45 protein-coding genes and 1 pseudogene (2 of these 46 cut by a window edge) are annotated in these 57,671 nt (G+C 62.3%); 21 read left to right on the top strand and 25 right to left on the bottom strand.

The window, feature by feature from the left end:
• On the bottom strand, window positions 1-757 hold the 5' portion of the coding sequence (locus AC1DZE_RS19440; RefSeq protein ID WP_477670155.1) for an ABC transporter permease. It extends 239 nt beyond the left edge of the window; the window shows 757 of its 996 coding nt (coding positions 1-757); the start codon lies at window positions 755-757; its stop codon lies beyond the left edge, outside the window.
• A 22-nt stretch (window positions 758-779) separates the two neighbouring features.
• Window positions 780-2,318, bottom strand: a complete 1,539-nt coding sequence (locus AC1DZE_RS19435) for a sugar ABC transporter ATP-binding protein (RefSeq protein WP_477670156.1) — start codon at window positions 2,316-2,318, stop codon at window positions 780-782.
• Between the two features lie 21 nt (window positions 2,319-2,339).
• Here AC1DZE_RS19435 and AC1DZE_RS19430 point away from each other — a divergent pair, with 21 nt between their 5' ends.
• From AC1DZE_RS19430 to AC1DZE_RS19385, 10 genes are all read left to right on the top strand, one after another.
• A complete protein-coding gene (locus AC1DZE_RS19430) occupies window positions 2,340-2,624 on the top strand; it encodes a hypothetical protein (protein WP_477670157.1) in 285 nt (94 codons plus the stop codon).
• A 236-nt stretch (window positions 2,625-2,860) separates the two neighbouring features.
• On the top strand, window positions 2,861-3,724 hold the full coding sequence (locus AC1DZE_RS19425) for an IclR family transcriptional regulator (RefSeq protein ID WP_477670158.1): 864 nt from the start codon (window positions 2,861-2,863) through the stop codon (window positions 3,722-3,724).
• A 271-nt stretch (window positions 3,725-3,995) separates the two neighbouring features.
• Window positions 3,996-6,089 (top strand): ATP-dependent helicase, encoded by a 2,094-nt coding sequence (locus AC1DZE_RS19420; RefSeq protein WP_477670159.1) that lies wholly within the window; start codon window positions 3,996-3,998, stop codon window positions 6,087-6,089.
• A 406-nt stretch (window positions 6,090-6,495) separates the two neighbouring features.
• Entirely contained in the window at window positions 6,496-6,882 is a 387-nt protein-coding gene (locus AC1DZE_RS19415; RefSeq protein ID WP_477670160.1) for a hypothetical protein, read from the top strand.
• A 24-nt stretch (window positions 6,883-6,906) separates the two neighbouring features.
• Window positions 6,907-8,112 (top strand): phospholipase A, encoded by a 1,206-nt coding sequence (locus tag AC1DZE_RS19410; RefSeq protein WP_477673391.1) that lies wholly within the window; start codon window positions 6,907-6,909, stop codon window positions 8,110-8,112.
• A 185-nt stretch (window positions 8,113-8,297) separates the two neighbouring features.
• Window positions 8,298-9,629 (top strand): cation:proton antiporter, encoded by a 1,332-nt coding sequence (locus AC1DZE_RS19405; RefSeq protein WP_477670162.1) that lies wholly within the window; start codon window positions 8,298-8,300, stop codon window positions 9,627-9,629.
• A gap of 180 nt (window positions 9,630-9,809) precedes the next feature.
• On the top strand, window positions 9,810-10,955 hold the full coding sequence (locus AC1DZE_RS19400; RefSeq protein ID WP_477700461.1) for an imelysin family protein: 1,146 nt from the start codon (window positions 9,810-9,812) through the stop codon (window positions 10,953-10,955).
• Window positions 10,956-12,425: a di-heme oxidoreductase family protein gene (locus tag AC1DZE_RS19395; protein ID WP_477670163.1), complete on the top strand. Its 1,470-nt coding sequence runs from the start codon at window positions 10,956-10,958 to the stop codon at window positions 12,423-12,425.
• Between the two features lie 5 nt (window positions 12,426-12,430).
• Window positions 12,431-13,528 carry an imelysin family protein gene (locus AC1DZE_RS19390; RefSeq protein ID WP_477673081.1) on the top strand — a complete coding sequence of 366 codons (1,098 nt, stop codon included), beginning with the start codon at window positions 12,431-12,433 and terminating at the stop codon, window positions 13,526-13,528.
• A gap of 8 nt (window positions 13,529-13,536) precedes the next feature.
• Window positions 13,537-14,688, top strand: coding sequence for a DUF1513 domain-containing protein (locus tag AC1DZE_RS19385; RefSeq protein WP_477700447.1), 1,152 nt, complete (start codon window positions 13,537-13,539; stop codon window positions 14,686-14,688).
• 293 nt (window positions 14,689-14,981) lie between these two features.
• Here the strand turns inward: AC1DZE_RS19385 and AC1DZE_RS19380 are convergent, their stop codons facing one another.
• Both AC1DZE_RS19380 and AC1DZE_RS19375 read right to left on the bottom strand, forming a co-directional pair.
• On the bottom strand, window positions 14,982-15,803 hold the full coding sequence (locus AC1DZE_RS19380; RefSeq protein WP_477673079.1) for a hypothetical protein: 822 nt from the start codon (window positions 15,801-15,803) through the stop codon (window positions 14,982-14,984).
• A 144-nt stretch (window positions 15,804-15,947) separates the two neighbouring features.
• Window positions 15,948-16,232, bottom strand: coding sequence for a DUF4148 domain-containing protein (locus tag AC1DZE_RS19375; RefSeq protein ID WP_477670167.1), 285 nt, complete (start codon window positions 16,230-16,232; stop codon window positions 15,948-15,950).
• Window positions 16,233-16,438: 206 nt separating this feature from the next.
• Here AC1DZE_RS19375 and AC1DZE_RS19370 point away from each other — a divergent pair, with 206 nt between their 5' ends.
• The 6 genes from AC1DZE_RS19370 (at window position 16,439) to AC1DZE_RS19345 (ending at window position 21,592) form a co-directional block, all read left to right on the top strand.
• Window positions 16,439-17,365, top strand: coding sequence for a LysR family transcriptional regulator (locus AC1DZE_RS19370; protein WP_477670168.1), 927 nt, complete (start codon window positions 16,439-16,441; stop codon window positions 17,363-17,365).
• A 382-nt stretch (window positions 17,366-17,747) separates the two neighbouring features.
• On the top strand, window positions 17,748-18,107 hold the full coding sequence (locus AC1DZE_RS19365) for a DUF4148 domain-containing protein (RefSeq protein ID WP_477670169.1): 360 nt from the start codon (window positions 17,748-17,750) through the stop codon (window positions 18,105-18,107).
• A 203-nt stretch (window positions 18,108-18,310) separates the two neighbouring features.
• Window positions 18,311-18,916, top strand: coding sequence for a TetR/AcrR family transcriptional regulator (locus tag AC1DZE_RS19360; protein ID WP_477670170.1), 606 nt, complete (start codon window positions 18,311-18,313; stop codon window positions 18,914-18,916).
• A 91-nt stretch (window positions 18,917-19,007) separates the two neighbouring features.
• A complete protein-coding gene (locus tag AC1DZE_RS19355; protein WP_477670171.1) occupies window positions 19,008-19,844 on the top strand; it encodes an oxidoreductase in 837 nt (278 codons plus the stop codon).
• The gene (locus tag AC1DZE_RS19350) at window positions 19,841-20,842 is read left to right on the top strand and encodes an NADP-dependent oxidoreductase (protein ID WP_477673262.1); all 1,002 of its coding nucleotides are present in this window, start codon (window positions 19,841-19,843) and stop codon (window positions 20,840-20,842) included. The genes AC1DZE_RS19355 and AC1DZE_RS19350 overlap by 4 nt, the downstream gene beginning before the upstream one ends.
• Before the next feature lie 45 nt (window positions 20,843-20,887).
• Entirely contained in the window at window positions 20,888-21,592 is a 705-nt protein-coding gene (locus tag AC1DZE_RS19345; protein ID WP_477673263.1) for an SDR family oxidoreductase, read from the top strand.
• A gap of 85 nt (window positions 21,593-21,677) precedes the next feature.
• Here the strand turns inward: AC1DZE_RS19345 and xylB are convergent, their stop codons facing one another.
• From xylB to xylA, 7 genes are read right to left on the bottom strand one after another with little or no spacing between them, the layout of a single operon-like run.
• Window positions 21,678-23,147, bottom strand: a complete 1,470-nt coding sequence (gene xylB / locus AC1DZE_RS19340; protein ID WP_477670174.1) for a xylulokinase — start codon at window positions 23,145-23,147, stop codon at window positions 21,678-21,680.
• Window positions 23,148-23,150: 3 nt separating this feature from the next.
• Window positions 23,151-24,305, bottom strand: a complete 1,155-nt coding sequence (locus AC1DZE_RS19335; protein ID WP_477700446.1) for a Gfo/Idh/MocA family protein — start codon at window positions 24,303-24,305, stop codon at window positions 23,151-23,153.
• Complete coding sequence (locus AC1DZE_RS19330; protein WP_477670176.1) at window positions 24,302-25,327, bottom strand: sugar phosphate isomerase/epimerase family protein; 1,026 nt, start codon at window positions 25,325-25,327, stop codon at window positions 24,302-24,304. The genes AC1DZE_RS19335 and AC1DZE_RS19330 overlap by 4 nt, the downstream gene beginning before the upstream one ends.
• A gap of 7 nt (window positions 25,328-25,334) precedes the next feature.
• Complete coding sequence (locus AC1DZE_RS19325; RefSeq protein ID WP_477670177.1) at window positions 25,335-26,297, bottom strand: ABC transporter substrate-binding protein; 963 nt, start codon at window positions 26,295-26,297, stop codon at window positions 25,335-25,337.
• Between the two features lie 55 nt (window positions 26,298-26,352).
• Window positions 26,353-27,369, bottom strand: a complete 1,017-nt coding sequence (locus AC1DZE_RS19320; protein WP_477670178.1) for an ABC transporter permease — start codon at window positions 27,367-27,369, stop codon at window positions 26,353-26,355.
• Window positions 27,350-28,837: a sugar ABC transporter ATP-binding protein gene (locus AC1DZE_RS19315; RefSeq protein WP_477670179.1), complete on the bottom strand. Its 1,488-nt coding sequence runs from the start codon at window positions 28,835-28,837 to the stop codon at window positions 27,350-27,352. The genes AC1DZE_RS19320 and AC1DZE_RS19315 overlap by 20 nt, the downstream gene beginning before the upstream one ends.
• Before the next feature lie 23 nt (window positions 28,838-28,860).
• Complete coding sequence (gene xylA, locus AC1DZE_RS19310; RefSeq protein WP_457282649.1) at window positions 28,861-30,186, bottom strand: xylose isomerase; 1,326 nt, start codon at window positions 30,184-30,186, stop codon at window positions 28,861-28,863.
• A 155-nt stretch (window positions 30,187-30,341) separates the two neighbouring features.
• Between xylA and AC1DZE_RS19305 the strand changes: the two genes are divergently transcribed.
• Window positions 30,342-31,535 carry a XylR family transcriptional regulator gene (locus AC1DZE_RS19305; protein WP_477670180.1) on the top strand — a complete coding sequence of 398 codons (1,194 nt, stop codon included), beginning with the start codon at window positions 30,342-30,344 and terminating at the stop codon, window positions 31,533-31,535.
• Between the two features lie 21 nt (window positions 31,536-31,556).
• On the opposite strand, the gene AC1DZE_RS19300 is transcribed toward AC1DZE_RS19305, so the two are convergent.
• Window positions 31,557-32,519, bottom strand: a complete 963-nt coding sequence (locus AC1DZE_RS19300; RefSeq protein ID WP_477670181.1) for an amidohydrolase family protein — start codon at window positions 32,517-32,519, stop codon at window positions 31,557-31,559.
• A 626-nt stretch (window positions 32,520-33,145) separates the two neighbouring features.
• On the opposite strand from AC1DZE_RS19300, the gene AC1DZE_RS19295 reads away from it, so the two are divergent.
• The gene (locus AC1DZE_RS19295) at window positions 33,146-34,144 is read left to right on the top strand and encodes an NAD-dependent epimerase/dehydratase family protein (protein ID WP_477670182.1); all 999 of its coding nucleotides are present in this window, start codon (window positions 33,146-33,148) and stop codon (window positions 34,142-34,144) included.
• An 86-nt stretch (window positions 34,145-34,230) separates the two neighbouring features.
• Window positions 34,231-35,208, top strand: a complete 978-nt coding sequence (locus tag AC1DZE_RS19290) for an ABC transporter substrate-binding protein (RefSeq protein ID WP_477670183.1) — start codon at window positions 34,231-34,233, stop codon at window positions 35,206-35,208.
• An 84-nt stretch (window positions 35,209-35,292) separates the two neighbouring features.
• On the opposite strand, the gene AC1DZE_RS19285 is transcribed toward AC1DZE_RS19290, so the two are convergent.
• The 7 genes and pseudogenes from AC1DZE_RS19285 to AC1DZE_RS19255 form a co-directional block, all read right to left on the bottom strand.
• Complete coding sequence (locus tag AC1DZE_RS19285) at window positions 35,293-36,240, bottom strand: SMP-30/gluconolactonase/LRE family protein (protein WP_477670184.1); 948 nt, start codon at window positions 36,238-36,240, stop codon at window positions 35,293-35,295.
• Window positions 36,241-36,242: 2 nt separating this feature from the next.
• On the bottom strand, window positions 36,243-37,229 hold the full coding sequence (locus tag AC1DZE_RS19280) for an ABC transporter permease (protein WP_457282643.1): 987 nt from the start codon (window positions 37,227-37,229) through the stop codon (window positions 36,243-36,245).
• Window positions 37,229-38,212, bottom strand: coding sequence for an ABC transporter permease (locus AC1DZE_RS19275; RefSeq protein ID WP_477670185.1), 984 nt, complete (start codon window positions 38,210-38,212; stop codon window positions 37,229-37,231). Before AC1DZE_RS19275 ends, AC1DZE_RS19280 begins: the two co-directional genes overlap by 1 nt.
• A complete protein-coding gene (locus AC1DZE_RS19270) occupies window positions 38,209-39,744 on the bottom strand; it encodes a sugar ABC transporter ATP-binding protein (protein ID WP_477670186.1) in 1,536 nt (511 codons plus the stop codon). Before AC1DZE_RS19270 ends, AC1DZE_RS19275 begins: the two co-directional genes overlap by 4 nt.
• Before the next feature lie 75 nt (window positions 39,745-39,819).
• Window positions 39,820-40,923, bottom strand: coding sequence for a sugar ABC transporter substrate-binding protein (locus AC1DZE_RS19265; protein ID WP_477670187.1), 1,104 nt, complete (start codon window positions 40,921-40,923; stop codon window positions 39,820-39,822).
• 254 nt (window positions 40,924-41,177) lie between these two features.
• A pseudogene (locus tag AC1DZE_RS19260) lies at window positions 41,178-41,342 on the bottom strand (dehydrogenase); the annotation flags it as partial.
• Between the two features lie 54 nt (window positions 41,343-41,396).
• A complete protein-coding gene (locus AC1DZE_RS19255; RefSeq protein ID WP_477700445.1) occupies window positions 41,397-41,807 on the bottom strand; it encodes a helix-turn-helix domain-containing protein in 411 nt (136 codons plus the stop codon).
• Between the two features lie 125 nt (window positions 41,808-41,932).
• On the opposite strand from AC1DZE_RS19255, the gene AC1DZE_RS19250 reads away from it, so the two are divergent.
• Window positions 41,933-42,625, top strand: coding sequence for a FadR/GntR family transcriptional regulator (locus AC1DZE_RS19250; protein WP_457282638.1), 693 nt, complete (start codon window positions 41,933-41,935; stop codon window positions 42,623-42,625).
• 149 nt (window positions 42,626-42,774) lie between these two features.
• Complete coding sequence (locus tag AC1DZE_RS19245) at window positions 42,775-43,542, top strand: SDR family NAD(P)-dependent oxidoreductase (protein ID WP_477670189.1); 768 nt, start codon at window positions 42,775-42,777, stop codon at window positions 43,540-43,542.
• Between the two features lie 578 nt (window positions 43,543-44,120).
• Here AC1DZE_RS19245 and AC1DZE_RS19240 read toward each other — a convergent pair.
• The 6 genes from AC1DZE_RS19240 to AC1DZE_RS19215 all read right to left on the bottom strand — a co-directional run.
• Window positions 44,121-44,522: a Mov34/MPN/PAD-1 family protein gene (locus AC1DZE_RS19240; RefSeq protein ID WP_477674778.1), complete on the bottom strand. Its 402-nt coding sequence runs from the start codon at window positions 44,520-44,522 to the stop codon at window positions 44,121-44,123.
• Window positions 44,523-44,587: 65 nt separating this feature from the next.
• A complete protein-coding gene (locus AC1DZE_RS19235) occupies window positions 44,588-46,231 on the bottom strand; it encodes a ThiF family adenylyltransferase (RefSeq protein ID WP_477700444.1) in 1,644 nt (547 codons plus the stop codon).
• Window positions 46,228-47,370 carry a CBASS cGAMP synthase gene (locus AC1DZE_RS19230; RefSeq protein ID WP_477700443.1) on the bottom strand — a complete coding sequence of 381 codons (1,143 nt, stop codon included), beginning with the start codon at window positions 47,368-47,370 and terminating at the stop codon, window positions 46,228-46,230. Before AC1DZE_RS19230 ends, AC1DZE_RS19235 begins: the two co-directional genes overlap by 4 nt.
• 2 nt (window positions 47,371-47,372) lie before the next feature.
• Window positions 47,373-48,359 carry a CBASS cGAMP-activated phospholipase gene (locus AC1DZE_RS19225; RefSeq protein WP_477700442.1) on the bottom strand — a complete coding sequence of 329 codons (987 nt, stop codon included), beginning with the start codon at window positions 48,357-48,359 and terminating at the stop codon, window positions 47,373-47,375.
• Window positions 48,360-48,431: 72 nt separating this feature from the next.
• Window positions 48,432-49,397, bottom strand: coding sequence for a helix-turn-helix transcriptional regulator (locus AC1DZE_RS19220; RefSeq protein WP_477700441.1), 966 nt, complete (start codon window positions 49,395-49,397; stop codon window positions 48,432-48,434).
• A 392-nt stretch (window positions 49,398-49,789) separates the two neighbouring features.
• Window positions 49,790-57,671, bottom strand: partial view of an FG-GAP-like repeat-containing protein gene (locus AC1DZE_RS19215; RefSeq protein ID WP_477700440.1) — the 3' portion only. The gene runs 110 nt beyond the window's last position; the window shows 7,882 of its 7,992 coding nt (coding positions 111-7,992); its start codon lies off the right edge, out of view; its stop codon occupies window positions 49,790-49,792.

Raw genomic sequence — 57,671 nt, 5'->3', positions numbered from 1 at the left:
CGGAATTCAGGCGCGAAGCGATGAGCAGCCCGGCCACGCCGCAAATCGCGCCGCTGAGCGTGTAGACAATGATCTTCCAGCGGTCCACATTCACGCCCGACAGGCGTACCGCCTCTTCGTTGCTGCCCAGTGCGAAGGTGTAGGTCCCCAGCACTGTCTTGTTCAGGATCAGGCTGGATACCACCGCCACCACAAACAGGATCAGCACCGCATTGGGGATGGGCAGATCGGGCAGGAAATAACCGATCAACGACTCCTGGGAAATGACCGAGAACTCCGGCGTGTCGTTGAAATAGATTGGCTTGGATTGGGTGATGACCAGCGACAGGCCTTTGAGCATGAGCATCATGCCCAGCGTGGCAATGAACGGCGGGATCTTCAGCTTGGCAATCAGCATGCCCGAGGTGAAGCCAGAGAACGCACCGAAGAAAATGGCAGCCAGCACGCCCAGGTAGAAGGGCAGGCCCCAATAGGTCAGCACCACCCCGGCCATGACGGCGCAAAAGGTCATCAAGGTGCCCACCGACAGGTCGATGCCCGAGGTGATGATGACAAAGGTGCAGGCGATGGCCAGCACGCCGTTAACCGCAGTGGCCTGCAAAATGCCCACCATGTTGTCGGTCTGCATGAAGCTGGACGAGGCCATGCTGAAGAAAATCAGCAACCCCAGCAAGCTGGCAAATGCCAACAGCTTTTGACGGGTGTTGCTGCTAAAAGCTGCAGTTTTGAAACCTTGCAGCAACTTGGAGACGGTCATGGGTGATGGTTCCGGCGTTTTTTTAAAAAGCAGCAGCGGCAACCATGCCGGAAACGGCAGCCGGGGCTTCGCGCTGGGTGGCGAGCTGCATGATTTTTTCCTGGGTCGCGTCCCGTGCGACCAGCTCGCCGGTGATGCGGCCCTCGCACATCACCACGATGCGGTGGCTCAGCCGCAGCACCTCGGGCAGTTCGGAGGAGATCATCACGATGGCACGGCCCTGGGCCGCCAGCGCATTGAGCAGCTTGTAGATTTCGCTCTTGGCGCCCACGTCAATGCCGCGCGTAGGCTCGTCAAAAAACAGGATCTCGCAGTCGCGCACCAGCCATTTGGCGACGACGATTTTTTGCTGGTTACCCCCCGACAGCAGCGCCACTTTCTGCAGCGCGCTTGGGGTCTTGATGCCCAGTTGCGCGATCAGCTTCGCAGCCGTGTCCTGTATGGCAGCGGGCCTGAGAAGGAACCCGAAGCTCAAGAACCGCCGCAAGCTCGACAGCACAATGTTGGTCTGCACATCCATGCCGGTGGCCAGACCGAAGTGCTTGCGGTCTTCCGACAGGTAGCCGATGCCGTGCTCAACCGCGTCGGCCGGGCTATGCACCCCGACCTGGCGGCCCCTGACCCAGATCTCCCCTGAATCCCTTTTGTCGGCGCCGAACACGGCACGCGCCACTTCGGTCCGGCCCGCTCCCATCAGGCCGGCAAACCCGAGGATTTCGCCCTTGCGCACGGTGAAGCTGACATCCTTGATCGTACGGCCGCGATTAAGCCCGCGCACCTCCAGCACGGTCTCCCGGCCCTGATCGGTTGCCGGCGGCCTCTCGTCTTCAAGCAGGGCGCGCCCGACCATCATGCCGATGATGGTGTCCATGCTGGTGGTGGCAGTCGGCACGGTGCCGATGTACTGGCCGTCGCGCATCACTGTCACGCGGTCCGAGATGCGCTTGAGCTCGTCCATCTTGTGCGAGATGTACACGATGCCAACGCCGTGGCGCTTGAGCTGGCCGATGATGCGGAACAAGTCGTCGATTTCGGCATTGTTCAGCGCGGCAGTGGGCTCATCCATGATCAGCACGCGCGAGTCAAATGACAGCGCCTTGGCGATCTCGACCATTTGCTGGCGCGCCACCGTCAGGTCGCAAACCAGCGTGTGCGGTTCCAGGTTCAGGTTCAGGCGGTCGAAAATCGCTTTCGTGTCGCGGGCCATCTTCTCGGTATCGATGAACAGCCCAAGCCGCCCGAGCGGCTCGCGTCCGATGAAGATGTTCTGCGCCACGCTCAGATGGCTCATCAGGTTGAGTTCCTGGTGGATGATGCCGATGCCCAGCGCCTGCGCAGCGCGCGGGCTGGCAATCTCGACCGCCTGACCGTCGATGCTGATCTCGCCCGCATCCTTCTGGTAGACCCCGGCCAGCACTTTCATCAGGGTCGATTTCCCGGCGCCGTTCTCGCCCATCAGCGCATGCACCTCGCCTGCGGCAACCTCAAGCCTGGCGTTGTGCAACGCGCGCACTCCCGGAAAGGATTTGCACAGGTTGCTGATGCTCACAAGAGGTGTCATGGGCGGTTCCGGACAGGCGCGGTGCTCGCTCAGATCGGCGCGATGTCGTTGACCGTGGCCAGACGGCCCATCGACTGGCCCGGAGTGCGCCCCAACCAGGCGCTGCAGCAACGCCCGGAATCACCCGGGGCCAGGCAAACCGGCGTACGGGCCTGGCCGACGCCTTGGGCGGCCGCGCAGATCGATACTGTTTTTCCTTCCAAACTTCCTGGGTGCATGACAAAAAACCTTTTTGCGTTGAAGGAACCGTTCAATGAGGCGAAGGCACCAAAATCAGGAAACTTATTGTTACAAATGGTTCATTGATGAACAATCTATTCACTTATGGATCGAAGCGGTGTGAATCATAGAAATTTGCTCATCTTTCCAAGCTCCGGACTTTCCCTAAGTCAGGATTTAATTTATTGATGAACATTAAGTGCAAAAGTAAATAAATCCAAAACAATGAAGGCGAAAGTCTTCGCGAGCGCCGCGTGCCATATCAAGAGCGCTGCGTTACATATCAAAATTGCAATGCCTTCGACCTCACCCACCCTGCCGCCATGACACAAAAATATTCCGTTCTCCCGACGAATGACCAGAACACGAACGACGCCGGCGCCACCGCACCCCCGCCTCTTGCCGACGACCGCTACCGGGCACCGGCGCTTGATAAGGGCCTTGACATCCTTGAGTTGCTGGCTCGCCAGCCGCAGGGCCTGACGCGCGCGGAGATCGTCAAGGAAATGGACCGCAACGCGAGCGAGATCTACCGCATGCTGGAGCGGTTGGTGGCACGGCAATATGTCATGCGTTCGCTCTCGGGCGACCGCTATTCGCTGAGCCTGAAACTCTTCACGCTGGCGCACATGCATCCACCGCTCAACCGGCTGGTGACCCAGGCCATTCCCATCATGGAGGCCTTTGCGCACAAGGCTGAGCAGGCCTGCCACATGGGCGTTTACGACCAGGGCAATGTGCTGATCACCGCGCAGGTCAACGGCCCCGGCACCTGGAGCATGACGATCCGCGTGGGCGTGCATGTCGGGCTGGTCGATACCGCCTCGGGCCGGGTGTTGCTGGCTTTCGCAGATGCCAGCCAGGCTCAGCAAATGCTGGCCCAGCACACCGCACTCGAAGGCGAAGTGCCGATCGGGTCCGATGCATTGGCTGCCGCCCTCGGTGTCATCCGGGAGCAAGGCTATTTCGAGCGCGACAGCCTGCAGTCTTTCGGCGTGGCCGATATCTCCTGCCCCATCTTCGGGCCCGACCACAGCGCCCTGGCCGCGTTGACCTGCCCTTACGTGCGGCGCATAGACCGCCACGTCGGCCCCGACCAGAAAACCGTGCGCCTGCTACTGCAGCAGGCAGCCCAGGCACTGTCGTTGACGCAAGGTGGGTTCGCCCCGGCGAGCCGGAACGCATGAAGCCGTGCTTGCTCGTATGCTATTGATTCGATAGCTGCTTGCGCAGACCAGCATTGCGCCGCAAGCATTTATTGCTTGAATCCGGGGCTTGGGGTGGTTCCGTGCGGGCGCGGTCTTTTTTCATCCAGCCAAAGCGCCCGGCATGAAACCGGCAGCCTGGGCCAAGCCACGTTGCCTGCCCCAAAGGGGGCAGCCGCTATGATTTGCCGTTCACCGGCAGTACCTGACAAGGCCGGTCCCGCGCATTTTTCCCCTGGAACCGATTCTTTTCATGACCCACGGCCTGAACCTCGCCCAACAAGAAGCCGTGAACTACCTGCATGGTCCCTGCCTGGTACTGGCGGGCGCAGGTTCCGGCAAGACGCGGGTTATCACGCACAAGATAGGCCGGCTGATCCAGTCCGGCCTCAAGCCCGAACAGATTGCCGCGATCACCTTCACCAACAAAGCCGCCGCCGAAATGCGCGAGCGGGCCAAGGCGCTGATCGGCAAAAGCGCCAAAGGCGTGCTGGTCTGTACCTTCCACGCGCTGGGCGTGCGCATGCTGCGCCAGGACGGCGCGGCGCTGGGCCTCAAACCCCAGTTCTCGATTCTCGACAGCGACGACGTGACCAGCATCATCAAGGACGCCGGCGGCAGCACCGATGCGGCCACGGCGCGGCAATGGCAATGGACCATCAGCCTGTGGAAGAACATGGGCCTCAACGCAGCCGAAGCCCTGGCGCAGGCCAATGGCGACGAAGAGCGCGCCATTGCCCGCGTCATGGCGCACTACGAAGAGCGCCTGACCGCCTACCAGAGCGTCGACTTCGACGACCTGGTCGGCCTGCCGCTCAAGCTGCTGCGCGAGCACGACAACGTGCGCGAAAAATGGCAGCAATCGCTGGGCCATGTGCTGGTCGACGAATATCAGGACACCAACGCCACGCAGTACGAGATGCTCAAGCTGCTCGTCGGCCCGCGCGGCCGCTTCACCGCGGTGGGCGACGATGACCAGTCGATTTACGGCTGGCGCGGTGCCACGCTGGACAACCTGAAAAAGCTGCCGCAGGACTATCCCAACCTCAAGGTTGTGAAGCTCGAGCAGAACTACCGCTCCACCAGCGCCATCCTGCGCGCGGCCAACAACGTGATCGGCCCCAACCCCAAGCTGTTTCCCAAGACGCTGTTCAGCGAGCTCGGCGAAGGCGAGCCGGTGCGCGTGATCGATTGCGACAGCGAAGAGCACGAAGCCGAGCGCGTGGTGGCCCGCATCCAGAGCCTGCGCGCCGAAGGCAGCTTGCAGGCAGAAGGCGGGCAGTACAAGGAGTGGAAAGATTTTTGCGTGCTGTACCGTGCCAACCACCTGGCCAAGCCTTTCGAGAAGGCCTTTCGCAAAGCCAACATTCCGTACAAGGTCTCGGGCGGTCAAAGTTTTTTTGACCGTGCCGAAATCAAGGACCTGTGCTGCTGGATGCGGCTGCTGGTCAACAACAATGACGACCCGGCATTCATGCGCGCGGTGACCACACCCAAGCGCGGCATCGGCCACACCACGCTGGGCGCACTCGGCACCTTCGCGAGCCAGTCAAAGCAAAGCCTGTTTGAGGCACTCTTCAGTAACTCGCTGGGCTCGGTGCTGCCGGCCAAGGCGGTGGGCTCGCTGCACGAGTTTGGCCGCTACCTCAACGATCTTGAGTACCGCGCCAAGCGCACTGTGGGTGCGGAAGACGCGCGCGTTTTCCTGAACGACTGGCTCAAGGAAATCGACTACGAGAAGCACCTCTACGACGGCGAAGACAGCGAAAAACTCGCAGCCGCGCGCTGGACCAACGTGATGGATTTTTGCGACTGGGTGGCCCAGCGCTGCGGCGGGCAGATCGATGACGCCTCAGGCGCCGTGGTGGCCGCCGAAACCAAAACCATGCTCGAAGTGGTGCAAACCATTGCGCTGCTCTCCACCATCAGCGAACGCGAAGGCGACCAGAACGTGGTGACGCTCTCTACCCTGCATGCCGCCAAGGGCCTGGAGTGGCCGCACGTGGTGCTGGCCGGCGTGAACGAAGGCCTGCTGCCCTTCAAGCTGGAAGACGATGACGGAGTCAATACCGACAGCATCGCGTTGCGCCTGCAGGAAGAGCGCCGCCTGATGTATGTGGGCATCACCCGCGCGCAGCGCACGCTGGCTGTGAACTGGCTGCGCAAACGCAAGAAGGGCCGCGACATGATTCCCGGCGCACCCAGCCGCTTCATCGCCGAGATGGCACTGGACAAAGCCACGGTGAAAGAAGACCCGCGAGAAAAGCTCAAGGCCTTGCGCGCGGAATTTGCGAAGAAGTCAGCGGACGGGATTGCGGCGGCAGCAGCGGCGGCAGAGACGCGCTAGCGCAGCCCTGTTCCGTGGTTAACGGCGCGAGATCAGGTGCCGGGCCGCATGAAGGCGTTTTCAGTGCTGTGGTTACAAACAGTTTCAGGCCGCGGGTTTTTACCGGTGCTTTACCTGATTGAGATCTATTCATGAGATAGTGCGCAAGCTCCACGGCCTGCGCGTTGCATCAACCCCGCACTCGCGTGCCCGAGTTTTCCGTTTCACCCCCTGCACTGCAGCCTTGGCCGCTCCGTCCGCCTTGCTGCGTTGCTACAGCCCGTACTGCACGGCCAGGCCGTGCACTCACTTGTTCATGACTTTGCTTTTTCTTCGACCCGCTCTTTTTTTAATCGCCGCTTGCGCAGTATCCGCTAGCGCTACGGCCCAAACGAAACCTGACGCCACGTGCCCGGCCGCCACGGAGATGAAAGCCGCGCAACTCCATGGCCTGTGGGCCGTGCGCTTTGACCGCCCACCTGCCGGCTTGCCGGCCCGCGCCACCATGCTGCTGGAACGGCATGCCGAATTCGCCGAAAGCCTGGCCGGCATCGTGAGCCGCGATCTGGGGCCGGCCGCCGGTTCCAAAGCCATTGCCGGACATGCGGCCAAGGCAGCACTGGCCGGTGACCTGGAGGGCGGCATGTTGCTGCTCGACGAGTCCTCCGACAATGTCAGCATCACCGGCACCTGGAACGGCGAAATGGTCGAAGGTTCTTGCGGCAAGGCCTTCAAGGGCACCTGGAAAGACACCAGCAGCAGCGCCCCGGACAATGCACCCGATGTGCCTTTTACGCTGACCCGGCTGCCCTGAACAGCGCAATTTTCAAGACCGACCATGCCACTGAAATCTCTCAATCCTGCTGCTGCATCGCTTTGCACGGTGCTTCCGGCCCTCCTGGGTCTTGGCACCACGGCTGCGGCACATGCACAGGCCACGCTGGCAAACCGCCCATCCAGCACAGGCTGGCAAACCTGTCAGGCCATGAAGGGCGACCCTGCGGCGCAGCTCACCTGCTTCCAGCAATGGGCCGATGCGCAAACGCCCGCCAACACACCGGCGCCCAGCCTGACCACAGCGCCGGCCAATGTCCAGACCGGCCAGCCGGCCACCCCGGTGCTGCTGCTGCCATCACTGAACACCGAAGCGCCGGACGGCAAGCCGATCGGCTGCAAAAACACCAGGTACTCGGAACTGTCCCGCTTCTGGGAACTGCAGCGCGGCACCGACTGCGACACCTTCTCGCTGCGCGGTTACCGGCCAATCACGCTGGCCGTCTCCACCGCCGACAGCGTGAACACACAGCCCTCATCACCCTCCGCAGGGCATACCGCGCTGACCTCCGTGCCCTATATGCGCACTGAAAACAAAATCCAGCTGTCGGTGCGCACCAAGGTCGCCAAAGGCCTGCTGAAAAGCGGCGACAACGACGACGACGACCATGACTCGGTCTGGTTCGGCTACACGCAGCAAAGCTATTGGCAGCTGTTCAACGGCAGCATCTCGCGGCCGTTTCGCACCACCGACCACGAGCCCGAGGTGATCTACATCTACCCGCACCAGATTCCGCTGGCCGGTGGCTGGAACTACCGGCTCTCGGGCCTGGGGCTGGTGCACCAGTCCAATGGCCAGTCGCTGCCGCTATCACGCAGCTGGAACCGCGTCTACCTGATGGGCGCCGCCGAGAAAACACTGGGCCAGGACTCAGGCCTGATCCTGCAGGGGCGCATCTGGGACCGGCTCAAGGAGTCCTCGGGCAATGACGACAACCCCGGCATCGAAAACTATGTGGGCCGCGCAGAAGTCACGGGCAGCTGGCAGATCAACAAGGCCAACACCGTGGGCGTCACGCTGCGCCACTCGCTGCGCAAGGAAGCCCGCGGCTCGGCCCGGTTTGACTGGATGATGGCGCCGGCCTCGTCGCCCAACTACACCGGCCTGCGTTATCACGTGCAGCTTTTCAGCGGCTACGGTGACAGCCTTGTGGACTACAACCGAAAGCGCAATGTTCTGAGCATCGGCCTGAGCCTGGTGGACTGGTAGGCGCTGGAACGACATTCCGCGGCTTGCTATGGTTTTTATAGCTGTTTGCGCTGGTATTTATTAGCCCCGGAGCGCTTTTCGCTTGAGGAATGGGGCGCAAACGTGTCTGCCAGGCGCATCCAGGCACCACGGCAACGGCGCGTCGGCTGATACCGCAACGCCCCCGCTTGCCGTAAGGTGGGGCGATGACTTTTGCCGAGCCCACCACCTTCACGCTGGCCTGCATCGTGGCCGGTGCGCTGCTGATTGCCATGACTCTGGGCGGCTCTTTCATTGCGCGGCTTCCGCTGAGCGCCGCCATGCTGTACCTCGGCGTCGGCCTGGCGGTCAGTCCCGTCGGGCTGGGGCTGCTCAAACTCGACGCCCTCAAGAACACGGTGCTGCTGGAGCGCCTCACGGAGGTGGCCGTGCTGATCTCACTGTTCACCGCCGGCATGAAGCTCGAGTTCCGCGTGCGGGATGGGCGCTGGCGCATTCCGGTGCAACTCGCAACCGTGTCGATGGTGGTCACCGTGGCCGCCATCACCGCACTGGGCGTTTATGTGCTGGATCTGCCCGTGGGCGCCGCTGTGCTGCTGGGCGCCATCCTCGCACCGACCGACCCGGTGCTGGCCTCCGACGTGCAGGTGGCCAACCCGGGCGACCGCGACCGCCTGCGTTTCGGTCTCACCGGTGAAGGCGGCCTGAACGACGGCACCGCATTTCCGTTTGTGATGCTTGGGCTGGGCCTGCTGGGCCTGCACGAACTCGGCGAAGGCGGCTGGCGCTGGTGGGCCGTCGATGTGCTGTGGGCCGTGGCCGGCGGCCTGGCCCTGGGCTGGCTGCTCGGCACGCTGGTGGGCCGCGCCATTCTTTACCTGCGCATGCGCCACCGCGAAGCGCTGGGCTCCGACGAATTCATCGCGCTGGGGCTCATCGGGTTGACGTACGGCCTGGCGCTGCTCTTTCACACCTACGGCTTCCTGGCGGTGTTTACGGCGGGCCTGGCGCTGCGCCGCATCGACGAGCCCGATGCGCGGCCCGCGCCCCAGGCTGCGGCCGCGCCCGACGAAACGCTGAGCCCCGATGACCAGGAAGCCTCGGGCGCGGAAGCGCCCGCCCACATGATGCGCGCAGTAGAGCGCTTTAACAGCCAGCTGGAAAGTTTTGTGGAAGTCGCCATCGTGCTGGCCGTGGGGGTGCTGGTCGCCACCACACGCTTTCGCCCTGAAGTGCTGTGGTTTATCCCGGCGCTGTTCCTGGTGATCCGGCCGGCGGCGGTTTTTATCGGACTGCTGGGAACGCCGGTCAGGGGTTCGCAGCGCCGCCTGATGGCCTGGTTCGGCATTCGCGGCATCGGCTCGCTGTATTACCTGCTCTACGCCATCAACCACCACCTCCCGCCCGCGCTCGCGCAGCGGCTGCTTTCCATCACGCTCGCGGTGGTCGTCGCCTCGGTGATTGCCCATGGCATTTCTGTCACGCCGCTGATGAAACGCTATGAGGCGCGCAAACCGGGCAAACGCCGCAGGCCCTGAACAAGCGGTCCGGCGGGCGTCCGCACAGCCTCACAGAATGTCACGTTATTGATAACGATAACGATTCTCATTTGTATAATCACACTTTGACCGATTAACAAAGACACAGGAGTCGTCGTGAAACCAGCAATCAAACCCGCCATCCTTGCCGCCCTGGTGGCCCTGCTTGCCGTGCCGGCCATGGCCCAGCCCGCAGCAACGGCAGCGGCTGGTACCGAGCCTGGCACAGTGGCGGCACCAGCCACCACGGCGGCCGCCGTGGCAAAGCATTATGCCCACCTGGTGCAATCAAACTATGACGACACGCTGGCCAGCACGCTCATCCTGCAAAAAGCGGTGCAGGCTTTTACCGACGCACCGTCGGACGATGGCCTCAAGGCGGCGCGCAAGGCCTGGCTGGACGCGCGCGAGTATTACGGCCAGACCGAGGCCTTCCGTTTTTACGGCGGCCCGATCGATGACAAGAACGGCCCCGAAGGCCGCATCAATGCCTGGCCCATGGACGAGTCCTATGTCGACTACGTGAAGGACGCGCCCAACGCCGGCATCATCAACAACCGCAAGGCCGTGATCAACAAAAAGCGGCTGGCCAGCCTGAACGAGCGCAACGGCGAAGAAAACATCGCCACCGGCTGGCACGCGATTGAATTTTTGCTGTGGGGCCAGGACCTGAGCACCACCGGCCCAGGCAACCGTTCGTTTGAAGATTTTGTGGACGGCAAGAAACCCAACGCCGACCGCCGCCGCCAATACCTCAAGGTGGTGACCGAACTGCTGGTCGATGACCTCGGAATCCTCACCAAAGCCTGGGCGCCCACGTCGACCTCCTACCGCGCGAAGTTCGAGCGCGGCGGCATGGAGTCGGTGCGCAAGATGTTTGTCGGCCTGGGCTCGCTTTCGCGCGGTGAACTCGCCGGTGAACGCCTCGAAGTCGCCCTGGCCAGCCAGGACCAGGAAGATGAGCACTCATGCTTTTCCGACAACACGCACCGCGATGTGGTGAACAACGCCAAAGGCATCCAGAACGCCTGGCTGGGCCAGTACAAGCGCGCCGACGGCACGACGCTGGCCGGCCCGTCGCTGCGTGACCTGGTGGCGGTGAAAAACCCGGCACTGGCAGACCGCACCAGCAAGCAGATCGCAGCATCCGTCGCCACCGCCGAAGGCATTCAGGCACCGTTTGACCGCGAAATCGTCGGCGCCAAAGACGCACCCGGCCGGCTGCGCGTGCAAAAAACCGTCGACAGCCTGGTGCAGCAAAGCAAGGACCTGGTGGAAGCCGCCAACGCCGCCGGCATCACCAAGCTGACCCTGGTCAAACCTTAAATGGCCGACGCTGCTTCGTCCCGGATGGTCGCGCGCCCTGCGCGTGTAGTGCTTGCCTGCATGGCCGCAGCGGGACTGGCAGGGCTGGCCTTCTGGGCGTCGGCAGGGCCGGGTGCGCAAGCCGGCACGGCGCCCGACGACGAGAAAACCGGCGGCGACACCACGGTGTTTGCCACCGGCCACAACGCGTTTTCATTTCCGCTGGCCAACCTGGGCGACGAGGAACGCACGCGTTTTGTCATCGGCAATTCTTTCTTCAAGCGCAACTGGGTGCAGGCGCCCTCCTCCACCACCGCGCGTGACGGCCTCGGCCCGCACTTCATCGCCCGCTCCTGTGGCGGCTGCCATGTGCAGGACGGGCGCGGCGCACCGCCCGACTTCAACCGCGGCCTGGCCGACCAGCCGGTCGGCCTGCTGCTGCGCCTGTCGGTGCCGGGCAAGGACGCGCACGGCGGGCCGCTGCCGGACCCGGTATACGGCGACCAGTTTTCCAATTTCGCGGTGCAGGGCGTGATGCCCGAGGGGCAGATATCCCTGCGCTACGACGTGGTGCGCGGCAAGTTCGCCGACGGCACACCCTACCAGCTGCAAAAGCCCCGCTACGGTTTCAGCAAACTCAACTACGGCCCGATGGCCAAAGATGTGATGGTGAGCCCGCGCATCGCGCCGCAGATGGCCGGCGTGGGTTTGCTCGAAGCGATTCCTGAAGCGGAAATCCTGCGCAATGCGCGCGAGCAGGCCGCCTCCGACAGTCCGGTGCGTGGCGTCGTCAACCAGGTGTGGGACGCGCCGACGCAGCAGATGCGCACAGGCCGCTTCGGCTGGAAGGCCAACGTCGCCACGCTGGCGCACCAGACCGCCGGCGCCTTCCTCGGCGACATGGGCATCACCTCGCCGGTCTTTCCGAAAGAGACATGCACGGCCGCCCAGAAAGACTGCCTGGCGGCGCCGCGCGGCGCACAGGGCAAGGCGAGCGAGATTGACGAAAAAACATTCAATGACGTGGTGTTTTATGAAACCACGCTGGCACCGGCGGCACGCCGCAATCCGCGCGATGCCCAGGTGGTGCGCGGCCAGAAACTGTTTGCCCAAGCGCAGTGTGCCGCCTGCCACCGCCCGAGCTACGTCACCGGCGAAAGCCCGTTTCCGCGGCTGGGCAGCAAGGCCGTGCAAGGCCAGACCATCTGGCCCTACACCGACCTGCTGCTGCACGACATGGGCGAAGGCCTGGCCGACGGCCGGCCCGACTTCCTGGCCGATGGCCGCCAGTGGCGCACGCCGCCGCTGTGGGGCATCGGCCTGGTGCCCGACGTGAACGGCCACAACCGTCTTCTGCACGACGGCCGCGCGCGCGGCGCGCTGGAAGCCGTGCTGTGGCACGACGGCGAAGCCAAAGCCAGCAAGGACAAAGTCCTGCGGATGAATGCGCAGGAACGCGCCGCGCTGGTGAAATTTCTCGAGTCGTTATGAGCCTCATGAATACGCTTCGCCCTCCATGCCGGCCTGCCCTGCTGGCTGTAGCTGGCGTGCTTTCCCTGCTGGCCTGCGGCGCCCTGCACGCGCAAACCGTCGCGCCCAACGTTGCCGTGCCGTTCTATACGGCGGGTGATTTCATGCGCGGCGTCTATCGCTTTTGGTACGCGCCGCAGGCCGCTGCGTTTGCCGAACAGGCCGGTGCCTTGCCGTCAGCGGTCTCTGCGGTGTGCGATGCGAATGCAGACACTGCCGCTGCCCGACTGGAGCAGGCCCGCGATCGCTGGAAAACCACCGCGCTCGCCTGGGACCGCTTGAGCGGCGTGCAAATCGGCCCGCTGGTGCAGCGGCGCTCCGCGCGGCAGATCGACTTTTCGCCGACGCGGCCCGAGCTCATCAAGCGGGCGATTCAGTCAGCGCCGCAAGATGCCGCCGCGATGGAAAGCATAGGCACGCCGGCCAAGGGCTTGCCGGCGCTCGAATGGCTGCTGTGGAGCCAGCCTGTTTCGTCGTCAGTACCCGACATGCCGGCGTGCCGCTACGCCGTGCAGGTGGCTGCCGATATCCAGCGCGAAGCTGACACGCTGGCCAAAGCCTTCGGCGAGCTGGCAGCGCGCCAACCCGGCGAATCGGAAGAAAGCAATGGGCCGGCGATGAGCGAGCTGGTCAACCAGTGGACCGGCTCGCTGGAACGCCTGCGCTGGGCCGAGATGGAAAAGCCCCGCATGGCCGGGGCGCAAGGTAACCGCAACGCCGCTTATGCGCGCAGCGCCAGCGGCCAGACTGCAGCGCGCTGGGCCGCGCAATGGCAGGCGCTGCGCACACTGGGCGCGTCACAGGCGCGTGAAGCACCGCTACCCGGTGCCGGCCTGGCACCGCTGGAAACCTATTTGCGCGGGCTCGGCCGCAACGAGCCGGCCAACCAGCTCGCGCAAGCGGTGAACAAAGCCGACAAAGCCATGCAAAGCGCATCGCCCGTCAACAAGACCGGCATGGGCAGCGCCGGGCGTTCACTGGCCGACCTGAAAAAACTCGCGGAAGCCGACATCGCGCCAGCGCTGGAAGTGAGCATCGGCTTTTCAGACGCCGACGGCGACTAGGAATTTGCATGAATAAGGCTGAGGCCCTGACAACACTGCGGCGCCGGCAATGGCTGGTGCTGGCAGCGGCCGGCACCAGCGCCTGGCTCAGTCCCGCCCTGGCAGCTGCCGTCACCGCCACTACTCGGCCGCAGCAGCTGGCCGCCGCCTGGGAGGCCGCGCACGGCTACCAGGTCGGTGTGCTGGCGTATCGCAGCGCCGCGCTCCGGGTCAGCGCCGCACTCGACGTACCGACGCGCGCCCATGGTGTGTGGGTTGAGCGCAGCGGCACGCTGCTGGCGGTGGCCCGCCGGCCGGGCGACTGGCTGCTGCGCTGGAAGCCCGAAGGCGACGGCACCGGCCAGGCCATCGCCTGGGGTTGGGCCGAGCCCGACCGCGCCTTCAACGGCCACGTGATCGCCAGCCCCGACGGCAAAACGCTCTACACCACCGAAACGAATCTCGAAACCGGTGAAGGCCTGATCGGCCTGCGTGATGCCGCCACGCTGGAGAAATTTGGCGAATGGCCGACCCACGGCATGGACCCGCATGAACTTTTGCTGGATGACGACGGCAGTTTGGTCGTGGCGAACGGCGGCATCCCCGCGCTGCCTGAAACCGGCCGGCTGAAAATTCACATGGACCGCATGGATGCCTCGCTGGTGCGGCTGGACACACGACGCGGCGCGCTGCTGGGACAGTGGCGACTGGCCGACAAACGCCTGAGCCTGCGGCACATGGCCTGGGGCCGCGCACCGGCGGCAGGCGGGGCGCGTGTCCTGGGCATCGCGCTGCAGGCCGAGCATGACGACACGGCAACCAAAACCGCCGCGCCCGTGTTGGCGCTTTTTGACGGCCAGAAGTTGCAAGCCTGCGCCGCCGACGGACGCGTACTGGCTGGCTACGGCGGCGACATCACTTGGGCGGCGGGCGGTTTTGCCGTGAGCTGCCCGCGCGCCAACGGCGTGGCCATATGGCAGGCCGATGGGCGCTGGACAGGTTTTTTCCCGCTGGAAGAGGCCTGCGCCGTCACGTCGGCTCCGGCGGAGGGCCAGGCTGACACCATGCTGTGGGCCGGGGGGCGGCTCGCCGCAATGACACGCGACGGCGCAGGCCGCACAGCTTTGCCGGCGCTCAAAAATATGCGGCTGGACAACCACTGGGCGCCGCTTGCGGGTTAGATAACGGTTGGGTTGACTGAGGGCATCGGCAAATCGCTATCTTTTTGATAGCTGGTCGCGCGCGTTGTTATTGGGCTACCGGCACATTTGGCACACAAAAAAGGCCCTGAAACCGCATGCCGGCAGGGATTTTTCCGGATTTTTGCCGTCCCCGGACAACTAAAAACGGTTATTTTCAAAGCGAAAACCGGCTTTGACCCAAGCAGATCCTGCGCAAGCAGCTATTATTTTTATAGCAACCTGATGCCCTGAGGATTCGAACGCAGCTTGTTCGGCGCCCTATTCGGCAGACTTCACAGCTTCTTCCACAGCTCACCGTCCCTGGAACGGTAAGTGCCACCCGTGGCGCAGCAGCCCCCTGCACCGAAGGCGATGCGCCCGAGGGTGACGGTGACGACGCCATTGTCTGCCTGCAGCGACTGCCGCTCGCAATACGTGAAGAAGGGATAGAGATCGGGTTCAAGCACCATCTGCCAGCCGTTCTCGCCGGGCTCCTTGGACGACTTGGGTATGGCGCGGTAGACCTTGCAGTCATGCACCGCGAGGTGCACCGGCTTGCCACCCAGAAGTCCCTTGAATACGCGCTCCGGCGGTATCGCTGCCATGGGGTCCGGCTCGGCAGGCGACGGAGCAGGGACACTGCCGCCGCCTGCCAGCCCCAATCCAATCCCAAGCCCGACAACCAGCAGGAGCTGTCCCCACAGCATGTTCCGCTCAGGCCTCGTCACCGGCGAGAACGCCTGCCACGCCAGCGCAGCAGCAGCCGCGGCCGAAAGCGCTGTGGCGACCCAGACCAGCAGCTCCGCGGCTTCGGTGGCTGGACTGATCGCCCAGCCAACAGCCAGCACGGCCGCATTGACCAGCAACAGCACGAGGCAAGCCCATGGCCGCCCCCGGGAGAACAAGCCTGCAATCAGCAGGAGCACCGTGCACAGCAGCACCGCGGGCAGCACCACCACGCCTGAAAACAGCAGCTCGAACACTCCAATCAGCCAGCCACCACTGCCCGCCATCCTGCCAACGGTGTACAGGTAAAGCGCCAGACCCAGGCCCGGCAGGGCCAACAGCTGCGCGGCGACAAAGGCAAAGGCGTAAGGTGCGTTGGAGGTTCTCAAGATGAGGGGAATTCTAGAGTGCGGCCGGATACTGTCGTATACGGCCTGCGTGAATCCCGCAGGCCCAAATGCAATCGCCCCGGCAGCCAAAGGCTGCCGGGGCGAAAAGCGTCGGGACCGGCCAGGCGCCGGCGCCGTACTGGCTTATTGCTGGCTGGTCTTCACAGCTTCAGCAGCAGCCTGGGGTGCTGCACCGGCCTTCTCGGCGCGGGGAGCGCCCAGGTTTTGCTGGGCGGTGGCGCCGTTGTAGCTCGAAGCGGAGCCGGCGTTTTGTGCCTGCAGCACCTCGCTTTTGACTTCAGCACGGGTTTTGGTCGCAGGTGCCTGCATCTGGTCAAACAAATAGGAGTTGAAGGTTTGGGCAGAAGCAGCCACGGAAGTCAGGGCGGCAACAGCAACAACGGAAGCGGCGATAAAGTTCGATTTCATGATGAATATCCTCTCAAAGTTAAGTGACGTTCCGGGCATGGCGGGCTCATCTTCCCGTCTGTCCAGCCTCGGTGAGTCGCCTTGTAGTGGGCTTCGGCTCATCGATGTATGAACTTTATTCCATTCAAATCGATCAAAAAATAGCAATTTCAACAATACATTACTGTTGAATCAGCAACAATGATGGCTTAACTTAGGGGTAAACCATGGACCGGCTTCAATCAATGCGCGTTTTTCAGCAGGTGGTGGATGACGGGAGTTTTGCGGCCGCAGCGCGCAAATTCGACATGTCTTCCGCCGTGGTGACGCGGCTGGTCGGCGACCTGGAAGATCACCTGGGCGTGCGGCTGCTGCAGCGCACCACCCGCCGCCTGGCCCTGACGGATGCCGGCGAGGCCTACCTGGCACGGGTGCGCCACATCCTCGATGACATCGACGAAGCGCATGCCGCCGCCCAGGCCCATGCGCAGGAAATGTCCGGCGTCATCCGCATTCTGACCCCGCCGGTATTTGCCGTGCACGTGATTGCGCCCCTGGTGGCGGAGTTCGCGCGGCGCTACCCCAAGGTCGTGCTGGATATCTATGTGGACTCTCCCTTGATGCCGCCCGTGGAAGACTACGACCTCACCCTGCTGGGCGCTGCCGACACCTTTGACGCCAACATCATCGCCCGGCCTATTGCGTCTTCCGCCGGTATTCTCTGCGCCTCGCCAGACTACCTGCGCCGCCACGGCACACCCGCACAACCTGAAGACCTGCCCCATCATCAATGCATGCGCATCAAGGCACAGGCCAACCGCCACCGCAGCTGGCGCCTGTTCAACCCGAAGGAAAACAATCGGGAAGTGGAGGTGCAAATCGAGCCCAGCATGCTGGTGAACCATTCGGACACGCTGATACGCGCCTGTGTGGACGGTGCGGGCATCATGAGCCAGTCCATCGACCTGGTGGCCAACCACCTCAACAGCGGCGCGCTGCAACGTATTTTGTCGCCCTGGACCACCGGCACCAACACGCTCTATGCAGCGCTGCCCAGCCGCAAATTCATTCCGGCACGCACCAGTGTGTTTCTGGAATTCATGACCGAGTACACGCGCGCTGTGATCAGGAAGATGGAAGCCCGGCAGGACTAAAACCTGCGCCGGGGCACGGCAAAAGCACTCACCCGGGCGGCCGGTGTGGAAAAGCGGGCTTGCGGCCCCACATAACAGTGGCAGCCTCCCTGGGTGCTGTCGTAGTTCATGGCATTTCACCCTTCGTAAAACACGCCTCACAAATCGCAAAGAAACGTGGGCGAATTTTTTGAACGCCAAAAAGTTCCAGGACTACACGCCGTTATTGTTCCGGTTTCGACAATTGAATGTTCTGCCAATACGCACTTGTGTATCTGCGCCGCGGAACAAGGTTTGATACATCGGTGAGCCACCTGTTCAAAACGCGACTCAGCGATGAAGGCCTCACGGGCACAACGCCCGTCCCGCCTGTTTTCACACTTGTTCTTAAAGGAAATTCACCATGAAATCGACGAAACTTGTTTCCGCATCCGTTCTTGCCCTTGCAGCGCTCGCCTCGGCGAACAGCTTTGCCCAGGACAGCAACTACCCCGGCAATGAAGTGAGCGCCGCCAGCACCTTGAGCCGCGCCGATGTCCGCGCAGAGTTGCTGCAATCACCGCGCGCGTCATACCAGGTCAACAGCGACAGCAGCTATCCTGGCACTGATGCCACCCCCGTTGCAGGTACCAAGACCCGCGCAGAAGTCCGCGCTGAACTGGAGCAGGCACAGCACGAAGGCTACAAGCTGAGCGTTGACAACTCCTACCCCAGCGACTTCAACGTACCTGCCGCACACGGCAGGGCAAATACTGCGGGTTAAGCAGCGCCGCCGCACCGCCAGCCGGCGTGTGCATCTCTCGTTAAACCGCATTGCGACGTCCAGGAAGCCTCCGGCTTTCTGGACGTTGGCCTGCGCGCAGCACCGTCCCTTCCTTCCCTGTTGTCCATCCTGGCGTTGCGTGAGGGACACGCAACAAGTCAGCGATCAAAATTGCCTGGGCACGCATAGTTGCCAAATAATGTATGATACTCATCATGCGAAACACCAAAATCAACGCCAGAACGGCTGCCAAGGAGGCCTCCCACGAACGCATCGTCTCCGTGGCCGCGCGGGCAATACGCCGCAGCGGCTATAGCGGCACCGGCGTGGCCGACATCATGAAAGAGGCCGGCCTGACCCATGGTGCGTTTTACGCCCACTTCGCGTCGCGCGAGGCCATGCTGGCCGAAGCCGCAACGCGGGCCTGTGCCGAATCGGCTGCCGTGGTGGCGGGTGTTGCGGCCGGCTCGCCGCCTGAACAGGCCATGGCGGCCATGCTGCGCGCCTACCTCTCGCCGGAGCACCGGGAGCAGATCGAGATGGGCTGTCCCTTGGCCGCGCTGGGTTCGGAGACACCGCGCCAGGCGCCTGAAGTGCGCCGCGCGACCACCCGCCACATCAAGGAAATGGTGGATTTCGTCGCCCGCCAGTCACCCGATTGGGGCCAGCCCGGCGCCCACGAGCGCGCGCTGGCGACGGTCGCCACCATGGTCGGCACCTTGCTGCTGGCGCGCGTGGTCGACGAGCCCGCGCTGGCGGACAGCTTTTGCGAAGCCGCGCTGAAGCAGCTGGTACCGGTCTCCCACTGAATTCTCTTTTTGAGCCATGCCTGCTTTTTTCCTCGCAATTATGTATGACGATCATCATTCCAAATTCACTTCACGCTGAAAGAACAACACCATGAACCCCCACTACAAAGTTGTCCTGGTGACAGGCGCCTCCTCAGGTATAGGCGAAGCGGTTGCGCTGCGGCTTTCGCAGGCCGGCTACAAGGTCTACGGCACCAGCCGGCGCGGCGGCCGGGCAGGTGGTCAGCCCTTCGAGATACTGCCACTGGATGTGACCCAGGACGCGTCGGTTGAAGCCGCGGTGCAACAGCTGATTCAGCTTGAAGGCCGCATCGACCTGCTGGTCAACAACGCGGGCTTCGGGGTCGCCCCGGCCGGTGCGGAGGAAAGTTCGATCGCGCAGGCCCAGGCGATCTTTGACACCAACTTCTTCGGGATCGTCCGGATGACGCGCGCCGTCGTGCCGCACATGCGCCGACAGGGCGCGGGACGCATCATCAATATCGGCTCGGTGCTTGGTTTCCTGCCAATGCCGTACGGGGCACTGTATGCGGCGACGAAGCATGCGATCGAAGGCTACTCCGAGTCGCTCGACCATGAGCTACGCACGAGGGGCATCCGGGTCTCGGTCATCGAGCCCGCATACACGAAGACGCCGTTCGACGCGAACTTCCTGGAACCCGACACCAAGCTCGAGGAGTACCGCGAGGTTCGCGCCGCCGTGAGCCAGCGCGTGAAGGAAGTGATGGCGACTGCGGAACAGCCGGGCGTCGTGGCGGACGTCGTGCTGAAAGCTGCCAGTGCCGCTCGCCCCAAACTCCGATACACCGCAGGCGGACTCGCGAGTCGCCTGCGATTCCTCCGGACATTTGCGCCTGCTGGTCTGGTGGATGCCGGGATTCGAAAAGATCTGCGGCTCGACGTGATGCCAACAGTGAAAACATCATGAAAGCATTCATCGTTGAACGTTATGGAAAAAAAAGCAGTTTGCGGTTGACGGACATGCCGAGCCCGGAGCTGCGCGATGACGAGGTCATGGTCCAGGTGCATGCCGCTGGTGTGAACCAGCTGGACTTCAAAATCCGCGACGGCGAGTTCAAACTCATACTGCCCTATCGCCTGCCTCTCATTCTGGGCCACGACGTCGCTGGGGTGGTCGTCAAGGTCGGCCCAGGCGTGCGGCAGTTCAAGCCGGGCGATGAGGTCTACGCCCGGCCGGATGATTTCCGGATCGGTACCTTCGCTGAATTCGTCCCGGTCAAGGAGGCATCCCTGGCGCTCAAGCCTGCGGGGCTCACGATGGAAGAAGCCGCTTCCATTCCCCTGGTGGCTTTGACGGCCTGGCAGGCGTTGGTTGAAAAGGCCCAGCTGAAAAAGGGGCAAAAGGTCTTCATTCAGGCGGGCTCCGGCGGCGTAGGCAGTTTTGCCATTCAGTTGGCCAAGCACCTGGGCGCCACCGTCGCCACGACGACCAGCACGGGTAATGTCGCGCTTGTGAAGAGTCTGGGCGCGGACGTCGTGATCGACTACAAGACGCAGGCTTTCGAGGCCGTCTTGCGCGACTACGACGTGGTGCTGAACAGCCAGGACGGCAAGACGTTGAAGAAGTCACTGCGCGTGCTTAAGCCCGGCGGGAAACTCATCTCCATCTCCGGCCCACCCGATCCCGCATTCGGCAAGGAAAGCAGTGCTCCTGCATTCGTAAAGCTCGTGATGCGCATGCTGAGTTCAGGCATCCGGCGCAGGGCAAAGAGCCGCGAAGTTGACTACGCGTTTCTCTTCATGAAGGCAAGTGGCAGCCAACTGCGCGAGATCACGCGGCTCTTCGATGCTGGTGCTATCCGTCCGGTGATGGACCGGGTCTTTCCGTTCGAGGCAACCAACGAGGCCTTGGCCTACGTCGAGGCGGGCCATGCAAAAGGCAAGGTCGTCATCAAGGTCAAGTGAACCTGTTTTCCCTAATCTGCTTTTCCCACCCACTGGAGTTTTCTCATGCAAATCAAAAACGCTGTTGTTCTCGTCACCGGCGCCAATCGCGGCATCGGCCTGGCATTCGCGCGCGAGCTGCTCGCCCGCGGTGCCCGCAAGGTCTACGCGGCCGCTCGCGACCCCGCCACCATCACCCTGCCCGGTGTTCAGGCTTTAAAGCTCGACGTCACCAAGCCTGAAGACGTAGCGGCCGCCGCAGCGCTGGCGCCGGATGTCACGCTGGTAATCAACAATGCCGGCATTGCCCAGCCGGGTGGCTTTCTGGCGGCCGACAGTGAAGACACCACCCGGCGCATCTTCGAGACCAACGTCTACGGCGTACTGCGCATGAGCAAGGCCTTCGCGCCGGTTCTCAAAGGCAACGGCGGCGGTGCCCTTCTCAATGTGTTGTCGGTGGCCTCGTGGGTGAACGGCGGTGAGCTGGCAGCTTATTCGGCCAGCAAGTCGGCGGCCTGGTCGCTCACCAATGCCTTGCGCAGTGAACTCGCGGCGCAAAAGACGCAGGTGCTGGGGCTGCACATGGCCTATGTCGATACCGACCTCACGCGCGGCTTCGAGGTTCCGAAGTCCAGCCCTGAAGACATCGTCAAGCGTGCGCTCGACGGACTCGAATTGGGGGTTGATGAAGTGCTGGCCGATGAAATCACCCAACATGTCAAAGCCGGGATGACGGCGGCCAGGCCCAGCTACCTTCCGCAGGCATCCTGACTTCGAAATCTGGCCGGACCATCTGCGCCAGCAGGTTGTGACAGATGCCATTGCCACGCCAACACGCGGGTGGCGACTCCACTTTCTATGGCTGGAAGTGAGGTACGAGGCTGTTGTATAACCCTGCCAGCCGGGCGGCGCGGTTCTGCATCCGCGTCCTCTCGGCCGCTCGCACCTCGAATACGTCAGTCACCTCTGGTGCACAAAATATTTTCGCCGCTTCGCCCGGGTCGCAGGCCAGCCAGGCCAGCCGGGCTGCGCCCAGCGATGGGCCAACCTCGGCATCCGCGTGCCGGACCACCTGCAGGCCGGTAGCGTCGGCCAGCATCTGAGCCCAATAGGCATTGCGCGAGCCGCCGCCGATCAGGCTGACGCGCGCAAGGCCAGGCTGAACCGACTGCAGCGCGGCAATCCCCTGCGCCATGCCCAGGCACACACCCTCGAGGGTGGCATTCACAATGTCTTCGCGCTGCGTGCCTGCGTGCATGCCGAAGAACACGGCTTTGGCATGCGGATTGTTGTGCGGCGTGCGTTCGCCGTTCAGATAAGGCAGGAACAACGGGGTGTCTTCGCGCAGGCCGCGCTGCTCTGCCTGCGCAAGCAGCACGGCCACGTCGCGCTCTCCCAGCAGCCCCGCTGTGAACTCGAGGCACGAGGCGGCCGACAGCATCACGGACATCAGGTGCCAGGCCTCTGGCAACGCGTGGCAGAAGCTGTGCACCGCCTGCTGTGGATTGGCGACAAAAGAGCCGGTGGCCACGAACACCACACCGGACGTTCCCAGGGACAGCATCGCTTCACCCGGGTTCACCACACCAGCGCCCAGGGCGCCTGCTGCGTTATCGCTGGCACCGGCTACCACCGGCACTTCGCGCAAGCCCCAATGCTGCGCGACCTCTGGCAGCAGAGTGCCGGTGACCTCCGGGCCTTCGTGCAACCTGGGCATGTGCGCGGTAGACAGGCCGCAAGCGGCCAGGAGTTCGTCACTCCATGCGCGCCTGCCCACATCCAGCCACAGCGTGCCGGACGCGTCGGACAGGTCGGTCGCATAGTCGCCGGTCAGACGCCAGCGCAACCAGTCCTTGGGCAGCAGTACTTGCCGCACCCGGTCGAACACGCCGGGCTCGTGTTTGGATACCCAAAGCAGCTTGGGCGCCGTGAAACCCGGCATCATCAGGTTGCCGGTGATCTGACGTGACCGCGGCACCGCCCGCTCCAGTTCCGCGCATTCCGCCGCCGCCCGGCCGTCGTTCCAGAGGATGGCCGGCCGCAGAACCTCACCGCGCCCATCCAGCAGGGTCGCGCCGTGCATCTGCCCGGTCAGGCCGACGGCCTCGATCTCGCCGCCTGCGTGGCCACCGCGCCGCAATTCCTGCAACGCGGCACCCACGGCTGCATCGCACGCACGCCACCATTCCGAAGGATGCTGCTCGCGCCACAAGGGCCGGGGTGCATCCACCGACAGCGGCGCGGAGCCGCTGGCCACCAGGCGGTGGCCGCGGTCCAGCACGACCGCCTTGACACTGGAGGTGCCCAGATCAATGCCCATGAACATCGGTCAATCCTCGAACGGCGTCCACTTGGCCGTGCTGGCCGCAGACTGCACCACCTTCTCGATGAACCGCACACCGCGGGCGCCATCTTCGAGGCGGGGATAGTCGGCGTCCAGCGGATCCGGTGTATTGCCAGATTGCAGCGCGCGGATGTGCGCAGCCACTCCCAGGTAGACATTGGCAAAGGCTTCGATAAAGGCCTCGGGGTGCCCCGTGGGCAAGCGTGTCGCTCGGCGGGCTGCCTCACCGAGCCACGGCGAGCCCCGCGTCAGCATGCGGGCCGGGCCGTCGATGGGAGCATGCAGCAGCCGGTTGGGCTCCTCCTGGCGCCAATCCAGCGTACCGGTGGTGCCGAACACGCGCAGCCGCAGGTCGTTTTCGCAACCCACCTCGATCTGCGACGCGATCAGCACGCCCCTGGCGCCGTTCTTGAACCGCAGCAGGACATTGCCGTCGTCGTCAAGGCGCCGGCCCGGCACGAAGATGGTGAGGTCCGCGCAGATGCTTTCCAGCTCCAGGCCCGTCACCGTCGCCACCAGGTTCTCCGCGTGCGAGCCGATGTCGCCGATGGCGCCGGCCACGCCGCTGCGCGCCGGGTCCGTCCGCCAGTCGGCCTGCTTCTGCCCGCTTGCCTCCAGGTGGGTGGCAAGCCAGCCCTGGTTGTATTCGACGATGACCTTGCGCACCACGCCGATCGCGCCGCGCGCAACCATGTCACGCGCCTCGCGCACCATGGGATAGCCCGTGTAGTTGTACGTGACACCGAAGATGGAGCCGCTGCGCTTGACAACCCGAACGAGCTCGGCTGCCTCCTCGCTGGTATGGACCAGCGGCTTGTCACACACCACATGGATGCCCGCCTCGGCGAACGCGCGGGCGACGGGGAAATGCACATGGTTGGGCGTGACGATGGAAACGAAATCGATGCGCTCGTCCTTGTTGCGCCGCAGTTCGCCTTCCAGCAGGTCTTCCCAGCGACCGTGGTTGCGTTCATCCCGCAGGCCGAGGTCGCGGCCTGACGCGCGCGCGCGCTCGGCATCGGACGACAGTGCACCGGCCACCAGCTCCATCTGCCCATCCAGCGCCATGGCCTTGCGGTGTACAGCACCGATGAAAGCACCCTGCCCGCCGCCCACCATCGCATAGCGCAGTTTTCTCATGAGCCCGCCATCCCGCCCTGCTTGGCCTTGTCGAACACGGCGTCGAACGCTCCCGCGGCCGGCTTGAAGTCCAGCCGCTTGCTGTAGGCCGCGCTTTCAGTAGCGCCGTGCACGCGGTCCATGCGGCTGTCCTCCCACTCGACGCTCAGCGGTCCGTTATAGCTCACGTCGTTGAGCGCAACGATGATGGATTCGAAGTCGATCTGCCCGCGCCCGACACTGCGAAAGTCCCAGTGGCGGCGCGCGTCACCGAAATTGGTGTGCCCGCCGAAGACCCCCACAGTGCCGTCGCCCCGGCCCCACCACACGTCCTTCATGTGCACGTGATAGATGCGGTCGCCGAATGTCCGGATGAACTTGACATAGTCCACGCCCTGGTAGCCCAGGTGGCTGGGGTCGAAGTTGAAACCGAAACGCTTGTGACCTCCCACGGCTTCGATGGCGCGCTGCGCCGAAGCGATGTCGAAGGCGATTTCCGTGGGGTGCACTTCCAGCCCGAAATTCACGCCACACTGCTCGAACACATCGAGGATGGGTTTCCACCGGTTGGCAAAGTCGACGAAGCCCTTGTCCCAATACTCCTGCGAAGTGGGCGGAAACGCGTACAGCGAATGCCAGATGGACGAGCCGGTGAAGCCCGTCACCACCTTCACGCCCAGCTTGGCGGCGGCACGCGCGGTGTCCTGCATTTCCCGCGCGGCGCGCTGCCGCACGCCTTCCGGATCGCCGTCCCCCCAGACTTGCGGCGACAGGATGGCCTTATGCCGCTCGTCGATGAGGTCGCAGACCGCCTGGCCCACCAGATGGCTGCCGATCGCAAAACAGCGCAAGCCGTGCTGTTCCAGCAGATCGCGCCGGTCCTGCACGTAGCGATCGCTCGCCAGGGCCTCCTGCACATCGAAATGGTCGCCCCAACATGCCAGTTCCAGGCCGTCGTAGCCCATGCTGCGTGCCAGGGGTGCCAGCTCCTTGAGAGGCAGGTCCGCCCATTGCCCGGTAAAAAGAGTGACAGGTCTTGCCATGGCTGCCTCAGAACGGGGAGTCGGGGAAGTAGTACTGCTTGGCGTTTTCCCTGGTCACCAGCACCGACGGGATGATGGTGGTGGCCGGCAGCTTCTCGCCCTTCACACGTGCGGCGGCCGTGAGCTTCATCGCGTCGGCAATCATGGCGGGCGAGTAGGTGACGTCGGCCGTCACGATCTTGTCGCCGTCCATGACTTTCTTGATGTAGTCCTTGGAACCCGCGCCGCCCAGCACGAGCTTGACATCGGTTCGCTTGGCCTGCGCGATTGCCTTTTGCACGCCAACCGCCATGTCGTCGTCCGAGGCCCAGACGGCGTCGATCTGCTTGAAACGGGTCAGGTAGTCCTGCATCACTTTGAAGGCATCGTCGCGGTTCCAGTTGCCGTGCTTGGCATCCAGAACCTTGATGTCTGGATAGTTCTTCATCACAGCCGTGAACGCGTCCACGCGCTGGTTGTCGATGACCGTGGGAATGCCCCGCAGTACTACGACATTACCCTTGCCGCCCAGGGCTTTGGCCATGTACTCCGCCGATACCTTGCCGAAGCCGGGGTTGTCGCCGGCAACGTAGGCGTCCTGCGCATTTGCATCCGTCAGGCCGCGGTCGACAACCGTGACGTACACGCCTTTGCCCTTGACCTGCGCGACCGGTTGCGTGAGCGGCGCCGACTCGAATGGCAGGATCACGAGGGTGTCGATCTTGTTGGCCGTTTGCAAGTCCTGTACCTGGTTCGCCTGTTCCGCAGCAGACCCGGCCGTCTTGATGGTGACTTTCAGGCCCGGGTACTGCTTTTCCAGTTCGGACTTGGTCCGGTTGGCCCAGTACACGACCCCGCCTGTCCAGCCGTGCGTGGCGGCCGGTATCGATACGCCGATGTGTGGCTTGCCCTGGGCCATGGCGGAGGGTGCCGCACCCAGCGCCGCGAGAACTGTGGCGCCTGCGGCCATCAGACTTATCAATGATTTCATGGTTTGTCTCCTTATGTTGTGAGAAACGGCAGCCTTGCCACCTGTGGGGAACCGGTTACTTGCGCCCGCGCTGGAAGAACGCGACGGCGATGATCACGAAGCCCTGCACCGCCGCGTTCAGGTACACACTGATGATGCTGGTCAGGTTGAGGATGTTGCCGATCACCGAGAGCAGCACAGCACCGATTACGGTGCCGGTGATGCCGCCGGCACCGCCACGCAAGGCAGTGCCTCCGACGATGACCGCAGCGATGGCTTCCAGCTCCCACAGCAGCCCGGTACTCGGCGAGGCCGAACCCAGGCGCGGCACATAGAGCACGGTGGCAATGCCCACGCAGATGCCCAGCAACATGTATGTGAGAACCTTGACGCGGTCCACCTCGACGGCCGCGTAGCGCGCAACCTGCTCGTTGGAACCGATGGCCTGAACGTACCGGCCAAAGGCAGTGCGGTTGAGAACGAGGCCGCCCAGCAATGCGACAGCGGCGAATACCCACACGGGCACCGGCACCCCCAGCCAGCTGCCGTAATACACCGGGCTGTAGACATCGACCAGTGCACTGTCGAGCGTGATGGCGCCGCCGTTGGAGAAGTAGGTCAGGTACGCGCGGAAGATGCCCAGCGTTCCCAGCGTCACGATGAAAGGCTCGATGCGGCCCTTGCTGATGAGCAGCCCGTGGCCCAGGCCGAACAGTGCGCCAAGTACGACGGCGAAGGCCATGCCGGTCACCACGGCCGCCATGGGGTTCCAGCCGGCGCCTGCTGTCGCATTCATCAGCAGGATCGTGCTGCCCGCAATCAGCGCGGCCATGGATCCCACCGAGAGATCGATGCCGCCGGAGATGATGACGAAGCACATCCCCACCGCGATGATTCCGATGAAAGCCGTGCGGGTGAGCACGTTCATCGCATTGTCGAGGCTGGCGAAGTTCTCGTTGAGAATCGCACCCGCGATGCACATAAGTGCCAACCCGGCCAGTGGCCCGGCTCCCGTAAAAGAGGGCCATTTTCGCAGTGCCGGTCTGGCGACAGGCGCTGGAGCGGCGGCGGTATCAGTGGGTTCCAGTTGCATGGGCAATCAACAGTTCTTCGGACAGCTGATCCTGCGCGAGCTCGGCAGCGAGCCTTCCCTGGCGCATCACAAGGACGCGATGACATAACCCGATCAGCTCGAGCAGCTCGGAGGACACGACGATGATCCCGCGGCCTTCGCTGGCCAGCCGCTGGATCAGGAAATAGATATCGCGCTTGGCGCCGACGTCAACTCCTCGCGTCGGTTCGTCCAGCACCACGACTTTGGGATCAGGCTGTAACACCCGCGCGAGCGCCAGCTTCTGCTGGTTGCCGCCGGACAGTGCGGAAGCCGGTATGTCGGAGCGTTGCGTGCGGATGCCAAATGCCGTGGTCGCGGCCACGAGGGCTGCCTGTTCCCGCTGCGGATCGAGCAGCGGCTTCGCATAACGCTCCAGCGCCATCAGCGTGAGGTTCTGCGCCAGCCCCATGCGCAGGTGCAGGCCACGCGTCTTGCGGTCCTCGCTGAGATATGTGAGACCCAGCCGTGCGGCCGAACGCGGATTGCGCCGCATCCAGGTTTTGTCTGTTACCTGCACAGATTCCGCGCTGGAGGGGCGCAACCCCAGGAGCCCTTCAAACAGCTCGGTCCGGCCCGCACCGACCAGCCCTGCAAAGCCAAGCACCTCCCCGGCGCGCACCTGGAAGCTTGCGTCGTGGCACCACCCGGGTACGGTCAGTCCTTTCACGTCCAGCAGGACGGGCGCGCCGGCCGCCACGGGAAGCCTGCCCGGAAAGAGATCGGCCAGTTCGCGCCCCACCATCAGGCTGGCCATCTGCTGGCGTGTCACGCTCTGCGTGGACCGGCGAGCCACGAATCGCCCGTCGCGCATGACAACCACCTCGTCGGTGATGCGTTCGACTTCGTCCAGCTTGTGGGAAATATAAAGGATGGTGGAGCCTGCCGCTCTCAGTTGCCCGATGAGGGAAAACAGGCGCTCGGTCTCGGAGGGCGTCAATGTGGCGGTGGGCTCGTCCATCACCAGTACGCGCGCGCGCCGGCTGAGCGCGCGTGCGATCTCCACCAGCTGTTTCTCTGCCACGATGAGGTCGCCCACGCGGCGCGCGGGGCTGCAATTCAGGCCAACCTGACGCAATGCGGCGCCCGCCTCCCTGGCCATCAGGTCTTCGTCCAGCAGCCCGTAGCGCTTGCGCTCATGGCCGAGGAATATGTTCTGCGCAATGGTGAGGTCATCAGCAAGGTTGAATTCCTGATGGATCATCACCACACCGGCCGCTTCGGCCTCGCGCGGCCCCTTGAAACGTACGACATGCCCGCCCACCTCCACCACGCCTTCGCTGGCGGCCTCGTAGCCGGCCAGGATTTTCATCAGCGTCGACTTGCCGGCGCCGTTTTCTCCAAGCACCCCGTACACCCGGCCAGGTGCGAGTTCAAAACTGACCCCATGCAGTACCTGCACGGGGCCGAAGCTCTTGCTCACGTCTTTGAAGCCGACCGTCAAACTCACTGAGTGCTCCTGCGTTCGGTTCTTCAGGCCGCGCCGGCGAAGATCGCGGCATTGACCCGGTTTTCCAGCCACTCCTGACGGCCGCTCACAGGCTTGGGCCGAAGATCGTTGACGAAGGCATGTTCGGCGAGCTGGCTGAGGCTCATGTCGCCCGTGATGATGCGCCGCCCCAGTTCACCGTCCCAGTTCGCGTAGCGCTGCTGGCGGAACTGCTCAAGCTCGCGGGACTCCATCAAACGCGCGGCGCTCTTGAGCGCCAGCGCCAGCGCATCGATCGCACCCACATGCCCGTGCAGAATGTCAACCGGATCCATGCTTTGGCGCCGCACTTTCGCGTCGAAGTTGAACCCGCCGCTGCCGATTCCGCCGGCGCGGAGGACTTCGTAGAGCGCCAGCGTAAGGTCCTCCACACTGTTGGGAAACTGGTCGGTGTCCCATCCGTTCTGTGGGTCGCCACGGTTGGCATCGATGCTGCCGAAGATTCCGAGGGAGGCGGCGGTTGCGATCTCGTGCTGGAAACTGTGGCCCGCCAACGTGGCGTGGTTGGCCTCGATGTTGAGCTTGATCTCCTTTTCCAGGCCGAACTCCTTCAGGAAGCCATACACAGTGGCGCTGTCGAAGTCGTATTGGTGTTTGGTCGGCTCCAGCGGCTTGGGCTCGATAAGCAGTTGCCCTTTGAAACCGATCTTGTGTTTGTGGTTCACCACCAATTGCATGAATCGGCCCAGCTGCTGGCGCTCGCGCTGCAAATCGGTATTGAGCAGGGTGTCATAGCCTTCGCGCCCACCCCACATCACGTAGTTGGCACCGCCAAGCTGCTGGGTGGCATTGAGCGCGCTGAAAACCTGCGTCGCCGCGTACGCGAAGACGTCGGGGTCGGGGTTACTCGCCGCGCCGGCTGCGTAGCGGGGATGGCTGAACAGGTTGGCGGTCCCCCATAGCAGCGAAATACCGGTTTCTTTCTGCTTCTGGGCGAGCACGTCCACCATCGCGGACAGATTGCTGCGGTACTCGGCCAGGTTCGCGCCTTCCGGCGCCACATCGGTGTCATGGAAAGTGTAGAACGGGACATCGAGCCGGGAAATCAGGCCAAAGGCTGCATCCGCTTTCTTCCTCGCCATCGTCAACTCGTCTCCACCGGCATGCCAGGGCCGCGCAAACGTGCCTTGTCCGAAGACATCGCTGCCGGGCCACACGAAGGTGTGCCAGTAGCAGACGGCGAGCCGCAGGTGCTGTGCCATCGGCTTGCCCAGCACGACGGCACTGGCGTCATAGTGACGGTAGGCCAGGGGCGTCGTGGCCTGAGGGCCTTCATAGCGTACGGGTGCGATGGATTCGAGAAAGTTCATGTTTGTGGTGGGTAACTGCTTTCAGTGGCACCATCCTAGAACCGCCGGCCTCCGCCCGCGATTGCGAAATTTGCGAGGACAGCTTGCGAAATTGCTTTCTGCAGCGCAGCAATCCGTCCGATATGCCGGTATCCTCATGATCAACCGACCCGACCATGAAATCGTCATTACGTCAAAGTGGCCCTACCGTGCTGCGCGTGGCATTGCTCTTCCATGCGAGCAAGGTGTATGACCGCGAGATCATCACGGGCATCGGCGACTATGTGAACCACACGCGGGTCGCCTGGGATCTCTTCCTTGAAGAGGATTTCCGCTTTCGGCTTGACGGCATCCACGACTGGGACGGCGACGGGATCATCGCGGACTACGACGATCCGGCCGTGGCGCACGCTCTCACAGGGGTACGCGTACCTGTCGTTGCCGTCGGGGGCTCCTACGAGGATCCCGCGTGCTACCCCGTCAATGTGCCGTACGTTGCGACGGACAACCGCGAACTGGTCGCGCATGCGCTGACCCACCTGGTGGAGTCCGGGCTTTCCCGTTTTGCCTGCTACAGCCTGCCGGAATCGCCGCTCAACCGTTGGGCCCAGGAGCGCGAAAAAGCGTTCACCGCCCGGCTTGCCCGCGACGGGTTGGCTGGTGAGATCCACCGGGGCCTGGCAACCAGCGCGCCCACATGGGGAAGCGCGACAAGGAAACTGCTCTCCTGGCTGCAAAGCCTGCCCAAGCCCGTTGGCATAGTCGCCGTCACGGACGCGCGTGCACGGCAGGTGCTGCAGGCGTGCATCGTCGGCGCAATCGCAGTTCCCGACGAAGTCGCCATCATCGGGATCGATAACGACACACTGGGCCAGCACCTGACGAGAATCCAGCTCAGCTCGGTCAGCCAGGGAACCCACGAAATGGGCCATCGCGCGGCGCACCTGTTGCACCAGGCCCTGAGCGGCTCGCCGGTGAACGACGTGCGTGTGGTCGTGCCTCCGGCCGGCGTGCATTCGCGCGCGTCCACCGCGCGCGACGTCGAACACAGCGCGACCGTGATGCGCGCTCTCCATTACATCCGTCAATACGCCTGCCAGGGCATCAAGACGGAGCAGGTTGCCGAAACGGTGGGGCTTTCACGCTCATCGCTGGAGATGTACTTTCGCCGCGAGTTGAAGCGCTCCGTCCATGACGAAATCCTGCTGTACAAGTTGCAGCGTTGCTTTCAGTTGCTCAGCAACACACAAATGGGCATCGATGACATCGCGCGGGCGAGCGGCTTTCGTTCCGTCCAGTACCTCAATACAGTGTTCAAGCGGGAGCTGGGGGCAACGCCGGCTTCGTGGCGGGAAAGCCGCCGGAGCTGAGCCGGCAGTTTCTCTGGTCCGCTACGCCTTGTGCCGGCGATAAAACGCGAGGGCGTTCTTGAACATCACTTTGTCGCGCACGCCGGCGCCGAACGGGGCCAGATACGCCTCGGCGATGGCAATCTGGGCTTCGAAAGTCCCGTGCAGGGTGATTACCGGCCAGTTGCTGCCCCAGATCAGGCGGTCCTTGCCGAACGCGGACATCAGTACGTCGAAGTGCGGCTTGTACGAAGCGAGGTCAGTGGGAGACGGAAAAACCACGTCACCTGGAGCGTACATGTCATAGAACGACGAAAACTTCATGTACAGATTCGGGCAGTCGCTGGCGAGGCGGCGAACGTCGGACGCCCAGGTGGGGTCCACCGCCGGCCCGGTTGCGCCACCCAAATGGTCGATGATGATGCGCAGATTGGGCACCGCGGTACAAAGCGCCTGCACCTGGCTCTTCGGATTCCTGGTCCCCCGGCTGATGATGTCGAGCGTCATACCGCGCGCTGCCAGGTCGCGCAGGCTGGTGAGCTGTGCCGCGCTGAGCGTGATGCCCTCAGCCGGGCCGGTGAGATAGCCGCGGATTCCCACGAAGCGCGGGTCCGTTGCGAACCGCGCGAGATCGGTGGAAAAGTTCGGCGCGCCTACCTCGATGTTCCCGACGAAGAACGCGTAAAACGGATCGTTCTTGATGAGGTCGAGGACCCACTGGTTGTCCTGAACAATGCCGCTCGCTTCCACGATCCCGGCCGCCACCACGCCCTGGGACCTGGCGAATGCGCTGTACTCCGGCGGCAGCACGTCGCGGAAGATCGGCCCCTCCGCCGCTGTGGGCCATGGCACACCGCCGGACCGGGTCACCTGCCAGAAGTGAATATGCGTCTCGACGATGGGCCGTTTGCCGGGCGGGGCGTTGCGTTCGGCGGATTCGATCGCAGCCAGCAGCGCCTGATCGACGGCACCACGCCCCCCGCGCGCCGCTGCGAGCCACGTCATGCCAGCGCCGCCGCTGCTGCCGCGCAGTGCCTCAGGCCTTTGCTTACTGTCTCCTTCATGGTCTTCTCCTTGTCGGGTTGATGGGTGTTCCGGAACGAACCCTGTCATACGGTAAGTCAGTGGTAACTGACACATTGTTGATGCAGATCGAGGCGCTATTGGACGGCGGCACGCCTCCGGCAGGATCGCGGATCAGGGTAAGACCAATATTACATATGTGTCAATATTGGCCTGACCAATCAACACCGCAGACCCGCGAAGCCCACAGAGAAGCAACGATGGATCAGAAATAACCGGCACCTCCCCGGCAAGTGGTTTTCACTCGGTGCAAGCGCCCGAACGCAGTGACCCGGCGAGAAACAGGGACGGCGCCGGCGTCGTAGAGAGCCGCCACCCTCTCTAATCGGTGAAGGCTCGCGCCCGGGGCCAAGTCCACTTTCTTTCCTGCCGGCTTCGCCATGTCGTTTGCAGCAAAGTCTTTTCTCCTCTGAAGCGCACAGCCAGGAGGACAACTCCGGAATCGATATAGGTTGCAACCCATATGAATTCGTGTATGGATCAAGCCCAAAACATGATCGCCAAAGCAGGGCCGGCTTGCTATCATCCGCGCCATTCAGAGGGCCCGAATGCAACCACCTTCCTCCGGACTCCTTCTCGTCACGGGTGCCACCGGCAAAGTGGGCCGCGCGTTCATCCAGCGAGTACTGGAGGACGCCAGTCTTGATCGCTTCCGCGTGCGGGCGCTCTGCCACAACCGTGTGTTGCAGCCTCGCGAACGCCTGGAGTGCGTGCGGGGTTCCATTCAGGATCGCGCGGACGTGCAGCGCGCGCTCGAAAGCGTGACACACGTGCTGCACCTGGCCACAAGCAAGGAAACGCCGGACGAGGTGATGGATGTCGCCGTCAAGGGCATGTTCTGGTTGCTCGAGGGCTGCCGGACAAGCACCACCTTCCGGCAATTCGTGCTGGTCGGCGGCGACGCCGCTGTCGGGCATTTCCACTACGCGCACCCCGTACCGGTGGTAGAAAGCCAGCCGCATACCGCCTACCCTGGATGCTATGCCCTGTCCAAAGTACTGGAAGAAGTAATGCTCCAGCAGTACCAGGTCCAGTATGACCTGAACGGCTGCTGCCTGCGTGCACCCTGGATCATGGAGAAAGACGATTTCCGCTTCACTTTGTCTTTCGGCGACGACGTGTTCGGAGGCCCGCGCTGGCGGGACCTGGTGACAGAGAGCGAAGCGCGCGACCACGTTCGCAGCGGCGCCGTCCCGGTGATGCTTGATCCGGATGGTCAACCAGTGAAGCGCAACTTCGTCCATGTGTGCGATCTTGTGGATGCCATCTTGCTGGCCCTGGACGCACCACGCGCCCGGCAGCAACTGATGAACGTGTGCATGGACGAGCCGCTCGACTATGGCGAGCTTGGCACATACCTGGCACGCACGCGGGGCCTGCCGCTCGTGCCAGTCCGCACACCCTACCGCTCCACGTGGCTGGACAACACCAAGGCGAAGTTCCTGCTGGGCTGGCACCCCCAGTTCGACATGGCCCGGATGGTCGAGTCCGCGTGGACGTACCAACGAGCACCCGACGATCCTCGCATGGTCTGGTATCCCGGCTGAGTTCAGCCGCCCGCTACAGCACCGGGCGGTCAGTAAGGCAAGAGTGCTGCACCCGATCGAACAGATACGAAGACAGGAGACACAAGATGACCCCGATGAAACGACGCAGCTTTGCCGCCATCATGGCGGCCGCCGGCCTGGCATACGCCTGGGCGACACCGGCCTGGAGCCAGGCGAAAGGTAAGAAGCTGGTGATCGGCTTCGCGCAGACCGGCGCCGAAAGCGAGTGGCGCACAGCCAATACGGACTCCGTCAAGGCCGCTGCCAGCGCGGCCGGCTATGAACTGAAGTTCTCAGACGCACAGCAGAAGCAGGAGAACCAGATCAAGGCAATCCGGTCCTTCATCGCCCAGAAGGTGGACGTCATCATCCTCGCACCGCTCGTCACGACGGGCTGGGATACCGTGCTGCGGGAGGCCAAGTCCGCCAAGATCCCCGTCATTCTGGAAAGCCGCAGTGTGGTGGTGAAAGATCCCTCCACCTGGACCACCTTCGTGGGTTCGGACTTCGTCGAGGAAGGCCGGCGCGCCGCGCAGTGGTTGCTTGATAACACCAAGAACACCACCGGCGACGTGAACATCGTCGAATTGCAGGGCACCGTGGGCTCCGATCCCGCGATCGAACGGAAGAAAGGCTTCGAGGAAGGGCTCAAAGCAAATCCTCGCTACAAGATCATCCGCTCGCAGACCGCCGACTTCACCCGCGCCAAGGGCAAGGAAGTCATGGAAGCCTTCCTCAAGGCTGAAGGCAAGAAGGTCAACGTGCTGTACGCACACAACGACGACATGGCCATCGGCGCGATTCAGGCCATCGAGGAAGCAGGCCTGAAGCCGGGCAAGGATATCCTCGTAATCGGCGTGGATGCGGTCAAGGGCGCCTTCGAGGCGATGATCGCCGGCAAGATGAATGTCAGCGTGGAGTGCAACCCCCTGCTTGGCCCCCAGCTGATGGAAGCGGCAGCCAAAGCCGCCTCGGGGCAAACGCTGCCGCGCTGGATCAAGTCGATCGAGGGTGTGTTCCCGGCCGAAGTAGCCGCCAAGGAATTCCCGAACCGCAAGTATTGACACTGACAGTCGGGCCCCGCTGCAAGCCACGGCGGCGGGCCCAGCTGTGGCTCATCATTCTCAGAGTCGCCGCGATGCCGTGAGCTACACCAGGCTGTGTGCCCAGACACCAGACGTCGTGAGATAGCAGGCGTACAGCGACGTCGTGGCCGTGATGAAAAGGCGGTTACCTCGCGGCCCGCCGAACTCTACATTGGCCACCGGCTCGGGAACGAGGATCCGGCCAAGCAGTTCGCCCTGCGGCGAGAAGCAATGCACGCCGTCTCCGGCGCTGGTCCACACATTGCCGCGCAGGTCCACGCGAAGGCCGTCCGGTATCCCAGCATCCACGGTGGCGAAGACTTCGCCGCCTCGCAGCCGGCCGCCGGCTGCCACGTCAAACACTCGAATGTGTCGCGGCCCCTGCGGATCATGTGATGCCCCGGAATCCGCCACATACAGCAGGGTGCCGTCCGGAGAAAACGCCAATCCATTGGGCTGCACGAAGTCCGTGGCGGCAACTTCCACTCGCCCGCTACCGGCGTCGACCCGGAACACGTAGCGGCCACCGTACTCGGGCTCGGCCGCATAACCCTCGTAATCGGACAGGATCCCGTAGGTCGGGTCGGAGAACCACACGGCGCCATCGGGCGCGACAACGGCGTCATTCGGCGAGTTCAGCCGCTTGCCTTCAAAGGCGCTTGCGATCACGATGCGCCGGCCATCGAGCTCGGTGCGGCTGACGCAGCGCGTGCCATGCTCGCAGCTGATCAGGCGGCCTTCGCCATCACGCGTATGGCCGTTGGCGAAGTTGGAGGGCCTGCGAAACTCTACTACGTTGCCCTCGCCTGCGCCGTCGGGCACCCACCGCAGGACGCGGTTGTTGGGGATGTCGCTGAACAGCAGGAAGTCGCCGGCCGGAAAATACACGGGGCCCTCTGCCCAACGCGTGCCGGTGAAGAGCTTTTCTACAAACCCGTTCGGCGGAACCAGTCCGCGAAAACGCACATCGTGCAGCAGGAAATCGCCCCGGATGCCATAGCGGTCAGCCAAGATCACCTCACCCTGGCCGAACGGCCATACAGCAGCAGCATGCACAGGATCAGCGCGCCATAGATGATCTGGCGGCCCGCCTCGGGCATCTGCAGAACCGCAAGCACGCTTTGCAGCAGCACGATGAACACTACGCCTGCAACAGTGCCCAGGTAGCTGCCGCGGCCGCCCAGGATGTTGGTGCCGCCCAGCACGACCGCGGCGATCGCGGGCAGTACGTAGGGATCACCCATGGCCTGGTAGGCGTTAGCCGAGTAGCCGGCGAGCAGTATGCCGGCGAGCGCTGCCAGAGCCCCGCAGGCCACGAAGCACAGCACGATGACTTTGCCGGTGCGCACGCCGGACAGGTAGGCGGCGCGCTCGGTGTTGCCGATGATGTACACGTAGCGGCCGATGGCAGTGCGCGTCAGCACCAGGTAGAACAGCAATGAGACGGCCACCCAGGTCCACACGGCATTGGGCACGCCAAACGTCCTGCCGACGCCCAGTGCACGCATCAGCTCGGTAGCGCCGTGCACCGGTGCATGCCCGCCCGAGTAAAGGACCATCAGGCCCTGCAGCACAGCGTTCGCGCCCAGCGTGAAAATCATCGAAGGGATGCGCAGGATCGCCACCCCCAACCCATTGACCAGGCCGATCAGCGCGCCGCAGGCGATGCCTGCGGGGATCGCCCAGCCGGCGCCATAGGTGGCGCCCGCGGCGGCGGCCATCATTGCCCCGGTGGTGATGGTCCAGGGCACCGACAGGTCAATGTGGCCCAACAGGATGACGGCCATGAGCCCGGCGGCTGTGATGCCAAGGAAGGCGGCGATCTGCAGTTGCAGCAGCAGGTAGCCCGGCATCAGGAAGTTGCTGTTGACGACGCTGGCGGCCAGCAGAAGGGCCAGCGAACACAGGGCCACCATGGCCGGCGGATTCAACAGCAGTCTCTGAAACACACGCTTGCTGGTGGCGGAGGAGCGCGGAGTGTCAACGGAGAGGCTGGTCATCAGAACAGGTCCAGGCGGTTTCGCAGGCGAAGCACGTGCAGCGCGCCGACGCATACAGCCGCCAGGAGGATGAGTCCTTCGAACAGCGGCTGCCAAAGCGCAGGCGCATTGAACACGAACAGCAGGTCGCCAATGGTGCGCAACACGAAGGCACCCAACACCGATCCCACCATGCCCCCTGCGCCCCCATAGAGCGAGGTTCCGCCGATCACGACCGCCGCGATGGAATTGAGGGTGTACAGGCCCGCCTGCGGCGAGCTGGCCTCGCCCGACAGGGAGATCAGCGACAGCAGCAACCCGGCAAGCCCGGAAAGCAGTCCCGCGGCGGTGTACGCGATGAATTTGGCCCGCTGCGACGGAACGCCCGAAAGATAAGCCGCCTGCTCGGACGACCCCACGGCATAACAGGCGCGGCCGATGACCGTGCGCCTGAAGGGCATCCAGCCCAGCACGATGACCGCGGCCAGCAACACCAGCGTTGTGGGAATCGTGCCGAAGAGACGACCGGTCAGCGCGTCTGACAAGCCCTCGCTGACCTCCCCGCCCGGCGCAGGACGCAGCAGCAAGGCCAGGCCGAAGAACACTGCGCCCGTGGCGAGCGTGACGATGATCGGCTGCAGGCGCCCGAATACGACGATTGCACCATTCAGGGCACCGGCCGCCGCCCCGGAGGCCAATACCAGCACCACCCCGAGTGCCACTTGCCAAGGCGCACCGTTCACCACGACGGAGGCCAGGCAACTGGTGAGCACCATCACCATCCCCACGGAGAGGTCCAGGCCGCGCGTGATGACAGGCAGGGTCTGGGCCATCGCAACGATGGCCAGCAGCGCCGCCTTGTTCGAGGCCGTGGTGACGATGCCGACCGATATCGAGCGCGGATGCTCCAGCAGGTACAGCGAAAACATCAGGATGAACACCACCAGCGCACTCAGCGGACCACTGTTGCGGCGCAGCCCTCGCAGCCATTCTTCCCTGTTCATGTGACGGCCTCCGGTTCGGTTGAAGCGAGGGATACGTTGAGGGATGAGGCCACAATCGCCTGCTCGGTGATCTCCTCCCCGACAAGCGTGCGCACGATGCGTCCTTCGTACATGATCAGGATGCGGTCCGCCAGGCCGATCAGTTCTTCGTAGTCGGTGGAGTAGAGCAGGATGGCCACGCCCTGGGAAGCAAGCTGGCGCAGCAGGACATAGATTTCCTGCTTGGTGGCCACATCGATGCCGCGTGTGGGATCGTTCAGCAGGAGCACGCGCGGCTGGGTCATCAGCCACTTGGCGATCACCACCTTCTGCTGGTTGCCCCCGGACAAGGTCTGCACCGGGTCTTCCACGGAACCGATCTTGATGCGCAACTTGTCCACCATCTGCGCCACGGCCGCCTGCTCGCCCCCCGGGCTCAGCAAGCCGTAGCGCGTGAGCGCCTCCAGCTGGGCAAGGCTCGCATTCTCACGGATACTCATGGGCAAGACCAACCCTTCGGTCTTGCGATCCTCCGGGATGAGGGCGATCCCCAGTCCGGGTTGCTTGCATATGTGTGGCGCCAGATTGGTGACCGGTTGACCAAAAACCTCGATTTCGCCGTGCACACCCTTAAGCACGCCGAAAAGCGCCAGCAGCAATTCGCGCTGCCCCTGTCCGTCCAGCCCTCCCAAGCCGACAATCTCGCCTCGCAGAATCTCCAGCGAAATGTCCCGGAGGCTGGGCTCCCAGCTCAAGGACTTGACCGTGACAGCCGGTCGCGCATCCGTGGCCGGACCGGTCTTGGGCGGGTACGACTTGGCGACGTCACGACCGATCATGAGTTGCACCACTTCAGCGTCGGTCCGCGTGCCGTTGGCAAACGTGTCGACGCGGCGACCACTGCGAAAAACCGAACAGGTACCGGCGAGCGCCTTGACCTCGTGCATGCGGTGCGAGATGAACAGCGCTGCGACGCCCTGGTCTCGCAGACTGAAGAGCAGGCGGTACAGGCGTTCCACGTCTTCGCTGCTGAGGGCGGAGGTCGCCTCGTCCAGGATGAGCAGGCGCGGCTGCGCGCCTAGCGCCTTGGCAATTTCGACGACCTGCCGGCGGGATAGCGGCAGGTCGCGCACGCGGTCCATGGGATGGATGTCGCTGCAACCCAGCAGGGAAAGCAGCTCGGTAGCTCGCTCTTGTTGAGTCTTGGCGTCGATCAGGCCGTACTTCACCGGGGGCCTGGACAGGAAAATGTTGTCGCACACGGACAAGTCCGGGACCAGCGACAGCTCCTGGAACACACAAACGATACCGCGCTCGCGCGCGGAGTTCGGAGAGTCCAGCCGCAGTTCCTTGCCGTCCAGCAGGATACGGCCCGCGTCGGGCTGAACGACGCCGGCGATGATCTTGATCAAGGTCGACTTGCCGGCACCGTTCTCGCCCAGAACAGCGTGAATTTCACCTGCCGTACAAGCGAAGTCCGCGCTGTCAAGCGCACATACGCCGCCGTAGCGCTTGGTGATGCCCTGGAGTTCGAGCAAGGGTTTCTGGGTCACGGAAAGAAAAGCCTCCAAACAGGAAAAATGCCGGGCGCGGCCACACAGCCCGGCGTTAAAACTCCAAGGCTGATCTCAGGTATTTCCCTCGCTCTGCTTCATGATGTCCGGCGCCGTCAGGTTGATGTTGCAAGGCGGAAACTCGTTGGCCACGTAGAAGGTGTCGGGTAAATCCGGGTAGAAGTTCTTTCCCGGTGCCATGTTCTGGTATTCGACGTAGGGAATGGGCACCGAGATGTACTGCGGCAGCTTTTGGCCTTGCAGTGCGGCGATGGCCGCCTTCAGGGCCACCGAGACCAGGCCAGGCGACTGCGCGGCCGAAGCGCCTTTGAGGCCGTCCTTATGGTACTGATGGACCATCTTGCGAAAGCCATTTTCCCCTTCCGCACCGATGGGCACGAACGGGTGCTTGGCCTCGATCAGCGCACGAATGGTGCCGTTGGATCCAGCCTGCGTGTAGATGCCGTTGAAGCGGCCATGCACGGCAATCGCGTCGGCCGCTACCTTCTGCGAAGTGCCGTCGTCCCAGTTGCCCACCACTTCGATAATCTGGACCTGCTTGTGCTTGTCCATGATCTCGCGGAAACCGAGATGGCGGTCGCGGTCCACCGAGTTGCCCGGCAAGCCGCGAATCTCCAGAACCTTGCCGCTGGTCACGCCGTTCTTCTCCAGCCAGCGGCCCATCAGGCGGCCCATTTCCAGCTGGTCTTCGTTCACCTGGATCACCTCGTCGGTGTCGAGCACATTGTCGAACGGGATCAGCACGACGCCAGCCTCTTTGGCGCGCTTGATCACCGGCTTGAACGAGGTGGGCGACACCGCGATCGTGAGGATGGCGTCGAAGCCCGCGTTGATGAAGTTGTCGATGGCGCCCAGCTGCGCAGCCACGTCCGTACCGGTGGACACGACCTTCAGCTCCTTGATGTGCGGCTTCATCTCCGGCGTTGCTGCATAAGCCTTCAGCGACTTGATCATCTGGATGCGCCAGCTGTTGCCGGCATAACCATTGGCCAATGCGATGCGGTACGGTCCCTTCTTGGCCGGATACTGGATGGTCTTCGTGTTGCCGGAGAACGGCTTGAAGCAGGCCGGCTCGTAGGTTTGGGCCAACGCCGGCGCGCCCAGGCCGGCCAGTGTTGCGGCCGCGCCCGCGGCCAGAATATCTCGTCTCGTTTGCATGCTTGTCTCCTGTTTAGAGTGTGCCGGTCTCTGAAGCCGGCGAGCTGACAACGGCGCAGGATTGCGCGAAGCATTTGGCCAGGGCAAAACTTGATCAATTCATTTTTGGTCTGGCCATATCGGACCGCATCAGGGCTTTCCCTTGACTTGCGCCGCTTCGAAGGCTGCGTCGCCCCCTCAGGCCCCAAGGCGCCGCAGGCGGGTCAGCCTGCCTGCGACACCAACACCGACGGCGAGCTCCAGGAGCGGGGCGACATGACAATCCGGAAGTCCTCGATCGTCGCGTTGCGGCCGCCAAGTAACGTGGCTTCGCGCTTGTGGAACTCAGGATCGGAGAAAGTAATGCTGTCGCGGACGATGGAAACGAGGACGTACTTGCCACCGTGGGCGATAAACTGGAATCCGCGTTCCTGCACAGATCACGTCAGCATGATTGGCCCTGCGCAGCGGTCAGACGGGTAACTATATATCTGCTAATTTGGACTGACCACTCTCGGCGGCCAACTTTCGAATCTCGGAAAACCTGGGGAGACCCCCAGCAGCGGAAGCGGTACTTTCGCAGCCTCTGATACTCCGTTCAAAATTAGTTCCGGCATCTCGCCATCAAACAAGGCCGGCCCGGCCAGGCGGTCGACCCAGTTCAGAAGCTGCATGCCGCAGTACACCACGTGGCGCCCACGGATGGTGATGCGCAACCCCCGGCGGTGGCGCTGGAAGACGGGCTCCCCCACCGCATCCTCGAAAGCCTTCAGCCGGTGGCTGGCGCCCGACAGGGACAAGTGACAGCGGCGCGCAGCTTCCGACAATGAACCGGACTCGGCGCAAAGCACCACGAGCCGGATCGAAGCGAGGTCGAAGCGTTGAAGGTTGATAAATTTGGTCATGCCAATTTTTTTGAATGTACCAATTTTGGTCTGACCAGACAAGGTTTTTCCACCACAACTTACCGGCCATGGCCACGCAGGGGCACCGCCCGACGGTATGATCCTTTCGTTACACCTTCCCCGCCATGAGAGTTACCAAGCCTGCCGAACCCCGTCGCCTGTATCAGCAGATCGCCGATCAGATCAGGGAACTGATCGCCAAAGGATCGTTCCAGGTCGGCGACCGTCTGCCGGCCGAGCGCGAGCTGGCATTGCTCCTGGGCGTGTCCCGCCCTTCGCTGCGCGAGGCATTGATCGCCCTGGACGTCCAGAGCAGTGTCGAGATCCGTGGCGGCTCGGGTGTCTACGTCTGCCCGCAACCCAAACGCACTTCCGGGAAGGCCACACCCGCACTCGGCGAGAGCCCAAGGGAACTGATGCAGACGCGCTCCGCCCTGGAGAGCGCGGTGGTGATCCTTGCCTGCGCGCGCGGCACCCCTGAGCAGCTCAAGCAGCTTAGGACGATCGTCACGAGAATGAGGGCTGAAACGGATCGCAACCGCGCCCCGCTGGATCTTGATCGACGCTTTCACATGACGCTTACGCAGATGAGTGGTAATTCCGTGATGGCCCGCATCATCGCCGAGTTGTTCGATGAACGGCACAGCCCGATCTCGGCCAAGCTGTCTTCGAAATACGAGAACCCACGCACCTGGAAGGCTGCGCTGAAGGAACATGAAGCTATTCTCAGCGCTCTGGATGCACGCGATCCGATAGCCGCACAGGCTGCCATGCTCGCCCATCTGCGCGCCTCCGAGCTGCGTTGGGTGGGGGACTGACCCCGTCCCCTGAGGCGTGCATCCACGAGCGCACGATGCGCAGATTGCTATCGCTCGCGCCGGAAATTGAATTGGTGCCGGGCCCGAGCCGAGCCTAGCATCGCGCGTACCCCCCGCCGCTGCACATCGCAATTTAGGAGACGATTCACATGAACATGCAAACCCACTATCCCAGCCTGAAAGACCGGTCCGTCCTCATCACCGGGGGGTCGACCGGCATCGGTGCCACCCTGGTGCGGCAGTTCGCAGCGCAAGATGCGAAGGTCGGGTTCATCGACATCGACGTGGACAACGCGCTCGCCCTTCAGGCAAGTGTGGCGAAGGAGCTCGGCAAGCGCGTGCATTTCATGCGCAGCGACGTCACCGACACTGACGAAATGCGCCAGGCGATCAAAGCGCTTCGCACCCAGATCGGGCCGATCCGGGTGTTGCTGAACAACGCGGCCAACGACGAGCGACACCTGATCGAGGACACGACACCGCAATACTGGGACGCGGGCGTCGCCGTGAACCTCAAGCACCAGTTCTTCGCGGCGCAGGAAGTCGCGCCAGACATGAAAGCGCTGGGCGGCGGCTCCATCGTCAACTTCGGCTCGGTCAGCTGGATGCTCAAGCAAGGCGGCATGCCGGTTTACACCACCTGCAAGGCAGCCGTGCAAGGGCTCACCAGGAGCCTGGCGCGAGACTTCGGACCCTTCCGCATTCGAGTGAACACCCTGGTGCCGGGTTGGACCATGACGGAAAAACAGTTGCGGCTGTGGGTCACACCCGAGTCCAAGGCAGACCTGGCCCGTGCGCAATGCCTGCCGGGGGATTTGATGCCTGAACACATTGCGAAGGCGGCGCTGTTCCTGGCTTCCGACGACAGCGAGATGATGACGGCGCAGGATTTGGTTGTCGATGGAGGGTGGACATGATCGATGGGCCACCCGAAGGATATTGAATTCCATCGAAATCTGACAAGGGCGGCCCTACCAGGAGGATAGCGACGCCCCAGAATTGAAAAAGCCCTTGAATCCGTTATGCCGGGCAAACCATATCGTCGCCCGTCATCAGGTCATAAGTTCGCACAAAAACTCACCTTTGGGGGTTTTGGAAAGCATCCAAACAGACTAAAGCCGGCTTCAGCAGCTCCCAGTTGTTCTCCACCTCGGCATAAGTTTGCACAATCGAGAGTTCTGGCACCATAAGTTCGCACAATCCAATGACCTAACCACCGTTTACGCGTCCCTCTTTTTCCATTTTTCGCTTTTTTTGCCTTTTTGAGGCACTGCTGCATAAATAGCAGAGCCACTTAGATAGTGGCGAGAAAGGAGGACTCAAAAATGATTATCAAAATCGAGCATTTCGGTCATGATTTCGTAAACAGCGACTGCGCAAAACTGTTGCTTACAGGACGTTTTCACCATTACGTTTACCTGATTACGTAATACCAGGGGGCTTCGGCCCCCTTTTTTATGGGCTACAAGCTGGCGGTGGGGGGGCTTGGTTTGAATCAGCCGTCCACCACTGGCCTGAGGTCAATCTGCGCTTCAACGCGCAGGAGCTCAACGTGGAGGCAGGCAGTCCCCACTATGACTGCAGCGAGAGGCAAGTGCTTGGCTCGGCCCGCAAAAAGCTTCCGCCACTCCGTCCGGTCGATGTCCGAAGGCACAGGAACCCGTTGAGGGTGTGTGTGCCATTCGCCGAGATAGTCGATTGTTCCGCCGCTAGCAGCCCACGCCTCCATGGCCGCAGTTGCATGGCCATGAGCCTCGCGTTCAAAGAAGAACGGTCGGCGCCTGTCTGTAGTCATTGGCTCAGTTACGAACAGCACTTCAAGATGATTCCCTCGTCGCTTACCGAGGAGAATGCCGCCAGCCTCTGTCTGCCACGGAAACCGCTGTCGGTGCCTCATGAAGACCTGGATGGTTGCTGGAGCGAACACCACGAGCCGCTTCCGGTCAGGCGTTACCCATTCGCTTACGAACTGCACGCTGGGCATTGCGGCAGTCTTGGCACGTCTACATCGCCCGAGGCCGGCGAGAAGCCTGAGCGTAGGACCCGGGTGCGCAGCCGGGGCGACGGAGCACCTCGATTCCAGTCCACGACCATTTCGGCTGCCAAGCAGGCCGCATGCACCGATGCAGTCGCAGGAAAGGGTACGTAGAGACTTTCGCAGCCGTGACCAGCAAGCTCCACCGGGATGGGCTCCGTTACCGCGGGGAAGAGCGGTTTGCGCTGCAGGTCGGACATGCATCTGGTGCATGCCTGATCCGGAGCTTCGCGGAGCAATGCCCGGGCGGCGACCCCTGCGCCCTCAACCCAGACCGTCAACGTCGGGATGAACAACTGCTGCTTTTTCCACTCTCGTGTCAGCAGATGCGCGAGAGCCTCTTCACCGGTGGCGTTGATGACGAGGTCAGCTTTGCCCAGCTCCCCCTGCTCCATGGCGACGGGAAGGTCGCGTATGTTGGCGGTCGGTGCTCCAAGACGGAGCTCAAGCGTCAGGGCGGTCGCCTTGTTCTTCCAAACGTAGTTCATCCCGAGCCGGTGACGGCCGACGTTCTGCGGAGCTAGGATATCGGGGTCAACGAGGAGCAATTCTCCGCGGCCTAGGCCAGCTCCATTTTTGACCAGCAGCTCCGCAAGGAATCCGCCAATCGTGCCACATCCCACCAAAACGATGCGCCTGTGTGCCAAGGTCGGCTGCTGTGGGGTATTGCGCTGACTCACATAGGCGTCATCGAACCGAAAGAGCGACATCGGCAGCACTTCAGAGGCATACAGGCGTTTGCGCAAGGATTCGGTGGTCTTAGCTTCTTTCGGGTCAGGGTCCGGAAAGTTGACGAAGATGGCGTACTGCGTTACGGGAGCCGCTACAACACATAGGGCTGCCTGCCGCCCCTTCCCGCAGGCCACCAGGAGCTTTCGCTCCATGTTGCGCCGCGCCGCAGGGTCGAGCATCCCCTGCCAGGCGAGGAGCGCTGCAATTGTCTTAGGTGGCCAGTCTTCGGTAAGCGGGCGTGGATTCGCAGAACTTTGGACCTTCACCGCCACTGCACCAGTGTCGGGAGCCTCTTCCAGGCCCATGGCCTGCAGCTTCAATCGTGTACCTGCGGGCTGGTTGCCGACAAAGAGCATGCTGGTTCTGTCGGCAGCATAGCCAGCGAACATCACAGTGAGTTCCGATGGACCGTCCCTTTCGACATCGACAAAGCAGGGGGTGCCGTGCCAGAAGGCAAAAAACTCGTCCTCGAGGTCCTTCTTCATCTCTCCGCGCAGGGAAAGGTCCAGCACCTCGGCAGCGCGCTGCAGGTGAGCGACCGTTTGGCCGGCAATGTCGAAGACGTCGGGTACCACGCTGCCCTTGCCCGCGTAGCAGATCTGGCCACCGGCCCCGATGTGCGCCAAGACCTTTGGTGAGGTTGGGGGTAGGGAAACGCTCACCAGAGGGAGCTTTATGCCCTTGGGGTCGACAGATACCACCGCGGCGTGATTGCCCTTGGCGGCATGGAGCGCTCCGTGGAACTCCCAAAAGCCGTTTGCCCGTCGGCGCCGGTACTCGAAGCCGAGCGCCTGGAGCGCGGCGCGCAGCAGCGTGAACGGCGTGTGGTCGGAAGTCATCCAGCCTGCGAGCGGCCGACCAACGGGCTGGCAACCGCCGCTGCAGGCACAGCCTGCACCGTCGCAGTCGCAGTCGTCGGCTTCACGCGTTCGGGTGCGTCCGGGAACCGAGATCCGAACTGGTTGATAAGCCACTGGCAGGCCTGATCCGCGTTGCTGGCGTTGATGGCACCGCGCAAGTTGTCTTCCAACTGCTTGAGCTTGCGGATGGCATCCTCGACCCCGTCTTTGCCCAGCCGGTCGGTGAGCGACTCGGTCTCGTCGGTGGGGTTACAGACGCCTTTGCTGAGCCGCTCTTGCATGGCCTCGACCAAGTCAAGCAGAGCGAGGTCGTCACGCCGGTCCCGAGAGTCGAACACCGGCGCCGCGGCCGCCATCAGCAGGATGGACGAAGGCCCCCCGGTAGGCCACTGCCAGTCACGGAACGCTTTCAGGTACCGCACGCTACGGCGGAACTGCTCACCGAGACGGTCGACCTCCTCGATGAACCACTTCTTGACCGGCCGAGGGTCGGACGGCTTCCAGCCTTCTTCACGATGCGCGAGCAACACTTTGTCGCGCGGCAGGGCGGTCCACGCGTCGCGCTCCGCTTTGATAACCGCCTCGTCCTGGGCGCCAAAGTCGTACCTATTCATCGCGGCCTTGCGCAGTTCTTCAAACTGCTCGTCTGGAATGGCGTAGAGTGGTACGTCGATGTGCGCGCCCCTAGAAATCACGATGCGAATGCACGTCGCCTTGTCTGTAACCAGCTTCCAGCCTCGTTCTTTCACCAGTGGTTCCAGCGCGGTTTCGGCAGCCTTGAAGAAGACCTGGCTCGCGGCCCTAGGGCGACCTGTTTCCGTCATAAAGCTCAGGGGCAGGTACGCGCCGTCGTCGATATCCGCTTGCTGGGGCGGCAGATGGCACGGCGCATTGATGGTTTTGTAGGCCCACGAGCCCTGCGTGAAGAATCTGGGAGGCACAGCCTCTTTTTCGTACCCAGCTTCCTTCATCAGCCGCGGAAGCCCAATGCGCAACTGCTTTCGAACGGCCTCCTTCGCTTCGAGGATGAACTCGCACTCGGCGTCGCCAAGGGTGATGTTTTTCAGTAGGTTCGAGTCCTCGACCTCGGTGTGGAAAAGTGCGCTGAGATTGAGCATGATCAGTTACCTGAGTTTTTGTTGGGCCCGTGGAAGAACACCGGGCTGGCCGCAACGTGGCTGCGGAAGGGAGCGAATCGGGAGTCACCGAGAGCTGTTCTGGCGGCTTGGGTGCCCCGGGTTTTCAGAACCTCGATGGCGGCTGGCGTCACCAAGTCAAGTTTCTCGATGTCCCGGCTCTGATCGGGTGTAGCCGGATCGTCGATGCGCATGTAGTCGTTGCCGAGTAAATGGCCAAGCAGGGTGTCGGTGGACCGCTCCTGCGTCGAGATGACCAAGTCGAAGAGCTTGGCACCCCACTGCTTGTAGCCCCAGTCGAGGCCGGAGCCACCCCGTTTCGTGGCGCCCAAGGTCATCGTGCCGATGGCCAGCACACGTACAGCACCAGGCTCACGTGACGCACCAAGGACCTGATGCGCCTCATGAAGCCCGAAAAATCCGGGGGAGTTGCCAACAAGGCCGCCGTCGGCGAACACACCTTCGTCACCCATCTGGTGGAGCGGGAAATAGGTAGGCGCGGCAGCGGTGGCCAGACCCACGTCAACGAGTTTGTGCCTGTGGTCGGTGTAAAAATTTTCGGCGTGCGGCGTTTTGAAGAACTGGCCGGAGCCCTTAGAGTAATTCACCGTAGGAATCAGAACGCGATGCTTAAGGTCACCGATGGTCAAGTCGCCCAGTTGTTCTGTGAGCACGGTGCGCAGCCCGTCAGACGCGTGCTTTGCCTGGAACCACGGGCCGAACGCCTTGCGTTTCAGGTCCTGAGAATTGAAGATGCGGCCGCCATCTTGCTCGAACATCGCCTGCAGCTTCGCTGCGGGTACCTCGGCGGCCAACCCCATTGCAAGCAGACCTCCGGCAGACGTCCCGCAAATCAGGTCGAACCGGTTAGCCAGTGGCGTGCCAAACTGCTCCTCGAGAACCTTAAGGACAGTCGCGGTGTAAAGGCCGCGGAACCCGCCACCGGAAAGTGCCAAAACATGCAACGGCATCAACGACCCCAGACCGGGACCATTCCCGATGATGGAGACGATTGTGGTTGGAGTGGTAGCTCAAATAGTGCGCTACTCAGCGGGCTCGTCGCCGTAATGTTTTGCTGCAGCGCACAAACGCTCTTGAATCCTCTGGCGCAACTCGGGCGGCCCTAGGACTTCGACCTCGGGCCCGTAGCGCAACACGTCCATTACGAGCTCCTGATCGTTCGAATATGGGACTTCCAAAATGTAGCTGCCGTCGCTCAGCCATCTGTCACTCTGGTCAGGATGCCAAGTCTCCAAGGCAATCCATTGGGCGCGGTCATGAGTGAACTTCAGGATAGCCCGATTAGTCGCCTTTCCAGAAAAAATTCCGTATCCGCTCTGAAAGTGCGTTCTCATTTCTTCTTGGCTAACCTCAATGGCGGATTCGGGCAGGATCTTGACGTCTTCGATAGCTTCAGGGGCGAAGGATCGCAGCTCATTACGCAGATGGCACCACGCGTCCAAAACCCAATTTTCCCGGTAATGGACCAACTGCAGTGGAGAAATAACGCGCTCAGTCGTTTCGTTTTTGTCACGGCGCAGATACTGCAATTGGAGTTTCTTACCTTCCAGCAGGGCGGTCGCTAGCACCTTAAAGTGCTTAGGTTCAATCCTGCGCGGTGCGAAGTGAATCAGCTTGACCTTCCGCTCAATCTGTTTCGCCGACTTTCCACCTGCTGCCAGCATTGAGCGCACGCGCTCCTTCATTGGGGCGACGTGCTCTTCAAGTAGTCCCGGCTGCACGCCCTCGACCAGGTGTAGCATCATCAGCATCGCGAAGAGCTCCGATGCATCGAACCAGAGACCTGGGAGTTCAAAGCGCTCGCCAGTCGCAGGGTCATCCCGCAGCATGTGTGCGCGCTTGCGACTGTCCCACTCGATGGGGCAGTTCAGTCGGTCTTTCAGATAGTCGATATCACGCTTGACGGAAGCTGTTGAGACACCGAGTTCGACACCGAGGTCGCTCATGGTCACGCCATTTTTCCTGCGCGCAAGGCGAACAATCTTCACGAATCGCTCGATGCTGACCTTGGATACCCGGGACTCCTTTTGCCCGGGATTGGTTACAGGTATCTGGCTGAGGTGACTCCTCGCCGGAGGGGACTTTTTGCGAACCGGGGATTCCCCTGACGCGCGGGATGCCACGTTCTTCTTCGTCGATGGCCCCATGATTCCCCCATTCAAAGTCAACAAGGCGGAACGAACGCCCCGCAGCTAGATTGGTCTTGCAGCCGAAGTGATTTCAACACCTTTACGCTCTCGAGACTATAGGCCTCGACCCAGGCAACGGCAACGTCGTTCGACTGCCCAAGTTCGGCCGTACCGAACCCAAGAAGTGGGATGTGGATCGTCAGGGGGGCGAGAGGCAGGCCATAGCGAGGCTCCCTTGACTAACTCTCCGATCACATACACCAACCGTACGCATTGGTGCATCGGCGCTGCATCTCTTCCCTTGCCTGGACCGGTACAAAGGCAGGAGCAGCAAAGTAAGCGGCAGGCACAAGCATAATGCCGGGATAGGCCGTGTCGCCGAAGAAGTTACCGAATCTCTTGCCAAAACCGTTGTCGTAGTAGCCGCCGGTTTTGTCGATCAGCCAGTCATGCGGTCCCGCGAAAGACTCGACGACTGAATCCTGGAAGCTTCCTTTTTCGTATTTCCATTTCCCGATCATGCCCTCGTCCATCTGACAACCTCCAAATGTTCCACCAGAGCAGTCCAGGGTATTCGGCTCCAGTCGCGTTCCTCCCAGCTTTTGGCCATCGCCAAACATTCCTTTGCTGTATTTGCCGCGAGGCGACAAATTTGTCCTTGAGTCGTCGGCACTTCTGGGCTGGGAGGAGCCCTTGATTTGGTCGTTGCGCATTTCCTGATTGGCGTACGTGACGGCTGCCATTGCGAAGGCAAAGTTGAAGCCCTCGGAGAAGTTGCCCCCTCGGATTTGCGCACTGATGCCCCCCGCAGCCCCCTCTGACACAACGCGCCCGAACGAGTAGGTTGGGCCGTAGTGCTGGGCGACCCCACCCGTGATCGCACCCGTGATCGCGCCGAGGGCAGCCCCTCGCAAAACGTCATCAATGTTTCCGCCATACAGTGCCGCACTCAAACCACCGACGATCGCTCCCGTGACGGCACCCAAGGCGATCGCACTCATCGCGGGAAGTAGGTAGGGCGCGGCGATGGCCACTGCGATGACAACGATCACTCGCCAGTTTTTCTCTATCCACTGACCTGCCTGACTAAGCTGTTCACCGACCCATCTCATTGGTTTCCCGAAGATCGCGTCGGCCACGTCAAGAACCCCACCCAAGACATCGCCTAATCCGCCAACGATATCGCCCCAGAGGTCGAAGCCGGAGGGGTCGATAAATCTCAGCGGATTATTGAGAACATAGGCATAGCGGTTGAAGGACTGGGTGTTAAGCGGGAACTGGACGACCACGTCGGGGCTCATGAATCGGCCCAGTTCGGGGCTGTATATCCGGCCCTGCATATGGACGAGTTCCAGGTCGTCCAATTGCTCATGAGAGGAGAAGCCCGTGCGCACCGAACTGTAAGGGCCGCCGCCTCCGGCCTTGATCCTCTTGCCCCAAGCGTCGTACGCGAACCGTTCTACTACCTTGCCTGCGCCATCGGCTAGCGCGGTGAGCGAGCTCAGATGGTCTTTGATGAAATAGCTGAACCCGCCGTCTTTCTGCGCGGTCGTTCGCTCGGGCGTGATGCGCAGGAGATTCGCATAGAACGGCGACGAGAACTGCATGGGATGGTGCAGGAATGTCTTTTCGAAGAACCCGATGACGCCGCTCGGTCCCGCAACATGGTGCCTGACACGAGTGCGCTCCGGCGTCCTTAGGAATGGAGGAGCGAATTCCTCTCGCAAGAGTTCCACCTCGCCGAGGTACGACGCTTTGAATTTCACCGCACCCTGTCGGCTTTCATGTTGAACCAATTGACCATCGGCGCCGTAGACAAATTCGGAATAGTTCAGCCTCACACCAGCGTTGCGCTTGCGCTCGATGGCCGAAACCCTGTTCTCTGCATTGAACTCAAGCGTTCTGTCACCATAGCTCACAACATTGCCGGACGGGTCATATGCCAGCGACTTGGCAGCCGGCCCTTCACCGACAGCACACAGCCTAGTGGCTTCAGCCTGCTTGCAGTATTCGTAGTTGCCCACGCCGCTCTTGTTCCGGATATTTCCGGACGCATCAAAGGCAACGGCCATTTTCTCGTGTCCCTGCGTAGACACAGATGTCAGTCGGCTCAATTCGTCATAGCCAAACGTCTCATCCAGCATGGAAGGCTTGTCCGTGCGGGAAGTGATGTTGCCCACCGCGTCGTGCGAGAGCCTGAGGTCTTGAACCACTTCACCGTGCGACATCACGGAAACGGACTTGAGGCGATTGGAGTCGGTCGTGTATTCTGTGGATCGCCGCATGCCGTTGCCCAGCAACTCAGCGCGCACACGGCCCACCTCATCGAACTCCAGCGCTTCGGCCAATACTTTGCCGGCACCGGCTTCGCTCATGGAAACCTTCTTAAGCGCCCCAACTTGGTTATAAAAATTTTCGACGGAAATGCCGGTTGAGTAGGCAATATTGACCGCGCGGCCGTGCCTGTCAAACGTGACATCTGTTGACACGGCGTCCTTGTCCACACGAACAGTCGTCCGGACGCGGTTACCGGTCTCGTCGTAGCGATACGAACGCGACTCTCCTCCCGCCGTCACGACCGAACAAAGGCGGCCCTTGCCAAATTCGCAGTTATCGTAGACCCATGTGTACGTAGCGTTCGCAGCCTGGCGCGTGCGAATGCGTCCGGCCGAATCGAAGGACATCTTTACTTCACTACCTCGGGGGTCTGTCTGGGAGAGCAGTTCACCGAATGCCGAAGACTTGAATTTCCAGAGGCCACTGGCCGGATCGGTGGTGCTGGACTTATTGCCGGCTTGGTCATAGAAGTTGATGATTTTCTGACCGGAAGGATCGGTCAGGACCAGTGCGTTGCCGTACGCGTCGTAGGTGTAATGAACTTGGCCACCCATGGCATCTCGGGCGAGCAGGACCCTACCCCTCGCATCCTTGGTGACCGTCGAGCGCCGCCCGGCCGCGTCGATCGTAGTCATCTCGCGGCCGCTGTACACAGTCTGTTGCTCAGCGCCGTCCGGATTACGGGTGAGGGTGACTCGGTCCAAGTCGTCATAGGAAAACCGCTTGACGGTGACCGGTGCGTTGCTGTCACAAAACCGGGGGGAAGTGGTGTGGCTCACGCGGCCCAAACGGTCGTAGCGGATGTCGCTGACGACCGCGCGCAATCCATTGCTCGATGACGCGTATCTGGAATATTGGTCGCAGTCCGTCCGAGCCTGGCCCGGTGTACTTTCCACGAAATAGATCTTGCGGCGTGTGCGTCCCAATGAATCCATCAGCGACAGCTGAGCCTGCATGTCGCCGACCTGCTTGATCGACCAGTAGGAATATTCCTGTGCATCCACGGAGTTCACGTTGCCAGACTTGTATGTTGTAGCCAAACCGGCGGCCGACATGTTGCTGTCCGCTACCTGCAACCCGTCGAAGGACGCAACGACCACCGCGCCGTTAGGATCGGTCTTGCGTAGGACAACGCCGGAAGGTTCGTGGTATACGAACGAGGACGCGTGATCGAGAGCGTCGCGAGCCGTGCGGATGAACCGGCCTCGTGTGTCATATTCGCTCGCCTGAACGCGTGTACCGTCCTCTCGGCTGGCAACCATCACTTTTGTCTTGTTGCCGAACACGTCGCGCTCGATGCCCGTGACCAACTGGTGCTGCGTTCCTTTGAACGAGACCTCGCGGGTCTGCAGCGCGGTCACGGGGTCATAACCGAACTCAGAGCTTCTCGAAATGGCCGGCGTCCCCTTGGCGAAGTAGGTGACAGTACTGGCTGTCGGTCGCCCGAAAATCCACCGCACCTCACTTTCCTGTCCGAAACTCGTTTCCGTCCGCATCCCCGACTCGTCCGCATATCGGCTCTCCAATAAGACCGTATTGCCGAACCTGTCATAGCCTAGTCTGTCTACTTGGTCGTTCAGCGTCTTGCCTAAGAGATCGGCAGACGTCACCCTGCGGTCTTTGAGCAAGGCCCGCAGGATCGCCGGTCTGAAACCCGGATTGCCATCCGGATGGGGCAGTCCACCGGTTTGCTCCACGGCCCAGCCCGAAACGGACGACGCGATGGCGACGTCTTTCCCCTCATAAAGCTGCAAGGTCAGGCTGGACATAAGTTGCCCTACCAATCCCTCGGTTTGGGAAAATTCGTTCCTGATGATCCGCTGGCGCTGGGTGTCGAGCGTCTCCTGAATCGAAAATCCCAGCGACCTTCCGGACTGCACATTCACCCGGTAACCCGAGTACGTGTAAGCGCGAGTTCGCCGCTCGACACCCGCACCGGTGGTTTCTAGGTTGGTAACCACGTAGCCGGGCAGCAGAGCATGGATCACTGGGTAGCTGGATTCGCACCCGACAAAAGAGTGTGGCAACTTGCAGACGATGGCCTCGGCCGCGCCGGACTCAGCGGTCTTGGCTGCCTGCAGGCCATCGTAGGAGAGATAAGACTGGAACGACACGGTGGTGACTAAGCCCAGCCCATTTACGACACGGTTCAGCAAGCCGGGCTTGCCTGCTTCGTTCACAAAGACACTTCTATCATTGACACCGCCGCTACGCGCGAAGAACTGGATCAGGTCAACCAGGCCATCGCCGTTCACGTCCAGCGGCCGCACGCCAATGTCCCCCAGGCCATCTTCGGTAAACGCCACCGGGGGAATCATGTTTGGCGCTCCTTCGGCCCAACTCGTGCCTGTGTTGGTATAGACGCCCGAGCCGGCGTGCGCGCCGCCGGTGCGGCTGTAGACTAGGTCGAGCAGCCCATCGCCATTGACATCAAAAAATCTCAGGCCCAGGTCACCCCTGCCGCCGCCAACCGCGATGTCGGGGAGTGCGAACCATTTATTGGCTGGGGTCCACCCCGCCCCCGTGCCGAGGAAGACCCGGGACGAGCCTTTGAGCGCATAGATAAAGTCAGGAATCCCGTCAGCATTGAGGTCGATGAAGAAAACTTGCTTGGCGTTGACGTCGAGGAACGTCACTTCGGAGTCAATCCGCGCGGGTGGCGTAAACCGCGCATCATCCACCCATCCGCTTCCGGTATTGATCAAGGCGCCGGAGGCGATCTTTTCCCGAATCTGCCAAACATCGTCCATCAGCACTTGTTCGAATGTGCGGTAGTGGTAGAGGATGTCCGGAAGTCGATCGGCATTTATGTCTAGAAACTCCAACCTAGTGTCCATGGTCTGCACGTTCTGGAATGTCTCGTCGTCTTGGAAATTGCCGCAGAGCGGATTGGGCGGCAAGGGGTTTGGCGGCGGACCGAAGTCGAACCCCGGCTTCTTCGGGCAAAGGACTTGGCGCGCAATAGGCTGCGTCAGTGCGTAGGCGGCGTCGGCTTTCCAGGTTTTCCCGCCGTCATTCAGGAAGGTCGTCGCCATCAGTTCATACGGGGACGGCGGCGGCGGTGGCGGATCTTGCGGATTGCCGCCGGGGGGGGGCACCGGCTGCACAGCGGCCTCACGCTCGACCAGGCTGGAATAGACGAGGTCGGTCAAACCATCGCCGTTGACATCGATAGCCCGCACACCGTAGGGACCAAATCCCTCCCTAGAAAAAGGCAAGGTGGGCACCAGCCCGGGCAGGACGTTCTTCTGCCAAATTCCCTTGCCCGTTTGGCAAGGGGCTTGCTTCATCTTCGTACAGTTGATATACGCTGCGCTCTCCAGCGTCACGATCGGCGCCATGCCGTAGCGAATCTGTACCTTTTCACGCGACACCAGCAAATCCGTCAATCCATCGCCATTGACATCGATCAGCAAGGCACCCGTGTCGCTGAAGTCTTCGGCCGACAGCGGTTCGGGCAACGCAAATTCAGGCTTTTCAGTCCATTTAGTTGAGCCCTTGGGGTCAAAAATCCAGGCTTTTGACTCAATACCCGAAACTTTCCTGACCGCCGACACAATGTCAGGGTAACCGTCCCCGTTTATATCGACGAAGCGGATACCCAGATCGATCTTATCGAAGGCGGCGATGTTGATGGTCGCGGGCAACCGATAGTCCCCGATCTCTTCCCATTTGCCACCGGAAGCCCGCGCGAAGATGAGCGGCGTGCTTAACTTGGCCCCTCCGCCGGCGAACATCATCAGGCGGCGCTGCGCCGTGCCCATGCTGTTGGCCACGGTCAAGGTTTGGAACACACCCCTCCTGCGCTTGGGGTCGCCCAACAGAGTGACTGGCGGGGCAAAACTCGGGTCGGAAACCCAGCTCGCACCCTGGTTCAGATAAGCATAACGCTCGGTCGCGCTGCGGCCATGCGCGAAGATGTCCGGTTGACCATCCCCGTCGACGTCGGCCACAGAAGCCACCTGCTCGCCGACGTCGCTCTTGGTCCGCCAGAACAAAACGGGAGGTACAGCAGCATCGGATTGCCATCCGTTGGCGGAAGCGATCAGGCCGCTGCGAAACGGCGCCTGCCCAAAGGTCTGGTACGCGGCCATCAAGCGCTGGCATTGGCCATCGGTCCCTACTGCCTGTACGGCCTCATGCGCGGGTACGGTTCCGAAGGTTGGCACAAAAGACGCGGCCATCTTTTCCCACTTGGCCGCGGTCGGCGCATAGACGGCGACACCACCCGCGCTCCCGGGATGCAGGTAAACGAGTTCACTGTTGCCGTCGCAATCCACGTCCAGCGCATAGACCCTGTCCAGGTCCGGCGCCGACGCGTCTCCCCGAAGCGGATGCGGCGGAGCGGGCAGTTTGCTCTTCTGCCAAGCAGCGCCCGCTAGCGTCACCATGCCGGAAAGAGGCGCACCCGCGCCGACTTGACGGTGCCAACCCAGCGAAATCGCGCCGTCACGCTTTATTAAAGCGATGCCGCTGGAAGCAAGCGATCCTCCGCGAATGGCAATCGGCAGCGCGGCCACTCGTTCCCACCCACCATCCGAACTAATGTAGGTCCCATCCAGGGCGGGCGACAGGCCGCTGACCAACATGTCCTCCATGCCGTCCCCGTTGATATCCGCCCACGCCACCGGAGAAGCCATGCCCTCCTGGTCAGCCGTAATCACCGGTGGCGCGTAAGTCTTGCCATTGGCTCCGGCTAGGCGATCCCAGCGACCATTGGCCGGGTCGAAATAGTAGGCGCCTGCGATTTCCTTCCCGCCTACGGCCAGCCGATAGACAACGGCTTGGTACGACTTCCCCCCTTTGTTTACACGAACGGCACGAAAGCCCTCCGCCAAGCGCCCCAGGCTGGGCAGGTCTGCGAAATCATCGCCCAGCCACGGCCTCTGCGCCCACTGGGGCACGGCGTGCGTATAAGAAAAATTCAGCGGGCGGAAGGAGGTACTCGAACCCTGCGCGGGTGTCGCCCCTGTTTCGTAGCCCGTTTCGGTCAAAGCCTTTAAGAAAAAGAAATTGGAACCCAGCTCCGTAGCCGCATCATAGGTGGGCGTGTAGGTTCGCAGGTACTGCATGCCATAGCGCGAATGAATGCGCTTCAGGCGCTTGCGCGCAGGAATGGCCTCTCCTTCGAGGAAGCGCACTTCATAGGGCGTCGCCAAGTCCTCGTATTCGAAATCGACCGCCGCATACGGCAGCATGGCGGCTTTGAGGTTGCCCGTGTACTCGATCTTCTTAATCTGGTAATCCATCGTCGCCGCTTCGGCGAGATAGGAAAACACCATGTAGTTGCCGGCTTGGTCCTCTACCCTGTCACACAGCCACATCATGGGTACGCCGGCCCCCCCTTTGCCGGCCACGCGCGAGTTGGCCGTCGAACCAAAGGAAAGCGTCAGGCCTGGACGCGTGTTTGCCACGAACTTGAGCGGCCCCGCCGGCGTCCAATCGTACGCCCGAATCCGCGTGTATGAATCTGTCCTAGTGCGGAACTCCACAAAGCGATCAGCCGGTTTGGCGCTCTTGCGGTTGTCCACAACCATGACCAGGCGCTCGCCGTCCAGCATGAGACCGTCATGTTCATTGAAAGCCACGCCGCGCACTATCCCATCGTCGGCCAGATTCCTAGTGCTGCGCTGAATAAGAGTCAGCCCCGTGAGGTTCCATCCGAAGCCATACGGTGACTTTCCAGCGCGGCTGCTGTAGGTGAGAGCAATCTTCGGTTCCATCCCGGACGTTCCGGGCGGCAGCTTGATAGGGATGGAATAGGCAGCGCCACCGTCCTGCGTGACGCTGAGGTTC

This window comes from Polaromonas sp. P1_F1 (genome assembly GCF_056405795.1).
This window is presented reverse-complemented; position numbering and strand designations above follow the sequence as displayed.

Excerpts from the sequence above, each read along its gene's own strand:
- AC1DZE_RS19435 (WP_477670156.1), bottom strand. The coding sequence starts at position 2,318 with ATGACACCTCTTGTGAGCATCAGCAACCTGTGCAAATCCTTTCCGGGA.
- AC1DZE_RS19425 (WP_477670158.1), top strand. The coding sequence starts at position 2,861 with ATGACACAAAAATATTCCGTTCTCCCGACGAATGACCAGAACACGAAC.
- AC1DZE_RS19420 (WP_477670159.1), top strand. The coding sequence starts at position 3,996 with ATGACCCACGGCCTGAACCTCGCCCAACAAGAAGCCGTGAACTACCTG.
- AC1DZE_RS19415 (WP_477670160.1), top strand. The coding sequence starts at position 6,496 with ATGAAAGCCGCGCAACTCCATGGCCTGTGGGCCGTGCGCTTTGACCGC.
- AC1DZE_RS19410 (WP_477673391.1), top strand. The coding sequence starts at position 6,907 with ATGCCACTGAAATCTCTCAATCCTGCTGCTGCATCGCTTTGCACGGTG.
- AC1DZE_RS19405 (WP_477670162.1), top strand. The coding sequence starts at position 8,298 with ATGACTTTTGCCGAGCCCACCACCTTCACGCTGGCCTGCATCGTGGCC.
- AC1DZE_RS19400 (WP_477700461.1), top strand. The coding sequence starts at position 9,810 with ATGGCCCAGCCCGCAGCAACGGCAGCGGCTGGTACCGAGCCTGGCACA.
- AC1DZE_RS19395 (WP_477670163.1), top strand. The coding sequence starts at position 10,956 with ATGGCCGACGCTGCTTCGTCCCGGATGGTCGCGCGCCCTGCGCGTGTA.
- AC1DZE_RS19390 (WP_477673081.1), top strand. The coding sequence starts at position 12,431 with ATGAATACGCTTCGCCCTCCATGCCGGCCTGCCCTGCTGGCTGTAGCT.
- AC1DZE_RS19385 (WP_477700447.1), top strand. The coding sequence starts at position 13,537 with ATGAATAAGGCTGAGGCCCTGACAACACTGCGGCGCCGGCAATGGCTG.
- AC1DZE_RS19375 (WP_477670167.1), bottom strand. The coding sequence starts at position 16,232 with ATGAAATCGAACTTTATCGCCGCTTCCGTTGTTGCTGTTGCCGCCCTG.
- AC1DZE_RS19370 (WP_477670168.1), top strand. The coding sequence starts at position 16,439 with ATGGACCGGCTTCAATCAATGCGCGTTTTTCAGCAGGTGGTGGATGAC.
- AC1DZE_RS19365 (WP_477670169.1), top strand. The coding sequence starts at position 17,748 with ATGAAATCGACGAAACTTGTTTCCGCATCCGTTCTTGCCCTTGCAGCG.
- AC1DZE_RS19360 (WP_477670170.1), top strand. The coding sequence starts at position 18,311 with ATGATACTCATCATGCGAAACACCAAAATCAACGCCAGAACGGCTGCC.
- AC1DZE_RS19355 (WP_477670171.1), top strand. The coding sequence starts at position 19,008 with ATGAACCCCCACTACAAAGTTGTCCTGGTGACAGGCGCCTCCTCAGGT.
- AC1DZE_RS19350 (WP_477673262.1), top strand. The coding sequence starts at position 19,841 with ATGAAAGCATTCATCGTTGAACGTTATGGAAAAAAAAGCAGTTTGCGG.
- AC1DZE_RS19345 (WP_477673263.1), top strand. The coding sequence starts at position 20,888 with ATGCAAATCAAAAACGCTGTTGTTCTCGTCACCGGCGCCAATCGCGGC.
- xylB (WP_477670174.1), bottom strand. The coding sequence starts at position 23,147 with ATGTTCATGGGCATTGATCTGGGCACCTCCAGTGTCAAGGCGGTCGTG.
- AC1DZE_RS19335 (WP_477700446.1), bottom strand. The coding sequence starts at position 24,305 with ATGAGAAAACTGCGCTATGCGATGGTGGGCGGCGGGCAGGGTGCTTTC.
- AC1DZE_RS19330 (WP_477670176.1), bottom strand. The coding sequence starts at position 25,327 with ATGGCAAGACCTGTCACTCTTTTTACCGGGCAATGGGCGGACCTGCCT.
- AC1DZE_RS19325 (WP_477670177.1), bottom strand. The coding sequence starts at position 26,297 with ATGAAATCATTGATAAGTCTGATGGCCGCAGGCGCCACAGTTCTCGCG.
- AC1DZE_RS19320 (WP_477670178.1), bottom strand. The coding sequence starts at position 27,369 with ATGCAACTGGAACCCACTGATACCGCCGCCGCTCCAGCGCCTGTCGCC.
- xylA (WP_457282649.1), bottom strand. The coding sequence starts at position 30,186 with ATGAACTTTCTCGAATCCATCGCACCCGTACGCTATGAAGGCCCTCAG.
- AC1DZE_RS19305 (WP_477670180.1), top strand. The coding sequence starts at position 30,342 with ATGAAATCGTCATTACGTCAAAGTGGCCCTACCGTGCTGCGCGTGGCA.
- AC1DZE_RS19300 (WP_477670181.1), bottom strand. The coding sequence starts at position 32,519 with ATGACGTGGCTCGCAGCGGCGCGCGGGGGGCGTGGTGCCGTCGATCAG.
- AC1DZE_RS19295 (WP_477670182.1), top strand. The coding sequence starts at position 33,146 with ATGCAACCACCTTCCTCCGGACTCCTTCTCGTCACGGGTGCCACCGGC.
- AC1DZE_RS19290 (WP_477670183.1), top strand. The coding sequence starts at position 34,231 with ATGACCCCGATGAAACGACGCAGCTTTGCCGCCATCATGGCGGCCGCC.
- AC1DZE_RS19280 (WP_457282643.1), bottom strand. The coding sequence starts at position 37,229 with ATGACCAGCCTCTCCGTTGACACTCCGCGCTCCTCCGCCACCAGCAAG.
- AC1DZE_RS19275 (WP_477670185.1), bottom strand. The coding sequence starts at position 38,212 with ATGAACAGGGAAGAATGGCTGCGAGGGCTGCGCCGCAACAGTGGTCCG.
- AC1DZE_RS19265 (WP_477670187.1), bottom strand. The coding sequence starts at position 40,923 with ATGCAAACGAGACGAGATATTCTGGCCGCGGGCGCGGCCGCAACACTG.
- AC1DZE_RS19255 (WP_477700445.1), bottom strand. The coding sequence starts at position 41,807 with ATGACCAAATTTATCAACCTTCAACGCTTCGACCTCGCTTCGATCCGG.
- AC1DZE_RS19250 (WP_457282638.1), top strand. The coding sequence starts at position 41,933 with ATGAGAGTTACCAAGCCTGCCGAACCCCGTCGCCTGTATCAGCAGATC.
- AC1DZE_RS19245 (WP_477670189.1), top strand. The coding sequence starts at position 42,775 with ATGAACATGCAAACCCACTATCCCAGCCTGAAAGACCGGTCCGTCCTC.
- AC1DZE_RS19240 (WP_477674778.1), bottom strand. The coding sequence starts at position 44,522 with ATGAGGCACCGACAGCGGTTTCCGTGGCAGACAGAGGCTGGCGGCATT.
- AC1DZE_RS19235 (WP_477700444.1), bottom strand. The coding sequence starts at position 46,231 with ATGACTTCCGACCACACGCCGTTCACGCTGCTGCGCGCCGCGCTCCAG.
- AC1DZE_RS19230 (WP_477700443.1), bottom strand. The coding sequence starts at position 47,370 with ATGCTCAATCTCAGCGCACTTTTCCACACCGAGGTCGAGGACTCGAAC.
- AC1DZE_RS19225 (WP_477700442.1), bottom strand. The coding sequence starts at position 48,359 with ATGCCGTTGCATGTTTTGGCACTTTCCGGTGGCGGGTTCCGCGGCCTT.